Source organism: Streptomyces sp. GD-15H, assembly GCF_045291515.1.
Classification (GTDB): Bacteria; Actinomycetota; Actinomycetes; order Streptomycetales; family Streptomycetaceae; genus Streptomyces.
On the sequence record NZ_CP149448.1, the window covers coordinates 1 to 46,060 of the forward strand.

Consider the following 46,060-nt stretch of genomic DNA (forward strand, 5'->3'; position numbering starts at 1 on the left):
GTCCCCTGGGCCCTCACGCGTATTGAGGTCCTGCAGCATGCTCTCACCGGTGATTCAAGGAAAACCGCAGGTCAGTTGGGGTTGAATGACTAACCTCCGCTGGCAATATCGTCCACAGCATTCTCGAAGCCCCGCCCACCACCGGCGGGGCTTTTCACTTCCCACCGCATGCGGCCTTGGTTCCGCATGCCCACATCCCGGAGGGGACTCCATGAGCCAGACCAAGCACGCCCGCCAGGCCCAGGCCACACCTTTCTTCGAGCTGCGTGTCGGAGGTGTGCACGTGACGGTCCAGCACCCGCCCTACCGCCTGCTCACCATGGCCGCCATCGTCGTCGGGCCCCTCGCCGGCGCAACATGGCTCACCCGCTGAAGACCTGGACCGGGCGGGCCGAGACTGCGCCGCCGTGGGGGAGTGGCCACGGCGCGCTGCCGACCGCGGCGGTCGGCAGCGCGCCCGCCGCGGTCGCCGTGATGACGGAGAAGAAGCTGGCTACGGCAGAGGGAGGGGTGGCCGGGGTCCGGTGTGCCGTCGACCAGCAGGGGTACACACCCTCCCTAGAAGCCGTCCTGACGGGGTGTCAACTCCGGATCTCTGATCTGGCATGATCACGTTCTGTTCGATTGGGGGGCGTGTGGGAGAGATACCAAGTTGGCTTGCCGGAGCCGTCAAGACGTTCGGTGCGGAGTGCGGGGCGAAGTTCGCCGGCCGGGGGAACCGGAGGCCGCGATACGCACCCCGCTGGAGCAGTTACTGCGAGCGGCCGGGCCCGAGCTCGGGGTGCGGGCCGTCTTCCACGACGAGGTGCGCGACACCGAGCGGCGGGTGCGGCCGGACTACGGGGTCAGCGTCGACGGGGCGATCACCGGATATGTCGAGGTCAAGGCGCCCGGCAAGACCATCGCCCCGGCCGCGCTGCGCGGCCACGACAAGGTGCAGTGGGAACGGCAGCAGGACCTGCCGAACCTGCTCTACACCAACGGCACCCAGTGGCGCCTGTACCAGGACGGCGTGCACCGGCGCACGGTGCACTTCACCGGCGACCTCTACGACGGCAGGGTGAGCGCTCCGGCGGAGTTCGAGGCGTTACTGGCGGACTTCCTGACCTGGCATCCGGCCCCGGTCACCAGCCTCGGCGGCCTGGTCACGGCCGTCGCGCGGATGACGCGGCTGCTGCGCGGGGAGGTGCTGGACCAGCTGGCGGCCGAGCACGCGGCCGTGCGGGGCGGTGCCGACGAGCGCCTGCAGCCCTTCCTCGGGCTGGCCGCCGAGTGGCGGGCGATGCTGTTCCCCCAGGCTAGCGAGGCGACGTTCGCCGACGGCTACGCGCAGACCGTGACGTTCGCCCTGCTGCTGGCCCGCACCGAGGGCATCACCGTCTTCGGTGAATCCCTGCACACGATCGGGGAGAAGCTCCGCGCCGACCACTCCCTGATGGGGCGGGCGCTGCAGCTCCTCACCGACGACGTGGCCGTGGACTTCAGGGTCACGCTGGACCTGCTGGCCCGCACGGTCGACGCCGTCGACTGGGGGCGTATCCGCGGCGGTGGCCGCGACACGTATCTGCACCTGTACGAGCACTTCCTTGACGAGTACGACCCCGATCTGCGCAAGCGGTCCGGCTCGTACTACACGCCGGTCGAGGTCGTCGAGCAGATGGTCCGGCTCACCGACGACGTCCTGGTCACCCGCCTCGGCAGGCAGCGCGGTTTCGCCGATCCCGGGGTTTTCACGGTCGATCCGGCCATGGGGACGGGAACCTACCTGCACGCGGTGCTCGAGCGGATCGCGGCGACCGCCGCCGCCCAGGACGGGCCGGGCGCCGTCTCCGGCGCGGTCACCCGGGCCGCCGAACGGATCGCCGGGTTCGAGCTGCAGATGGGCCCGTACGCGGTGGCCGAGCTGCGGGCCGCCGAGCAGCTGAACAGCTACCAGGCCGTCCCGCCGGACGGCGGGTTCAAGCTGTTCGTCACCGACACCCTCGACGACCCCAACGCGGCCGAGACCCAGTTCCGCTCCGCCCTCCAGCTCATCGCGGCCTCCCGCCGCAGGGCCAACGAGATCAAGGCCCGGGCGAACGTCACCGTCGTCATAGGCAACCCGCCCTACGCCGAACTCGCCAACGGCACCGGTGGCTGGGTCGAGAACGGCGGCCTGGAGCTGAAGAGCAAGAAGGGCAACACGGCCATCCTGGACGACTGGATCGTCCCCGGGATGAGCCGGTTCAAGGCCAAGCTGAAGAACCTGTACGTCTTCTTCTGGCGCTGGGCCACCTGGAAGGTCTGGGAATCCACCCCGGCCGACTACGAGGGCAACCTCGGCGTCATCGCCTTCATCACCACCTCCGGCTACCTCACCGGCCCCGCGTTCGAGGGCATGCGCGCCTACCTGCGCCGCTACGCCTCCGAGGGATGGATCATCGACTGCACCCCGGAGGGCCAGACCCCGGACATACCGACCCGGATCTTCCCCGGCGTGCGCCAGCCCCTCGCCATCGGAATCTTCGTCCGCCGCACCGGCACCGACAACGCCACACCGGCCCGCATCCGCCACCGCACCCTGACCGGGCGCCGCGCCGCCAAGTTCGCGGCCCTGGCCGCCACCCAGCTCGACGACGACGGATGGCGCGACTGCCGCACCGACTGGACGGCCCCCCTCACCCCCGCCAGCACCAGCCAGTGGGACACCTATCCGGCTCTCGACGACCTGCTGCCCTGGTACTCGCCCGGCGTGTTCCCGACCCGCACCTGGGTGTACGCGCCCAGCCACGGTGCCCTCGAGCGCCGATGGTCCCAGCTCATCGGCGAAGGCGACCTCGAACGGAAAGCCAAGCTCTTCAAGGAGAGCCGCGACGCCACCCTCAAAAAGACCAAACCGCACCTGCCCGGTGACGACACCAGCCCCACACCCGGGAAACCCCTCACCCAGGAGACCGCGACCAGGCCGACCACCGCCCGCGTTGGCTACCGGGCCTTCGACCGGCAGTGGGTGGTCGCCGACCCCCGCGTGATGGACATGCCCCGCCGCGACCTCTGGGCGGCACGCCAGCTCGGACAGGTCTTCGTGGTCGAGCAGCACAGACAGGCATTCCAGACTGGCCCTGGACTTGCCTTCTCTGCCCTGATTCCGGATTTCCACCACTTCAATGGCAGGGGTGGCCGCGTCCTGCCGTTCTTCCACCCTGATGGAACCCCCAACCTCGCCCGCGGCCTGACGACCGCGATCGCCCACTGCATCGGCACCGAGATCACCGCGGAGGACGTCCTCGCGTACGTCGCCGGCGTCGTCGCCCACCCGGCGTTCACTGAGACATTTGCCGACGAACTGACCACTCCCGGCATACGGGTCCCCGTCACCACGGACGCCGACCTCTGGACCAGGGCAGTCGGCCTTGGCCGTCAGGTGTTGTGGCTCCACACCTACGGACAGTGCTTCACCGGTGAGGGGAGGCCCGCCGGTGATGTGCGCCTGCCCGTCGGCGATCCGCAGCGCCCCCTGTGCCAGAAACCGGTCACGGCACTGCCGGAGATGCTGGTCTACGTCGAAGACCGGCAGACCGTCGTCTTGGGCGATGGAGAGTTCGGGCCGGTCACGCGGCAGGTGTGGGACTACGCGGTCGGCGGCCGCAACGTCATCAAGTCGTGGTTCGACTACCGCAAGAAGGAACCCGGAGGCCGCCGCAGCTCGCCGCTCGACGACGTCAACGCCACGGCGTGGGATCCGGACTGGACCGGCGAGTTCCTCGACCTGCTCTCCGTCCTGACCCGTCTGGTCGGCCTCGAACCCCAGCAGGTCGAGACCCTGGAGTCCATCCTCACCGACGGCGTCGTCACGCTGGACGATCTCACCGCTGCAGGAGCCCGCCGACCGCAGAGCACGGCGGACAGGAAGCCCCGCTTCTCGCTGGACTCTGCGCCCGACGGCGGGGGTGACACCCTCATCTGACACCACGGCGAGACGCCCACCGGACAGGCATCGGTAGCGCGGTGGGCCGTCCATGGACCCTGCTGAGATGGTGATGGGGCGGCCCGAATCGGGCCGCCCCATCACGGTTCGGCGATCGTGTCAGCGGTGCCCGTGGCCATGACCATGGCCGTGCCCATGCCCATGCCCATGCCCGTGGCCGTGGCCGTGCCGGTGGTGGCGGTCCCTGTCCCTCCCGTGGCCGTGGTGGCGGTCCCTGTCCTTCCCGTGCCCGTGGTGGTACCGGGGCCCGTCCTCGCCCCGGTCCCCACGATGGTGGTCATTCGAGGCGTACGCACCGGCCACCCCCGGCGCGGCGGCGCCGGCGGCAGCTCCGGCACCACCCAGCACCACGGCGACTGCCACGCCGAGCGCGGCAGCAAAGCGGGAAACACGCATAGCGATCTCCTGTCACAGCAGGCGCCCGGGCGCCTGGACCGATTGGACACGGCAACAGTTGTGCCAAGCGGGCACCGGAAGCCGCGGGCACGCCCACCAAGACCCTCAATGAGGTGGAATTTCCAGGTCCGCGGAACCGAGGCGTGTGGGCAATCCGTGGACATCGCCAGAACACGGCCACGGCGGGCGGTTTACATGGCCAGCCGTCCGCCGACCGCAGCTCTCGCCGTTGTGCGCGCCGACGAGGCCAGCGGGGAGGGGAGGGGTGGCGGGCCGGGGTCCGGATCGCCGTCTGCCCGGACGGAGTCGGGTTGCCCGCCGTACTGCCGCCGTCACGCACGCGCGAGCGTGAGCAGACCGCACCGCCCGCCGTGGTTGCGGGGGAGCAGCAGCTGCCGCGATGTGGCCGGGCCCGTCGTGGGCGCTCCGCTCAGCGCGCCACCGCCGTGGTGACCGGTCCGGCGAACCCGCCGTCGTGGCGGCCGCGCCGGCGCTTCCTGTTTTCCGCCCTCAGATGAGGGCCCGTTTATGGAACCGGCCCAGAGGCGCCCCGTCCTCGTCGCGACCGCGCGCCGACCGGCCGACGAGCCCGGATCACCCATCTATTGCATTGCATCTCGTTTCATTCGATCGATATGGAATGTAACGTAATGCAATGCGATGTGATACACTCAGAGTGTCGGAACAATGACGGGAGACCCGGATGAGCGAGCCCCAGACCGAGACCGTGGCGCGGCCCACCTGCCAGTACCCGGGGTGCGAGAACCCGCCAGAGGCGAAGGACCCGAGCACCCCGGGCCCGGCGCCGAAGTACTGCGAGCGCGAGGACCACACCGCGCTGACCGCGTTCCGGGCGAAGCGCCGGAAGACCGCCGAGGCGGCCGGCCGCCCGGAACCGGACGACCTGGACCGCCCCGTGTCGATGGCCGCCGCCACCGCCGTGGACCTCCGGGGCGAGGTCATCACGCAGATGGAGCGGCTGACCGGCGACCTGGGCCGCTACGTCGAGCAGCTGCAGACCATCACCGACCCCGAGGCCGCCGAGGCGCAGATGCTCGCGGTCACCAACGACGCGGCCGCCAAGATCTCCGAAGCCCAGCGCGAGGCGTCGACCGAGCGGACCCGCCGCATCACCGCCGAGCAGGCCGCGAAGGCAGCCAAGGACGCGGAGGCGGCCGCCGCGGAGGCAGCCGAGCAGGCCGTGACCGAACTGGACGACGCCCGCGCCCGGTTCGAGGCCGAGGTGGAGCGCATCCGGGCGGAGACAGCCCGCGAGGTCGAGGAGGCCCGCGCCGCCGCCGAGCGCGCCGCCGAGGAGGCCCGGCAGCGGGTCGAGCAGGTGGAGGGCGAGACCGCCGAGAAGATCCGGGAGGTGGAGGCGGCCGCCGCCGAGCGTGTCACCGCCGCCGAGACCGCAGCCGGCCGGGCGCAGAACGAGGCCGTCCGCCAGGTCGAGGAGATGAAGGCCACCGTCGAGCGGGAGCAGAAGGCGGCCGCCCAGGTGAAGGCCGACGCCGTCCGGGAGGTCGAGGACGCGCGGACCAGCGTCCGCGAAGCCGAGGACCGCGTGCGCACGGCGGAGGAGAACGCCCGCCAGGCCGCGCGGGACGCCGAGGTCCGGGTGGCGGCCGTCGAGAAGAGCGCCGCCCAGCTCCGGGACGAGCTGCACACCGAGCTGCAGCGGGCCCGGGGCGACGCCGAGCGCGCCGGCGCCCGGGTGACCGCGCTGGAGACCCGGGTGGACGAGCTGCGGGACAAGCTGGACGAGGCCCGGGACAAGGTCCGCGAGGCGGAGGACCGGGCCCGTACGGCGGAAGAGAACGCCCGGGGCAGGAAGTAGCAGAACTCCCCCGCCAGTCGCCAATTGGCGACTGGCCCCGCACAGCGAAACGGGCCCTCAGACGAGGGCCCGTTCCTATAATTTCCGCAGGTCAGGAGGGTAACAGTCGCAGCGGACTGTTACCCGGTTCCGCGTGGCAGAGCCCGCCGCCGACCCGGAGCCCGTGGTGGCCGCGCCGGGGTGTCCTCCCGTTCCAGCCGGACGCCGGCGGGCCCCTCGGTCGGCTGGACGTCGAGCACCAGGCGGAGCCCGCCGCCGCGGTGCGACAGCCGTGTCGGCTCCCCGGCCTGCAGCGCGGTGCACGCCTGCAGGAGCGGCAGCAGGATCTCCACTACCCGCTCGCCCCGCTCGCGGTCGTCCGTCATGACCCTGATCTGAACCATGGTGTGACCCTCCCTCAGTCGACCGGCACGGCCGCCGGGGCAGCCATGGCCCGGAGGCAGTCGAGTACGGCCCGGCAGTCGCCAAGGGCCCTGTGATCGCCGCCGAGCCGTTGCCAGGCGTAGTTGCCCCAGTAGTCCGACCAGTCCCCCACCCAGTTGCTGTACGGCACCAGGACGTCCTCGTACGTCATCGACTCCAGCCAGGCGGCCGCCGAGGCGGCCGGGTCCTCGTGACCGGCCGCGCGGTAGTGGCGGGTCAACTCCCAGCGCAGCCGCCCGACGTCGTACGACCGCTTGTAGATCAGCACCCGCCGCCCGTCGAGGACACGCGTCAGGTCGACCAGCAGCTGCCCGAACGAGGGCGCCGTGGCCACCAGCTCGTCCGTGATGCCGTGCAGGTCCGAGGCGTCCCGAGGGATCGGCACCCCCGGATTCACCAGGGAGTCCAGGAGGACGTCCCCGCCCGCGCTGACCACGGCGACCTCCACCAGGCACGCCTCCGAGTCCAGGCCCGTGGTCTCCGTGTCGAGGACCACCACGGAGTCGTCCGCGAGCGCGGCCGCCGCCCACTCCTGCAGGGAGGCCACCTCCCGCCGGCGTGCCTCCCGCTCAGCCTCTCGGGCCTCCCGGGCGCGCTGTTCAGCTTCGGCCGCCTCCCGCTCGTTGCGTTCCTCGCACGGCGGGCACCACCGCGCCCGCCAGTAGCCGTACGGGTTGGCCTCTCGCCAACGGCGGTACTCCGCCTTGCTGGCCGTCTTCACGGTGCAGACCAGACCCGGGCAGGTGATGGCGTGCAGCAACGCCCGCTCTTTGCGGGCCCGTTCCTCCGCCAGCTGGGCCCGGCGGCAGTCCCGGCACCGGCCATGGGTTTTGGGGTACGGACGCTCGCGCACCGCCCCGCAGCCGAAGCACGTCCGCTCACGCTCCCGCCGCCGGGCCAGCTCCGCCGCGTTTCGGCAGACCGAGCAGGCTCGCCCCCGCACGATGTGCTTGCGGACCTTGCCGCACGTCGGGCAGGTTCGCCGGGCCTCCATCTTCTTCTTCGTGGACGAGGGCAGCGCGCGCATCTTCACCGCGGCCGCCGGATCGTACAGCGCGAAGTCCCCGTGCTTCCGGTGCCGCAGGTACGCGAGCGGCAGCTGACCCTCCGACAGCCTCAGCCGTGCCGCCGCCAGCTGCGTCTGTGTCTGCAGCCCCGCCGGGGCCTGCCCCCAGATGTAGACCGCCACCCCGTCCTCCGTGTCGACCGGCTTCCCCCGGGCGACCCGTCCCGGGGCCTCGTCCGTGCTGGAACGGCTGGCCGGGACCCCGGGCGCCGTCGCGGTTGCCGTGCTCACTCCTACCTCCAGAAAGCCGTTTGCTGGGGAATCACCGTAGCATTCATAAACCCGCGCCAGGACATTTTTAAACCACGTCACCAATTCGCAGAAGACTACGAATGCGCCACCCTTTTCGTGTATCAAAAGAGCCGGTTTCCTTAAAAGGATCTCCTTTAAATTGGCGGGCGCACCCGAGGTCACTCCGGCAGGGCCGGGGGATAGGCCGTGAGCGCCTGACGGATGATGCGGGCGGGCGGGTGGAGTTGCCGCGCGAGTTCGTCGCGGACGCGCCGCTGTTCCTCGTTCAGCTTCTTGCCCGAGCCGACCAGGCCCCGCTCGTGCAGCTCCGCCAGGGGCTTCTCCGACACCCGCCAGGAGGCGGTCCGCAGCTGCCGCACGAGGTCCGCCGGAAGCGCGTAGTTCCGCTGCACCAGGGTGATTCCGTCGCTCGCACCCGGCCACCGGCCGCAGAGCGCGAGGCGGTCCAGTTCGCCCTGAGTGAGCGCAGCCCACGGCCCAGCCAGGTCCTCGTCCGCCAGGCGCCGGCGCAGCGAGGACGCCACGACGTCCTCCAGCGCGGGCCAGTGCTCCGGCCGCATGCGCATGATCCGAATGCGCGCCTCCCGCGAGGACAGGCCGGAGCGGATCAGCTCCGCCTTTGTCTCCTGCTCTTCCGTCCGCCGCCGCTTTTCCAGCAGGGCCAAAGCCCCCGCTTGCGATGCGATGATCCATGCCGTCACCCGGATTTTCTCCATACGCCGAGTCTAGGCGTGGAGTCATCGCACGCCCACGCTTTCACTGAAAGGAGATCCTTTTACTGGGCGCCGCGGCGCCCGCGCCGCAGCCAACAGCACGAAGGGGCGTCAGCCGGGCAGGCCCAGGTCGTCCAGGGTGGCGCCGCCCGCCCAGCGCTGCAGCTGGTGACCGTCGAGGAGATGGACGCCACCCTGGCGGGAGGCCCAGAGCACGTCCGCGCGGCTGAAGGCGCCGAGGTGGACGACGACCCGGATCAGGCGGTCGACGCCGGGCCGCCCGGCCTCCCGCAGGGGGGCGGGCCCGCCCGCCACCTCGTCCTCGTCCGCCGTCGCCACCGGGCGAAACGCGACGTCGAGTTCGCGGCCCCGGCGGTCCCGGGCGTACAGGCGCGGCCGCCCCTCCCCCGCGGTCAGGTCGACCACCTGCCAGCCGTCGCGCCGCAGCATCCGCGCGGCCGCCACCGCCAGGCCCGGGTCATCGAGCCGGGCCAGCTCCGCCGCGGTGTAGCGGCCGCCGCGCCGGCGGGCGACCGACCGGTGCAGGCGCAGGCCCGCAGCTGCGGCGGCCGCCAGGAGGACGACGCCGAGCACCAGGCCGCCGACGCCGAGCGCGCGGTAGAGCCAGGCGAGCAGCAGGGCGGGGACCAGCAGGGCCAGGCCGAGCCCGACGAAGCCGGGCAGGACGTCGCGCAGTTCGGGCCCGTAGCGGCCCTGTGCGCGCAACTCGGAGACCGCCCGCTGGCGCTGTGAGCGACGGGACCCGGGCACGGGAGGGCGTCGCCACCACACCGGAGGCCGCCACCGCAGCACCTGGAGCGCCAATCTCACCAGCACTCTTTCCCTCCCCTCGCCTCGTAGAGATACCCGGTCGCACGAGTCTCCCGCCAGCCGGGACGAAGATCGGCTAAGAACTGGCCTACGAGTACGGCGACTAACCGACCGCGCCACCCAACGGCCGCCCCCTGGAACGCGAGTTCCAACGGCGGCCGCCGTCGTTCCAGCCGCCCCCCGAACCCCTCCTGTTTTATAGCGTGTTCACGCTACGATATGAGCCATGGCGACTCACGAGGGAACCCGGATCACCACCGCGCTGGAATCGACCTGGGCCGCGTTCCAGAAGCACCACCCCGACCTCCCCGACGTCGTGATGATCACCGGCACGGGCCTGCAGGGCAGGAACAAGAAGCGGCCGTCCTGGGGACACCACACGGCGGACCGGTGGCTGGACGCGGCGGCAGGCGGCCGCCGGGCGGAGCTGTTCATCTCCGGCGAGGCCATCGCCAAGGGCGGGGAGATGGTGGTGGAGACCGCACTGCACGAGGCCGCCCACGCGCTCGCGGCCGCACGAGGCATCCGGGACACCTCGTGCGCGGGCCGCTGGCACAACCGCAAGTACGCGGCCCTGGCCGAGGAGGTCGGGCTGCAGCCGCCGAAGCGCGCGGAGAAGGTCATCGGCTTCTCGGAGGCCCTGATCACGCCCGCCACCGTCGCCCGGTACGCGTCCGTCATCCGGAAGCTGGACGCCGCCGCCCTGGCCCGGATCGAGGTCCCCGACGAGGACCGGGACCAGGAGCAGGACGAGGACGGGAAGAAGGAGGGCCCGCGCGGCGGGAAGGGCCGGGCGGGCAAGCGCCTGGCCGTGGCATGCGAGTGCGACCCGCCCCGCCGGATGCAGGTCACCCCGAAGCTGTTGGAAGGCGGGGCGATCCTGTGCGGGGAGTGCCGGGAGCCGTTCCAGGCCGAGGAACCCGAGTTGGAAGACGACGAGGCCGCCGCATGAGCGGGCAGCCGGCCCCGCGGTTCCGTGGGACCAGCTGGCCGCCGACCCGGCCACCGTCGCCCGGTACGAGGCGAAGGTGTATCGCGGCCCGGGGCCGACGCCGTGCCACTGGTGGCTTGGGGCCATCAGCGACTCCGGGCACGGGAAGCTCAGGGCGGGCAGCCGCCCGGCGGGTACCTCCCGCGTCGTCTCGGCCCACGTCCTGGGGTTCGTCATCTGCCACGGCGCGGCCGCACTGCGGAACGGCGCCGTCGTCCGGCACACCTGCGATGAGAGCAGCTGCCAGAACCCGGACCACTGGCTGGTGGGGGAGCGGCTGCAGAACATCGTGGACTACGCCGCCCGGCGGGGACTGACCGGTCATGCGCTCGCTGACGTGCGGGGCGCGGCGGGGCGGGCGGTCGCGGTGCGGGACGCGATCCTGGCCGCCGCCCCGGGCGCGGAGTCCGCCGCCATCGCGGCCGCGCTCGCGGCCGGCCATCCCTCCGGGGAGCACCAAGACCCCCTCTGGTGAGGGCCGTTCGTAGCGTGGACACGCTGAAGCGGAAGGGGTAGCGCGGGCCGGTTCGAGCGGTGCCGCCGTGGGCAGATCACAGCGTGTCCACGCTAGGATATGGTCCGCTTACGGCCGCCGGCCACCGGGGCGCCGCCGCCGTCGAAGAACACGCTTGGTAACAGTCGAGGCCCGCCCCCAGTCCGGGGGTCGGGCCTCATGTCGTCTTCCGCCAAGGTAGCGGGTCAGCCCCCGTTCGCGCCAGCGCGCGAACCCAGGGAGCATCAGCAGGTATGGGAAGCGACTTGACCACCGATCACATGCACGGCACCTCTCCTTACCGGCCGCCCTCTCTCTTGCCCACTCAACTCCGCACCGCTCGAATCCCTCTGAACCTCTCTCATCTTCCTTCTACAGCCCACCTACTAACTTCAACACACCCTTGCATTCTCATCCGATGGCCACCTACAGTGATCGCATGACCGCCACCGTGAGCCCGGGATCTGACCCGGGATACCTGATCAATCAGGTGGGCAAGGGTGGCGAGCACTACTACCTGAAGAGCATCGAGCAGGCCGGGGAGCCTGCCGGTATCTGGCTCGGCGAGGGTGCTGATGATCTTGGTCTGACGGGCGAAGTCGACCACGAGCTGATGAGCGACATGTACTCGAAGTTCACGCACCCGGAGCTGCACGCGCAGGTTCGCACGTCACTCTCCGCAATCACTGCGGAGCCCGGGACGGACGAGTACAAGGCCGAGGTGGCAGCCATCTACGACGCCGCCCGCGTCGGCCGGAAGCCGTACGACTACACCAAGTCGACGGAGGCGAAGGTGGCGGCCGCGCTGGAGAAGCTGGGCCCCGACGCGACCCCCGAGCAGCGCCGCGAGGCGGAGCTGAAGGTGCGCCAGAACGCGCCCACCAGCCGCTCGTACTACGACATCACGTTCAGCGTCCCGAAGAGCTACAGCCTGCTGCACGCCGGCTTCCAGATCGAGGCCCAGCGGCTGCGCGAGGCCGGCGACCTGAAAGGCGCCGCCGAGGCGGCCGCGAAGGCGGACCAGGTCTGGGAAGCAGTGATGGAAGGCGTTCAGGCCGGGCTGGAATTCCTGCAGGAAGAGGCCGGGTACGCCCGCGATGGACGCCACGGCGCCCATGACGCCGAGGGAGCCCCGGTCGGCCGCCAGGTCGACGCGCACCGCTGGACGGTCGCCAGCTTCCGCCAGCACACGAGCCGGGACAACGACCCGCAGCTGCACGTGCACAACGCCGTCTGGAACCGGGTCCAGGTCGATTCCGTCGACCCCGTGACCGGCGAAGTCCGTTCCAAGTGGCTGACCATCGACGGGCAGGAGATCTACCGGCACACCAAGGCGGCCGGGCACATCGCGGAGAAGGCATGGGACGAGGCCCTGTACCGCAAGCTGGGCATTCGCGCCGCGATGCGGCCGGACGGCATGGCCCGTGAAGTGGTCGGGATCAGCGCCGAGAAGCGCGACAAGTACTCCAGCCGACGGGAGACCATCACCAAGGGCACCGCGGAGCTGGCCAAGGCGTACGAGGCCCGCGAGGGCCGGGTGCCGGGCGCCCACGAGCTGGCCCGCATGGCGCAGTGGGTGAACCTGGCGGAGCGCAAGGGCAAGACCGCCGCCGTGCCGCGCGAGCAGCTGCTGGAGCAGTGGGAGGCGGACATGGTGTCCGACACCCGCGAGTCCCTGGCGGACATTCCAGCTGTGGTGGAACACGCAACGGCCGAGTTGGAACAGCGCGCCGCCGACCTGGAATCGGGACTGGAATTCGACCCCCAGAAGGTTGTCCGGACCGCCGTCGAGAACGCCCAGGACCAGAAGAGCGCATGGCGCCGCGGGGACCTGATCGTGGAGATCACCAAGCAGCTTCCAGACTGCTTGGGCGGCCTGGAACGCGACCAGGTGCGCGCCCTCGTCAACGAGCTGGCCGACGCCGCGCTGCAGCCCGGCGCGGAGACCAGTGTGGTGCGGCTGACCGCCCGCAACCTCGTTCCGCTTCCCCAGGAGCTGACCCGCGAGGACGGGCTGAGCATCTATGCCCGCCACGGCGCCCGCCGGTACGCCACGGAGGCCCACCTGCAGCGCGAGGGACGGGTAATCGAGCAGGCCACGGAACTGGGCGCCGCCGCCGTCTCCCGCGACGCGATCGACACGGCCGTGGTCGAGGCCGGGCTGAACGAGGGCCAGGAGCAGGCGTTCCGCTCCATCCTCGCGTCCGGCCGCCGCATGGAGGTCGTTGCCGCCCCCGCAGGCACTGGAAAGAGCCGCCTGGCGGGTGCGATCCACGACGTCTGGACGCAGGAATGCGGCCCCGTCATCGGTCTGACCGTCAGCCAGCGCGCCGCCCGCGTGCTGTCCGAGGAGGGCGTCACCAACGCGCAGAACGTCGCCAAGTTCCTGGACACGAACCGCCGCCTGGAATCCGGCGCAGCCGTGGCCGAAGACGAGCGGGCCGCGTTCCAACTGCAGCACGGCCAGCTGGTCCTCGTGGACGAGGCGTCCATGGCGGAGACGAGCCAGCTGGACGAGATCCGCCGCCTGGCCGCCCGCGCAGGCGCCAAAGTCTTGTACGTGGGCGACAACGCGCAGCTGGACAGCGTCGGCTCCGGCGGCATCTTCTCCCAGCTGACCGAGGAACTGCCGAACGTCCACCGCCTGGACGAGGTGATGCGGTTCAACTCCGAGTGGGAGAAGAAGGCTTCCCTGCGGCTGCGGAAGGGCGAGGTCGACGTGCTCGCGGAGTACGACGCCCGCGGCCGGCTGCGCGCTGGAACGCGTGAGGAGATGGTGGAAGCCTCGTACCAGTCCTGGCTGGCCGACCACGTGGCGGACAAGGACGCGGTGCTGATCGCCCCGACCACGGACCAGGCGGACGAGCTGGCCGCCCGCGCGCGGGCCGACCTCGTACGGCTCGGCAAGGTCGAAGAGGATGGCATCGAGCTTGGGCAGCGCGGGCTGACGGTCGGCAAGGGTGACATGATCCAGCTCCGCAAGAACAACCGGCGGATGACCACGGTGTCCGGCGAGCGGTTCGCCACGAACCGCGACGTGGTGAAGGTGCTTGGTGTCGCCGAGGACGGTTCCATGACCGTCGCCTACGACGACGGGGACACGGTGACCCTGCCGTCCTCGTACGTGCAAAATCACGTCGACCTAGCCTATGCGGGCACCATCCATTCCACCCAGGGCCGCACGGTTGGAACGGCCCACAGCTACTGGGACGGAACCGGTTCCAGGGAAGCGTTCTATGTCGCGATGACGCGCGGCCGCGAGGCCAACACCGCGTACATGTCCACCGACATGCCGGGCGTGCCGGGCGAGCAGCGGCCGGACCCGATGGCCCTCTACAAGCAGACGCTGGAGAATTCCAGCGTCGAGAAGAGCGCCACCCAGGTGCAGCGCGAAGAGGAGGAATGGGCCCGCTCGCTCGCGAAGCACACGTTCGAGCTGGAAGACCTCTCCACCGAGCACGCCGGCACGAAGCTGGGCCGGGTGCTGTACGAGGAGCTGGGCCCGGAGCGCTACGAGGAGCTGGCCAGCAGTGAGGCGTTCGGCTCCCTCGTCCGGTTGGGCCGGGCCGCAGAAGCAGCCGGCCACGACGCCGAGGGCATCATGCGGACCGTCGCGCAGGGGCGACTGGACGACGCCAAGGATCTGGCGAAGGTCCTGCACTGGCGGGCGGAGCGCGAGCTGGAGGCCGCCGAGCGGCGCCAGGTCCGGGCGGACGAGCAGCGCGTGCGCGAGGCCGTCGAGGAGCAGGAGACCACGGTCAACGACCTGATGGGTCAGCTGTCCGTGGCGCCCGTCGCCCACGTCGACCGCGAGGTGAACGAGGAGGCCCAGGCCGAGGCGCTGCGGCAAGCCATGGCCATGCAGCTGGGCGCCGAAGTGCTGCACGGCCAGCAGGAGACGCAGGAACGCCACCGCATCACCGAGGAGCACCGCGCGGTCGCCGAGGAGCGCGCCGACTGGCGCAACCGGGTCCGGGACATCGAGGGCCCCAAGGGCGAGTACGCCCGCGCCGTGGCCGAGGTTGCCGAGGAGAAGCGCCTGGAACTGGGCCGCGAGCTGCTGGAACAGGCGGAGGCCGGGGAACTGCCCCAGTGGGCGGAGAAGCTGGGACGGGTGCCGGACGCCCCCGAGTGGCGGGAGCGCTGGATCGAGCGCGCGGGCACCGTGGCCGCGTACCGCGAGGCCCACGAGTTCGAGCACGACCGCGACCCGATCGGCCAGCGGCCGGGACGCGGTGCGGTCGATGTCCGCCAGGACTGGGACCGCGCGTACCGCGCCCTGGGCGAGCCGGAGGACCGGATCGAGCTGGTGGGCGCCACGGACGCCACGCTGCGGCGCATGATCGAGCAGTACGAGCGCGAGACCGAGTGGGCCCCGCCGCACGTCGCCGGCCAGCTGCGCGAGGTCTCCGAGTCCCTGTCCGACCTCCAGCGGGAGGCGGTGCAGAAGTACATCGAGGCCCGTGAGGCAGAGGACCCGGCGCGGGCGGAGGAGCTGCAGGCCACCGTCGAGGGGTACGACGCCCTGGCCGCCCGGATGGAAGAGGACCGCAAGGCCCTGGAAAAGGTGCACGAGGCCCGGCAAGCGTGGCACGAGCACACCGAGGACGCGCGGACCCAGGCGCAGGAGGCACAGCAGCAGCTGGAACTCCGCGCCCCGGAACCCGAGGACGCCCCGGAGACGCTGGAACTGCAAGAGGACATGCAGCAGCCGACGCTGGAACCGGAGCTGGAACAGCCGGAGACTGGCGAGCGCGAGCGGCTGCGCGAGGCCCACGAGCGGGCCCACGCGGACGGACGGACCCTCACCGGCGAGGAGCTGCAGCAGGCCGTCCAGATCGCCACCAGGGCGACGGAGATCCTGGCCGACCGCGAGCAGACACAGCAGATGGAAGAGGCGGAGCGGGCCCGCCGGGACGAGCCCATGGTGCAGCGGCCGGAGCCGCAGATCGAGGCCCACGGGTCGAGGTCGGCGGGCACGAGGTCGAGATGTAGCCCAGCTGCACCCCGGAGGGGCGGACTGCCACCAGGCGGTCCGCCCCTCCGCCGTTACTCGAGTACGGGTCACTGCGCGGGGCTCCGCCCCACACCCCGGCCACCCTGCGGAGGGGTGGGGGGCACGGATCTTGGGTGCGTGGCTCCGTCGACGTCTAGTGACAGCACTTGTGCATGGGTTTGGACGGCAGTTGGTGATCAGGCCAGCCAGGAATGTTGATGAGAAGCGACGGCACGTGGACGTAGGGTTCGGGCATGGCAGGCGAGAGTGAGCGAGCTGTTCAAGCGGCCATTGATGCAGAGCTGAGGCTTCTCGATCCTGAGGTGCGTGCTTCGCCGGTCCTTGTCTCGGAGCTGCTGGACCCGGAGTTCGTCGAGTTCGGGGCATCTGGCCGCCGGTGGGACGCGACATCGATCCTCACCGTGACGACTGCCGGCTCAGTGGATCCGGAGTCGCCGGTCAAGGTCAGCGAGATGTCAGGGGTCGTGCTTGCTCCGGGTGTCGTTCACCTGACGTACTTCGCTGACAACAGCGGACGCCAAGCATGGCGAAGCTCCCTGTGGCGTCTGACGGAAACGGGTTGGCGCATGTACTTCCACCAAGGCACTTTGGCCAGCTGAGCGAAGGCAGCCCGCCGCCCCATGAGGGCAGCGGGTCTCCCGCCAGCTCAAGATGACGTCAGCTGGCCTTGACGGGCTCCTCGGCCCGTGCTCGGGTGCTGGCGAGGCGGTGGAAGATCCGGGTGACGGTGTGCCGCTGCTTGCGTGGCGCATCAAGGTCCGTCCGGAGTATCTCGTCGATCACCGGCTTGTACGGATCCAGAGCGGTAGCCCGGGGCGGCAGCTTCTTGCGCGGCTCAGGCCAGGCCGAATCCAGTGCCTTGCGAACCGTCCGCCACGTCACTCCGTGTTTGCGCTCAAGCTCTCGCATCGACATGCCGCCGCGATGGTCACGCCGGATCGGCGCGTACAGCTCGACCTTCGACATCTGCGGCATGACCAGCACCTTTCACCAGGAGCACCCCGATGCTGCCCTGGCAAGAGACCCGGTGCCTCCCAAAACTCATCAACACCACCCGTCCATGGAACGGGGCGCCTCCCAAACTCATCGACAAGCGACGTCACTACTGCTCGGTAAAGCCAGGTGCGGGTTGTGGTGGTGGAGATGGTGGTGGGTCGCGGTGCGGCCCCCTCGTCGGACGGCATCCCGAGGGCACCACGGCCGCCGCCGGGCCGCCAGGCCGAGCCGCTACGCGGTCGGCTACGCCGAGCCTGGCACCCCGACAACGCCCGCGGTAGGGCTTCGCCTGCCGCCCAACGAGGGAACCACCCCGCTCAGCCCGGACTCCCGGCGAACCACCGGGGAGAGGCGGGGCACTGGCCCCGTGTCAGTGCCCACGGCTACCGTCGACACCATGGCCAGCAACAGCGACCCGTGGCGCCCCCGCCGGCTGCACCCGCCCATTGACGACCTCCTGCCCCCGTCCGGGAAGCCGGGGATCCTTCCTGGGGTGACTCCGTCCTGGCCTGGCCACGAGTACGGGCCCACCCCCGTTCCAGTCCCGGCCCCGAGCATGCCGGGACTTCCAGGAGGGGTCCGGTGGACGCGGGAGGAGCTGGAATCGCTCCGGGACGACGCCGCGCGAGAGTTCCACGCTGGCGAGCACGCGCGCGTGCAGCTCGATGAAGACGAGGAGTACCCCGTGCGTCGGCCCGCCTACTTCGCCCAGGGCGTGTGGGGCGTGGCCGCCTGGCTGTTGGGGGAGCTGCAGAACGCCCCGATCAGCGGGGAGACCCACGATTACCCGTACACGAAACGGGAGGTGGGCAAGGAGAGCGTGCACGCCCGCGATTGCATCGAGGGCAACGACTGGCCCGATGTTGACCGCAACTATGCCGTAGGCGTTCGGGACGCGGTTCGGTGGGCGTTCTTCGACTGGAAGAACCGTCCCGTGCCGCCGCGGCCGCCTGACGTACGCGAAGAGGCTGCGGCCCGTGTCTGAGGGAAACCCGGCAAATTTGCCGGGTTCCCGCCTGACGTACGCACGCGAAGAGGCCCGGACCATCGGTCCGGGCCTCTTCCGTTGCCGTGCTCAGTCGGACACTTCGCCCGTCTTCAGCATGTGGACGTGCCGCAGCAGATCCTCCGGCGGATCGGTCCGCTTGTTGTCCAGCGGGTCCCTGTGCCCTTGATACGGGTTGGGCCTGCCGTACGAGTCCACCCCGTTCGGTTCCAGCTTGCAGTTCGCCAGGATGAACTGGCCCTGCCTCACCGCATCGGGCATCCAGCGGCCCAGCCACTCAGCCACCCGCAGCGGACCCGATTCCGGATCCTCGAACGCCCAGTTCCAGGCTCCCATCAGCCCTGTCAGGGACTCCACCATGTCCGGGTGCAGGTGCCAGCAGGACACCGCGCCCTTGCCGTAGCCCAGCATGTCCTGGAACGAGCGCGGGTACCGCACGCGGAAGGTGTTCATTGTCCAGTCCAGCAGGATCTCCCAGGCTTGTGCCTGTTGCTGCGGGCTGAACGCGGACCAGTTCCAGACCGCGAATTTCGGGGCATCCGGCTTCTCTGCCAGCTTCTTCACGGTCAGGGACAGCTCCGTCACGGCGTCCGCGAGGTTCTGCCCTTCCAGGACTTCCAGCCGCTCGTTCACGCCGTCCAGGCGCTTGCCCAGGTTCCGGGTCCGCTCCCACATCGCCAGCACATCGCGCGGCGGCTCGGCGGCCTCTCGGCTCCGCTCGCTCATCCGGTGTACCTCCACCGGTCAGCGTCGGCCGCCGGGTAGCCGTACGCGGGCTGGCCGGGGATGCCCGGAGCCGGCGGGGTGTCCGTCGTAGCGGGCTGGCTCGGGAAGGCCGGCGCCGTGGCGGGCATCTGCGGCGGCAGCACCGGCCCGTTGACCTGCACGCCCTGCTTCTTCAGCTTGGCGTCCACCTTCGCCTGTGCCTTCTCCTGCTTGACCAGGGCCCGCACGTCCTTCCGCTCCCACACCGGGGTGAAGCGGTACCGGATGGGCGGCAGATGCCGGTAGAAGACCAAGCCCGTGCCCTCTTTCATCTGCCGGATGGCGTCCTGGGGCATCACCCGCACCCGTCGCACGCTCGTGCTGCGCGACTGCTTGTCGTCGTCCGCGGTGGACGCCGACGCCACTTCCTCGTCCCGTTCGCCACAGAGCTGCGAGAGTTCTTCCAGGTCATCCGGCAGCGACAGGCCACCGAGGACCACCCGCGTGGAGTTGTTCATGATGGTCTGAGCCCCGTTGCGTCCCCACCGCTCGCGCAGTTGGGACGGGGACTGGACGGAGATCAGCAGCTGAATGTTGCGACCGCCCGCGTCCGCCGACCACAGGTGAAGCGGCAGGGGGCAGATCACGGCCGCCTCGTCCAGGACCATCCGCAGGTACGGGTCCAGGCGCCCGCCCGGGGAGTTGTCCGCCCGGACGTAGGCCGCATCGTAGATCTCACCCACCAGGGCGGAGAACAGCGGCGCCACGGAGCCGTAGCGCATGTCGCGGCCCATCACGTACAGGGTGCCGCGCGAGTTCAGGAAGTCCTGCACGTCGAACTTCTGCTCCCCGGGCCGGGGGCTGACGATCTCGACAACCTCCGGGTGGGACATGAACTGGAACGAGCGGACCAGCGTCAGGTACACGCTGTCCCTGGTCCTCTCCGGTGCTTCCAGCATCTGGGCCAGCAGCTGGGCCCAGCCCGCCGGCACCCGGTTGTAGTGCGCCTGCAGGATCTCCAGCGGCTCCCGTTCGGTGGGCGAGGTGACCCAGCGCCGGACCGTCATCAGGTCGCCGCCCTTGAGCGCGGCCGCCATCAGGTACGAGGACAGCACCGTGAAGCTGTGTCCCTCCCAGAAGGAGGCGTTCTCCATGTTCTCTCCGGAGGCCGAGGCCGCCAGGATGTATCCCGCCCGCCGGATGGCCGCCGAGGCGTCCTCGCAGCCCTCCACGAGGTTCCAGCGGAGGGTGTTGGGAACGCCGGACACACCCGCGTTGAAGACCCAGACCGGGCGGTTGTGCTCGCGCCGCAGCTGGTGGGTGTTCTCGTACAGGTCACCGCGGGTCGAGGTGACCACCATGGAGCCGGCCCCGTCGATGACCGCGTTACCGAGCTGCGCCGACTTGCCCATGCGGGGCGGGGCGTACATCAGCACCAGGTCCTCACAGGCGACGAACAGCCCCTTCCTGTAGAGGAGATCCGTCCCCAGGTGCAGCCCGAGGCCGTGCGGGCTGACCGAGCTGCGCTTGACCCCCGCCAGGGACGGGCGGAGCACGTCAGCCCGCTTCTGGAGCCCCGGCTCAGACAGCCACTTCTTCAGTTCCCCGGGGGTGGCGAACCCGACCTTCTCTGCATCCTTCGGCCGGGCCGTGGGGCCGGACTTGCCCAGGTCCCACTTCTGCCGAACGTGCAGGTAGCCGAGACCGGCGCCGCCGACGAGCGTCAGCGCGAAGCCGGGGACGCCGCCCAGGGGCCAGTTCAAGGCCATGGCCCCGAGGCCGTCGAGAACGACGCCGATCGAAGGGTCAGGCAGCCCGCCGTTGTTCTCGGCGGCCGCCGCCACGGCGGGCAGTCCCGCCGCCAGGGACGCGGTGCCCATGCCCCGGCGGGGCTTGCCGACGATGAGGCCGGCGGGCTTGTGCGCGTCGATGATGCGGCGCATCCACCGCGGTTCCAGACCACCGGGAAAGTCTGTGCTGGTGGAGGCCGTACTCTCTTCCATGCGTGACACGAGGGTTCCTCTCTTGTCGCGAAGTCCCCGGGGTCCGGCGGTACCAGCGCCTTCCCGGGGGCGCCCATACGGTCCGGTGACCTCACGATCACCGTACGTTCCAGGACTGACAGTCAGTCCCGGGTTTTCCTCAGCTGTGCTTGCGCTTGATGCCGCCCAGGTACTTCCGGGCGGTTCCTGCGGTGAATCCGGCGGACCCGTGCAGCAGCTCCGCGAGCTTGCTTGCCGAGAGGGACCGCTGTTCCGGCGGCAGCTGAAGGTAGAGGTGTTCCAGCAGCTCAACGCCCGCCAGACCCTCCGGCGCCGTCTCCGTCTCCGGGGCCAGCTCCGCCTCGTCCTCGTCCAGGCCGGACACCTCGTCCAGGGCCTCGTCCGGCACGAAGGGCACGCCCTGGCCGTTGCCAATTGGCGACTGGCCCGCCGTCCCGTCCGTCAGCGGCAGCTGCGGGTCGAAGCCGCCCCACTCGGGGGCGTCGACCCGGGCCTGCACCACGAGCGGCCGCCCGCCGTCACGGGCCGCCACGGGCACCGCAGCGCCCGCCTGGCTGTCAGCGCCGTGCGGGTCGTACCCGCCCCGGTAGGCCGCCTCCGGGCCAGTCCACCCGTACACCTCGTGCGGCCCGGGTGCGGGCTGCGCAAGGCCCGGCGCAGGCTCCGGCTCGGGGTGACCGGCCGTCTTTTCCACCGCCGTGGTGTCCAGCGCCTCGTCCTGGCCGTAGTGCTCGGTCCGGTCGACGTTGACCGGCTCCAGCTCCGGTACGGACGACCCCGTGGCAGTCGTGGGCAGTTCCTCGCGGACCTCGTCACGGTCGAGGCGTTCCAGTTCTGCAGGTACCGAAATTCCGGCAGCCTCCAGGCCCGCCGGCGCGGTCTCCCGGAGCGGCACTCCGTACCGGGCCAGACGCAGCGGCATCAGCGCCTCCACCGGGGCCTTACGACGCCAGGCGCGGCCGAACCGGGCGTGCAGCCGGGCCTGGTAGATCATTCGGTCCTGTTCGAGCTGCACCGCGCGCTCGTAGCTGCGGACCTCCCAGAGCTTCATGCGGCGCCACAGCCTGAAGGTGGGCAGCGGGGAGAGCAGCCACCGGGTGATCCGGACGCCCTCCATGTGCTTGTCGGCGGTGATATCCGCGATCCGGCCGACAGCGTGCCGTGCCGCCTCCACCGCGACGACGAACAGGACCGGGATCACCGCGTGCATGCCGACACCCAGCGGGTCGGGCCAGGCGGCCGCGCCGTTGAAGGCGATCGTGGCGGCCGTCAGCAGCCACGCCGTCTGGCGGAGCAGCGGGAAAGGAATCCTGATCCAGGTCAGCAGCAGGTCGAGCGACAGCAGCACGACAATGCCCGCGTCAATGCCGATGGGGAACCAGTACGAGAAGTCCCCGAACCCCTTCTTCTCCGCGAGTTCGCGCACCGCCGCGTACGAGCCGGCGAAGCCGATACCGGCGATGATCACGGCACCCGCGGCAACGAGGCCGATCAGCAGTCGGTGCACCCGGGTGAGTTGGGGTACCGCCCTAGTTTCGCCCTGATCAGCGGCGTCTTCTGGTGGGTCAGCGGCCCTACCCTGGTGATGACGCATTTAGGTCTCTCCTTCTCGCGTCGTGCCTCAGCGGTGGTCCTACGCACCGCTGGGGCGTTTCCCTAGGCGCCGTGGCGCCGCAGGTAGTCGTCCAGCGCCTGATCGACCAAGTCCTGCAGGTTCAGGTCGTGGCCGGCGGCATAGAGCTTGGCCCGGCGCCTTACCGACACCCGGACACGTGCGGAGAAGTTGACCCGCTCTTCCGCGCCTTCGGTCTCCACAGCGTTGTCCTGTGGTTCGCCCTGCTTCGGCACTTTCGCTCCCGTAGTGGGTCGGTCCAATGTCGCGATCACCCTAGGCCCCTCCTGGCTTCGTAACTTGCTGGCTTGTAGAGCAACTGTACTGCCATCAAGCCAGCTTGCCAACATGCTTGAAAGAATGCTTTCAAGCATGTTGACAAGCTGGCTGAGGGGGAGGTTAATGGAAGTGCGAGAGGGCCGGGGTTGGCGCCCCGGCCCTCTCCACCCGGACGAGCGTTCCAGCGCTCCCCGGGCTTGGGAAACCCCTAAACCCAGAGAGGGATCTCCGTGAGCAAGTCTCGCAGCCGCACCCGCGGCTTCTCCATCCCGGCCCCCGCGCCGCGCCCGCAGCTGGTGCTGATCGGCAAGAAGGGGCCCGCCTTCACCGGCACCTGCCCGGACTGCGACGGCTTCCAGACCGTCGTCATCCGGCGCAACGGCCAGGCCGTCACCGTCCGCTGCACCTGCCAGCTGGCGGTGGGCGCATGACCGAGCAGGAGCAGGCACAGGCCGCCGCCCAGGCCCGCGCTGCCGCCGAGAAGGCGGAGGAAGCCCGTCGCCAGGCTCAGGCCGACCTGCAGCGCCACGGCCAGGCCGTGAGCGGGATCAGGGGGCGCAAGTGAGCAGCCGCCCGCCCCTGCCGGTCCGTCCGCAGCCGCACGAACGCGACGGACGTCAGCCGCAGCCGCAGCCCGCACGGCCGCACCCCGCCCGATAGGGCCCCGCGGGTCAGTCGCCACTGGACGACTGACCCGCCTCCCCTTGCTCGCCTTGATGGAGAGGCACGCACACCCATGTCTTTGATCGAACCCATCGCTACCGCAGCGCCGTTACTGGTCGGCTGGACCACCACCGGCCTGTTCTACCGGCGCCGTCTCGCCGCCGCCCGCCGTTGCCCGCTGACCCAGCTCCCCACCCGCGACGGATGGGAGAAGGCAGCGCTCCGGCGGACCCTTCGCGGCAACGCAGCCGTTGCCGTCATCGACCTGGACGGCTTCAAGGGCGTCAACGACACGTTCGGCCACGCCGCCGGCGACGCCGTCCTGAAAGCCACCGGGCACCGCCTCCACCTGTGGGCGGGCGCGTCGGACGGCACCGCCGGCCGTCTCGGAGGCGACGAATTCGCCCTCGTCATGTCCAGCGACGACTTCCAGACCGGCATCGAGCAGCTGCACGAACTGCTGACCGCCCCCGTGGACTGGCAGGGCCAGCAGCTGGAGGTCGGCGCATCGATCGGTGCCGTCCCGACGGACGGACTCACCCTGTCCGAGGCCCTGGCCCACGCGGACCAGGCCATGTACCAGGCCAAGGGCAGCGGCGGCCGCCGCGGTCCCCGCCGCCACCAGGCCGACGCCAAGACCTCCCCGGAGGTGACCCGGTGAGCGCCGCCCGTGAACGTCTGATCGCCGCCGCCGCCCTCGTCCTCTCCGTGCTGGTCATGGCGACCTCCGTGGAGATCGGGCGGAACCTGATCGAGGCCGGACTGACCGCCTTCACCGCGTACGGCACCGCCGTACTGGCCGCCGTTCTCGTCCTGCCCCTGCTGGGGCTGCCCGTGGGGCTGCGGCCCGTCCTGAAGGCCACGCGCACCGTGGTGACTGCCGCCGTGGTGACCGCCCTCGTCCTGTACGGGATGGGCAAGTCCCTGTGGTCGGTGATCGCATGATCCGCGCCCTGACGATCCGCCAGCCCTGGGCGGCCGCCATCGCCCATGCGGACAAGCGTGTGGAGAACCGGACCTGGCCCACCTCGTACCGGGGAGCCCTGCTCATCCACGCGGGCAAGACCGTGGACCGCCGCGCCGGCCGCCTGGCCAACGCCGTGGTGCGCGGGCTCCAGCTGGACCTGGGCGCCGTGCTCGCCGTCGCCCGGATCACTGGCTGCCACGGCAGCGCCGAGGAGAAGGCACCGTGCACCCCGTGGTCCGCCACGGGCCAGTTCCACCACGTCCTGGACGACGAGGTGACCGCCCTCCCGCTCCCGATCCCGTGGACGGGCGCACAGGGCCTGTGGGTGCCCCCGCCCGCCCTCGTGGACCGGGTCTGCCAGCAGCTGGACGCCGACGCCGCCCGCGCGCTGCGAGAGGAGGCCGGACCGTGCTGACCCGCCGCAAGGACCCCCGCCAGATGCGGGGCGGATGGCAGATGGACCTGTTCCCCGTCGAGCCGGAGCCCGCCACCACGGCGGGCCCGGCCCGGCCGGCGGCCGCCGACTGGGCCGAGGCCCACGGGCTGCAGCTGCAGACCGGCCCGCACGGGTCGGCCGTGCTCAGCCCGTGCGGCACCTACCGGTACCGGCTGGACCGGATCTGGAACGAGGACGCCGCACCGATGGTGTGGGTCATGCTCAACCCGTCCACCGCGGACCACACCGAGGACGACCCGACGATCCGCCGCTGCACCTCGTTCGCGAAGGCGGCCGGGCACGGCGGCATGGTCGTGGTGAACCTGTTCGCGCTCCGCTCAAAGGACCCGGGCCAGCTCCGACAGCACCCCGAGCCGATCGGCCCGTTCAACGAGGCCGCCCTGTTAGACGCCACCGACGACGCCGTACGCGTCGCGGCCGCGTGGGGCGACGTCAGCCGCCCCGAGCAAGCCGAGCAGGCCCGCGCCGTCACCGACCTGCTGACGGCTCACGGGCACGCCCTGGACTGCCTGGGGCTGACCAGCAAGGGACACCCCCGGCACCCGCTGTACGTCCGGGACGAGACCGAGCTGACCGCGTACGCCCCCCAGTCGCCAATTGGCGACAGCCGCCCGGGGGCCGCCACCACGGTGGTGGACTTGCACGGCCACCAGGGCGACCCCGCGTTCGCGGACGTGGTGTACGTGGGCCGTCGCATGAGCCAGGGCGGATGGCGCCTGCAGGCCCACCCGCTCGCCAACCCGTACCGGGTCGGGCGGGACGGCACCGCCGCCGAGGTGGTCGAGCGGTACGAGGTCTGGCTGGACGAGAACCCGGAGCTGGTGGCCCGCGAGCTGCCGAAGCTGCGCGGCCGACGGCTCGGATGCTGGTGCGGGCCCGGCCAGCCGTGCCACGCCCGCGTCCTGGCCGCCCGCGCGGACCGGGAGGTGGAGGCGTGAGCGAGGAGAAGGAGTTCAACCCCTGGCAGTGGGACCGGAAGAACGCCATGGCGGGCCACTCCCGGCTCACCGTCGAGCGGCACGGCCACGAGGTCACGCTGGACCACCAGGGCGTGTCCATCGACGGACAGCGGATCGTGCGGGACAACCCCGGCGCCGGAGAACACGGGTTCCAGATCACCCCGACCGGCCTCGTCATGTACCGCGGCCGGGAAGTCGCCGCCATCGACCCGCCGCAGTCCGGCACCGCCACCCCCGGCGAGGTGACCGTGTGGGGCAAGGACGGGCCCACCCTCCCCGAGCGCAGGCAGCGCGAGGAGGCCGAGCGCCAGCAGAGGGATGACCGGTACCGCGCCGACCGACAGCACAGCCAGCAGGAACCCATCCGTGGACAGGAGATGACGCTGTGACCGAGCAGCAGCAGAGCCCCGCGCCGTTCGATCCGGCGCTCTACCTGATCGAGCAGGCCCACCGGCAGCCCGTGCCCCCTACGTTCCGCCCCGCCCCGCAGCTGCCGCCCCGGCAGTCCGCCGGCCGCTGGCTGTGGGACCGCTTCGGACGCCTCGCGCCGGGCCTGGCCACCACGGCCATGTCCGCGCTCGCGTGGAGCTGGGGGCAGAACCTCCCGGACGGCTCCACCCGCCCGCTGTGGATCACGGGCACCCTGGCCGCACTCGCGGGCTGCGCCGGGTGCATCGCGGCCACCAAGCCCCACGGCGACAACGAGACCGTGCGCATGTCGTTCTCGGCGGCCGCCGTGCTGGCCGTCTCCGGGGTGACCGCCTGGACGCCGGACTGGCAGCTGGCCGCCCTGCTGTGGGCCGGAGCCACCGCCGCGGTGTACGCGGTGTGCGCCCCGCTGTGGCGCACCGACCGGCGCGAGGCCCGCGCCCAGGCCCACGAGCTGGCCATGGAGGAGACGAAGGGCGTCAACGAGGCCCGGGTGAAGGCGGTCGAGGTTTCCGGCGCCGTGGCCCAGGCTCAATGGGAGTACCGCCAGGAGCAGGCGAAGGTCGAGGCGATCGTGGCGGCCGCCCACGCCCGCCAGCAGCGCGCCATCCAGCCCGGCGAGGAACTGGACGTGCAGGCCCTGCTGAAGGCAGCCCACGTGGCCGAGCTGAACTGATCGAGCAGAAACATGGACCCCCGGCCACCGCCGGGGGTCCATCTGCGTTCCCGGGCATGGCAGCATCATGCGAGCAACGCCACCGCCGAGGGAGAAAGAAGCCCGCCGTGCTCATCGCCAACATCAGCCCACGCAGCATGGGCAAGACCACGGACACGGGCATGATGGCCCACGCCCTGCACGAGGTCGGCTACCCCGTCCGTGCCTGGGACGCCGACGAATCCCAGCACCTCACCCAGTGGTCGGACGCCGCCGGCGGCTTTCCCTTCCCCGTCGACAAGAACGCCACCGCCACCTTCGCGACCGACGTGACGCCGCTGAAGGACGGAATCGACATCGTCGACGTCGGCCACACCGAGAACCACCCGCACATCGCGGACAGCGTACTGAAGATCGCTGACCTGGCCATCGTGCACATGGAGCCCTCCATGGCCGACTGGCAGCGCGTCACCGAACCGCGCACCTCCACTCCCGTGGCCGAGATCGTCGCACGCTCCGCCTTCGCACGCCCCGACCGCACGGCCCCGCCGCTGTGGGTCCTGCTCAACCGCGTGCGGACCGGTGTCCGCTCCGCACAGGACATCCGCGGCTTGTTGCGCGACGCCGGATGGAACGTCTTCACCGTGATGGTCCCGAACCGCGACGAGTTCAAGCAGGCAACCGCGTTCAGCGTGGAACGAGCCTCCCGCGGGCCCTTCGGTGAGCTGGTCACGGAGATGGAGACGAAGGGGCTGATCAAGCGTGGCGAAGCGTAAGGACCTGCGGGCAGGTGCTGCGGCCACGGCCGCCACCCGCACCACGGCCCCGCCCGGTGCGAGCACGCCGGCCGCCTCCACGGGAACCGCCCTGGCCAAGTCTGAGCCGGTCGAGCCCGTCCGTCTTCGCGACCAGCCGTTCACGCTCGCGCACTGGGGCGCCACTCTGCCGGAGCGGGACATCACGCCCGAGGAGGCGAGCGGGCCGCTCAGCGCCGAGGAGCAGGAAGAGCTGGCCGAGTGCCACCGCGCGATCGACAACGCCCGCTCAGCCCAGTGGCTGCTGGGCCGCGCGCTGGAGATCGTGCGCCGCCGCCGTCTGTACCGGGGCGACGGTTCCCGCACCTGGCCGCAGTACCTGGCAGCCGAGCACGACGGCATGACCGAGCGCGAGGCCCGTCGGCTGCAGGAGGAATGGCGGCTGGCCAAGGCCGTGCAGGACGCGCTGGGCAAGCCCGCGCCGGCGTCCCACGTGCGCGCCATGCTCGACTACGCCGACAGCACCTCCGACGAGCAGGCCGCCCGCGACTACGTGATGCTCAGGACGGCGTTCGAGTCCGGGCACGTCCGCCTGGCCGCCCACCAGATCACGGCCCGCGTCGCCAAGGCCCTGGAGACGGCCGCAGCCGAGAAGGACCCGCAGCACCGCCGCCAGGCGGTCGCGCTCCACTGGCGTGAGCACCACGCACCGCAGCCGTCCATCCCGGGCCAGGCGAAGCCTGCCGACAACACTTCGCGGATTGCCTCACCGCTCAAGGAGGCAGCCGATCCCCTCGTGGCGGCCGCCGACGCGGCGGAGGGAGCGCTGGAGCGGCTGAACCAGGCGCTGCTGGACGAGGACGCCACCCTGCGACGGACCGCCGTCGATGCCGAGCACCTGCAGAAGCGGCTCCGCAAGGTCGGCCGCATTCTCGCGAAGGTCACCGTCCCGGCCGACGACATCGTGGACGCGGAGATCGTGGAGGACGGCCCCCATGGTTGAGGGGAACCCGGCAAATTTGCCGGGTTCCCCTCAGACACAGGCCGCAGCCCCAACCACGGGGCTGACAAGCCGCGCTTTTCAGCTCAAAGAGGTTGGCCGACGCGGGGGCGGCACCGCCCGCAACAGCTCCCACAGCGGACGCGAGCCCGCCGCCCACACGCCGAGCGTCTGACGGTCGACGACGTGGGGTTCCGAGTAGGAACGGACCAGGAAACCGGTGTTGCTGTCAGAAGTTTTGACAGGTGGTGATCCGGGCCGCGCCACCAGGACGGATGCGTTCCGGCCGTAGCGCGCCATCACGCGCCTCCTGAAGGATCATGCCTCCGGCTGGCCTCACCCGCTCCGCATGCTCCGGGGGCGTAATGCCGGACACTCCTGTATGAGGGTCGGCGTATTTCGCGCGGGCCATAGTGAGGGTGTTCGGCGTGCTTGAGGTCCCGCTCTGGCTGTGGGGGGCGTTCGCCGCGACGGTGGTCGTGTCGCTGGCGGTGGACCTGCTGTCCCACCGCACCGCGCACGTCATCGGCTTCAAGGAGGCAGCCGCCTGGAGCGGCCTGTGGGTGAGCCTCGCCCTGATCTTCGGCGCGGTCGTCTTCCTCGTCCTCGGCACGACGGCGGGCACCGAGTACACGACGGCGTGGCTGCTGGAGAAGAGCCTGTCGGTCGACAACCTGTTCGTCTTCGCCGTGATCTTCGCGTACTTCAAGGTGCCCCGCCCCTACCAGCACCGCGTGCTGTTCTTCGGCGTCATCGGCGCCCTCGTCTTCCGCGGGATCTTCCTCTCCCTCGGCGTGGCCGTGGTCAGCCGCTTCACCGCGGTGCTGTTTGCCTTCGCGGCGGTCCTCTTCTACAGCACCTACAAGCTCCTCAAGGACGAGGAGGAGAGCTTCGACCCGGGCAAGAGCTTCGCCGTACGGATGCTCCGCAAGATCATCCCGGTGCGGGACGAGTACGCCGGGGCGAAGTTCTTCGTCAAGGAGGCCGGCAAGCGGGTGGCGACGCCGCTGCTGGCGGTGGTCGCCGCGATCGAGGCCGCCGACCTGATCTTCGCCGTCGACAGCGTGCCCGCCGTCCTCGCGGTCAGCGACGACGCCTTCATCGTCTACACCAGCAACGCGTTCGCCATCCTCGGCCTGCGGGCCCTCTACTTCATGCTCGCCGGCCTGCTGGACCGCTTCCACTACCTGAGCAAGGGCCTGGCGATCATCCTCGCCTTCATCGGGGTCAAGCTCATCCTCCAGGCATCCCACAAGATGTTCAGCCCCGACATCCCGGAAATCCCCTCATCGGTCAGCCTCGTGGTCATCGTCGTCGTCCTGACAGGATCCGTGCTGCTCAGCATCAGAAGGCCGACCCCTCTAGGTGTTCTGGAACAGGCTGACGAACAGGACGCCGCCGCTGCCACCGAGCAGTCCCAGACGCCCAGCGCACTGCCCGTGATGGACCCTGAGCCCCCAACCGGTTCACCAGGCCAAGACGGTGAAGCCCACCCGCACGCGGGCCGGCAAGGAAGCGGGGCACTTCCCGACGCACCAGTACGGGCATATCGTAAAAAGATGGTCAAAATGAAGCGCAAGCCCGAAGCGTACGTGTGCCCGACCTGTAAGAAATCCGTGCCGGCCGCAGTCCACCGCCACAAGACCCTCGGCGTATTCGTCCCCGTGTGGGGCCCGGGCGCATGCCAGAACCACGACTGTCCCGACTTTCGGTTGGACCCCCACCGCAAGCACTCTCCGGCCCGGTAACGAAATCGGCAGCTCGGGCCCGTCACATCAGGCGGCCCACCGGATCCCCGCCGGGATCGTCGGCCAGCACGATCGCGGCCTTCACACGCTTGCCCACCGGCTCGCGCCGCACCGTGAAGCTGCGGCACACCGCCATCGCGATCTCCAGGCCATGCCGCCCGACCCGGCCCGGATCAGCAGGACAGGCCGCCGGCAGCGTCGGATCGGTGTCCCACACGCTGATCTCCACGGCACCGTCGCTGACCTCCAGGTTCAGCAGGCACGGCCCGGGCGCGTATTTGTATGCGTTGGTCTCCGGCGTCAGGGACCAACGGAACAGTGTTTAACGGTAGCGACGGTTCCGCTTCCGATCTCGCGCATACGACCGATTGTGAGAGCCGTTGTTACTGGCCAGCGCCAAGGCCGTTTGCCCAGGTCAGTTCTCGCAGAAGCCCTCTCACAACCGCGGAGTTCTGCGAGGCCGTTCTGAGAGACACTGACGGAGGGCTGCTACCTGCGGAAATCGGCTTAGCGTTACTGGCTGTCCCGCTGGTCCCCACGGCCGGCACCGCATCACCGACGCCGTCAGGACATGCGAGTTGGGCACCGAGCTGTTGACGCTGCGGACCCAGGTCACCGGATCGCGTGGTGCCCGGGAAGACGTCCAGCGACGTCTGGACGAAACTGTCGACAGCCCTACTCCCCTGACGCCCCAAGGGCTTTGGCCCCATCCCACGCTGTGGGATGTCGACAAACCATCGCCCGCCGCACGGGAATCACCAGGGAAAACCTGCGTGTTCTTGAATCACTCCCGCCTCGTGACCGATAAGATCCCCGCATGACAGGACGGGCAGGAGTGCAGCACAGGGGAAGGTCGACGGACTTCCCCGCCGACAAGTCCGTGCGCGCTCAGTGTGTCCTGCACCCAGGCGAAGACGTCCGTGTGGCGTACGAAGAGCTGGTGACCGAGATGGGTATCAGCGGCGCCGAAGTCCTTCGCGAAGCCCTGCGGGTCCTCCATAAGCGCGAGATCCGCCGTAAGGCGAGGCAAGCCCGCCAGCTCGCGGAAGGGGAGATGTCCCAGGCCGGATGACGACAACATCCGGACGTTTAAAGGCCCCGGCCTTACCAGCCAGGGCACTCACGACGTTCGGAGGGATCCCAGTCAGCAGATTGCTTTCCGAGGCCTTCTAGCTGAGATCCCCATCTTCTGCAGTTAGTACGCGAACCAGGTGTCGGGTTACCAAGCCGCCACCGAGCTCTCGTGTGCTCTCCCTCGCACTCAGCTCAAGGAGCTTTCGCATCGTAGCTCATCGCTGCGGTGTCGGCCCAGCGCGCCTTGAATCCGGTGTGTCCCTCTCGCCGGAGTCGACGCAGGTCACACCGCACTCTTTGGACCACAACCCCGCCGCCATCCTCCGGTTTCCCCAGATCAGCCTCACCATGTGGTACCGGGTCGCGGAACTGGCGTACGGGCGTGGCGTGCTGCCCGCGACGAAGTACCGCCTGGCCCGGTTCCTCTCCCAGCAGGAGCTGGACCCCGCGACCGGCCGCGTGGTCGGCCAGTGGGGCACGGGTCGCACGGACGGAGGCATGACTCTGGCCGCCCGCTACGCCTGGCAGTTCGGGGTAGGGGAGGACCGGTTCTGGGACGACCTGAAGGGCCTATACCGCTACGGGTTCGCCGCCCGGGTCGTGGCCCCGGCTCCCGGCCGGCGAGCCGTCTACGCCCTCGTGCTGCGAACCGACGCCATCCCGCAGGGCCTCCCGGACGACCTGGCCCAGCAGCTGAAGGTCTGGGACCTCCCGGAGTTCGAGGACCCCTACGAGGACGCCCGGTACGGCCACCTGACCGACGCCGCCGACGCCGCGGTGCTGTCCGGGGAACCCGCCGTCGTGCGCGTGGACGAGGAGGGCGCCGCCGAACTGGACGCCGCCCCGCGTTGGGAGCACCCGGCCGACTCCCCGGCGGCGGCCGCCGCCGAGGCCATCCGCCGCTCCGCCAAGGCCCTGGGCAAGGACGCCGGGCCGCAGGATCTGCGGTGCTGGGCCGTGGCCGACCGCGACCGCGCCGAGGCCCTGACTCACCGCCTGATGGCCAATGGCAAAACGTCCCCTCTTAACGCGAGGGGGGTTTCACCACTATCCGGTGTTCTTTCTACCGGTAGTTGGGGGCTGAGCTGGTCAAACGAGATGGGACAAGCAAAAACGACGCCTTCGGCGGCGCCTGGAAAGAAGCCTGCGTTCCTGTCCGGTGACGACCCCAGCGCCGTGGCAGACAGGGTGCTGCGGCGCGCGTGGCACGCCTGGCGGGCCCAACTGGGCCACGGGAAGGTTCTTCTGCCCTCCGGGCACTGGGACGAGCTGGGACGCTGGCAGGCGGCTTCCGCGTGGACCGACCTGCAGCGCACGGTCCGGATCGCACTGCGCCGCGCCACCGAGTACGAGGTGGTCGAGCTGCTGTCCAGCAGCGTGGCCGGGGTGGACGACGTGGGTCGCCTGGCCGCGTGGAGGCTGTGGCGCCTGATCAACGCCCGGCGCAACGCCCACGGCTACGGCGGCCGCCGGCGGGCCGTCGCCCAGGCCGACCACGTCACGAGGTGGGACCACGTCCCGACCGCCGTTGCCGAGCGGGCCCGCATCACGGCCACCCCCGCCGCCACGGAGGACCTGCACGACCGCCAGGCCGAGCTGCGCGAGCAGGAGCGCCGCCGCGAGGCCGCGCGAATCGCGGCGGAGGCCGAGCTGGCACGGGAAGCCGAGCGGGCCGAACTCTCCGGTCGCTGGGGGCTTGACCGGTACGACCCGCGCTCCGAGCAGGACCAGCCGCGCCGCTGGGCATCCCGCGAGCCCGAGCACCTGCACGAGGAACAGATGGAGAACCGCCGCCGTCTCGACATGCCCCTGACGAGGTCGAGCAACGAGGAGACGTATCGGGCGGCCCTGGCCAGGGCCCGAGCCGAGAAGCACCTCCGGCGCCGCAGTTGACGTTCTTGGGGTACCGGTAAGAAGCCAGTCAGGGGCCGCAAACGGCGGTGAGAGGGCCTCTGTCGATACGGGGTCCCAGTAGTTGGGGTGCCGGTAAGAACGCTGTCACCAGCCGCAAACAACTACCGGCCACCTCCACCACCGATACGCCATGATGTCCCCCTCAACTCGCGTAATCCCCGGGGGACTCATGCACCGCCGCACCATCGCCATCCTCGCCGCCGCCGTCATAGCCGTCGCCGGGGCCGTCACCGGCCTCGTCATCTGGCTGTCCCAGCCCTCCTACGACGACATCGCCGACAACTGCGTGGCCGCACTGACGGAGCGTGCCGACGGCGACACCGCGAAGCCGGAGGCCTGCGACGGGCTCACCGAGGACGACTACGACGCGCTGGTGCTGTCGCACGTCCTGGGCGACCTGGGCTGGACGGACGACGAGGGCAACTTCGACAAGAACAAGATGCTCGAGGACACCCTGAACGACAACTGAAGCGCGGCGCTCCCGGGCGGGTCTCGTGCCTGGGGGCGCCGGCCTGCCGCGGCCCGGCACGTCAGCCCCACCCGTACGCCATGATGGCCCCCAACTCGCACACTCCCGGGGGGAACCATGCGCATCCGCACCACCACGGCCGCCGCCATCGCCGTCCTCGCCCTCACGCTCACCGCCTGCGGCAGCAGCGGCAGCGGCGGCGGCAAGCCCGAGCCGGCCGCGACCACCAGCAGCCCGACGGCCACCGCCACGCCCACGGCGACGCCCTCGCTCAGCCAGGCCGAGATCTCCCGTCTGTGCAGCGTCGCGGTCGCCGAGGCCGCGCCCGGGTGGGAGGACTGGGATTTCGACCTTGCCATCTGGCAGGACGATCCGCGGACGCCGGAGGTGTGCCAGTCCTTGGCGGATGAGGAGTTCCCGCCTCGGGGTGCCGTTAACGAGCGGCGACCCAAGTGACAAGTAACCCGCTAGTAACTTTCGGAGTGACGCGCCTTCGGTCCGGGATCACCGGCGCCCGCAAGATGTCCATCCAGCACGGTGGAGCAGGTTTGTTGCAGCCCTCCGAACGTTCGGGTTCTCGTCCTGCAGAAGCTCGCGGGCTGCCGCGCCGTAGGTTGTTTCGTCGTTGCTGACCTGAAGCAGGTGCACCAGAGCTCGACGTCGAACCCAGTGGTCCGGATCCTTGAGCGCCGACGCGAGCACCGGGGCAGCCTCGCTGTCGAGCTCGGCCAGGGTCCGTGCCGCGCCCATCCTCACTCCCCGGTCGGGGTCGTCGGCCAGCGCCTGGACCAATACGTCCCGAGCGCGATCGGTGAGGGGTAGACGTCCGCCCAACGTGTAGGTGGCGGCTCGTCGTTCTTCAGGGGATCCCGAGGTGGTCAGGATGTCGATGAGCTCGTCGGAACGTCCGTGTCTCTGGCCGCGGAAGTCGGGGATGAGCCGGGCCTCCCGGCAGCGTGTCGAGCCAATGCTCGTACCAGGTGAGGAAATGGGGCTGGGGATGGAAGACCGGAGCTATGGTGAGGTCTCCGAGGTTGGCATCGAGGAGGCGGCCTCTGGCGGGTCCCGAGACGACCAGCAGTGTCATCTCCAGGCAGCCGCGATGGACGACGGTGTGGGTGCCGGCGTACGGGTTTTTCTGCGCGTCGCAAAGCCGGGCCCAGTCGGCGGCGACGGAGTCGGTCGGCTCCAGCGCAAAGACGTGCCCGAGTTGCTGACTGGGGTCAGGGATGTCGTGGGCGGACCAACGCGTCAGAGGGAGTAGTCCGTAGTCGGGTCCGATGCCTCCGTTGCCGATCTCGCGCAGGAACGTGCGATAGCTACGGGGAAGCCGGGCGCCGTGTGCTGTCTCGTAGGCGACCACTCGTTCTTCGCTGAGGGGGGCGCCCAAGCGTTGACCACCGGGTGCCCGCACAAAGGTTCGCGGGCGAGGAACGGGCTCCGTGCAGGCAGCGGCCAGTTTGGCTCGGATGCGGGCGACGATGTCGTCCATGACTGCTTCTTCCAGGAGGCGGCATCACCTGATGGGAGGCCGCGTTGGCCGACATCCTATTCAGGGAGACTTCCCGGGCCAGATCCGACCGTCCTTCCCGACCTCCTGGCCGTGTTCGTTTGGGGATCCCCCAACGAACAGTCGTGATCTTGCCTGATGGGAGCGGGTGGCCAGGGCGGACGCCGTCTCATTTAGGGTGTCCGGTGATCTGTGCGGTCAGCGGGGGCCATCCGTACACTCGGGGGCTGTGAACGAGTCCATCGGCTACGCCAGGTGCAGTCTCGACGAACAGGACCTGACCGCCCAGCGCGGCATCCTGCTCGGCCTCGGCGTCGCAGAGGACCGCATCTACCTCGACCACGGACTTACCGGAACCAACCGCGACCGTCCCGGGCTCGACCAGGCGCTGGCCGCCGTACGGGCCGGCGACACCCTCGTCGTCCCCAAGCTCGACCGTCTCGCCCGCTCCGTGCCCGACGCCCGCGACATCGGTGATTCCCTCACCGCCCGCGGCGTCAAGCTCTCGCTGGGCGGCACCCTCTACGACCCAGCCGACCCGATGGGCAAGATGTTCTTCAACATCCTGGCCACCTTCGCCGAGTTCGAAGTCGACCTGCTGCGGATGCGCACTCGCGAGGGCATGGCCGTCGCCAGGGCGAAGGGGAAGCTGAAGGGCAAGCAGCCCAAGCTGACGGCCCGCCAGCAGGCTCACCTCGTCAAGGAGCACGCTTCCGGCGAGCACACGATCGCCGACCTCGCCGAGCTGTTCAGCGTCAGCCGGGCGACGGTGTACCGAGTCCTCGAACGCGCCCGCGACAACGCTTGAGCGACTGTGTCACTTTCTCGGGGCGGCGTTTCTCGATGACTTCGGGAGGCGCTCCGGATGCCTATGAGTGAGCGACATCGATGAGTTTCGATGTCGCTCATGTGCGCGCCTTGTGGTCTTTGAGGGTTCCAGATGATCGAGGTTCCGTTACCGACGGTGCGCTGTCCTACTTGTCGCTGATCAGCAGCAGTGACTTGCCCACGGTGGTGCGTGCGGCCAGGGAGCGGTGGGCTTCGGCGGCCTGCTCCAGCGGGTAGGTGGCACCGATCGCTGGGCGCAGGCGCCCTTGGGCGGCGCGTTCCAGCGCCAGGCCCAGCAGTTCCCGGACAGTCTTCTGATTCGGTGGGCCGTCCATGAGCGGCATGTGCAGCCGTATGCCCCGGTGTGCGGCCGACTCCCGGTCCGGGGCGGCGAAGCCGTCGGCGGTGCCGTAGGTGACGAACCGTCCGCCGTCCGCAAGAGCATCCACGGTGGCCGTACCGAGCGCCCCGCCCGCGCCGTTGTAGACGAGTGCGGCACCGCCGCCGGTCGCCTCGCGCACCTGCTCGATCCAGTCCGCTCGCGTGTAGTCGACGACGGCCTCGGCACCCAGCTTGCGGGCCAGGTTCAGCTTGGCGTCGCTGGATGCGGCGGCCACCACCCGGGCTCCGGCGTCGACGGCCAGCTGCACCAGCAGTGCCCCCGCCCCACCGGCCGCCGCCGAGACCAGCACCCACTCGCCCCTCTGCGGCGCGCCCAGCCGGTGCAGGCTGAGCGCGGTCACGCCGTCGTGCACCAGTGCGGCCGCCGTCGCGGCGGCCAGCCCGTCGGGGATCGGCATGACCTCTTCCTCGCCTGCGACGATCTGTTCGGCGTAACCGGTGCCGGTTCGTACGGCTACGCGCCGGCCGACCCATGCCGGGTCCACTCCGTCACCGACTGCCAGTACCTTGCCCGCTCCGCCGCCGCCCGGCACGTACGGCAGCGTCCGGGGGAAGAAGTCCTGGCCCCAGCCACCGCGCAGCAGGGTGTCCAGGAAGATGACGTCGGCCGCGGCCATGCCGACGATGACCTGGCCGGGGCCGGGCACCGGGTTGGGCAGGTCCACCGGGGTCAGCACCTCTGGAGCGCCGAACGAGGCCACCTGGATCGCACGCATGAGCAGCACCCTTCGCTGGAGACAGCATCCCGCTCAGTCTTCGACCTCAAGTCCGGTCGAGGTCAAGGTGCTCCTCTGTGAGTTGCCCATACGGCCCCTCAGCGGGAGAAGCACGAGGAGCCTCCCACCGCAAGCCCCCGAGTGCCGCCATAACAAAGCGGCATCCACGAAGCCAGTCAGCAGGCGCCTCCCACAGTCATCGACAAACGACTCCCGAAGATGTCCGCATAGCCAGCTTGAGATCAGCACAGAGCGCGCTCACCAGGCAGAACACCGCCATTTGGGGCTGGTGACAGGCTCGTTAATGGCACCCGGACGAGGGACAACTGGTGCGCGAGCCGGCGGTTGTCCCTCCCTGGTGACTGCGGGACCAGGACACTACGGGGCCCCTCAACTACAGCGTCAGATGGACCAAGCCGAAGGTAGGAGCAGGCCAGTCGGCAGGGTCGATCCGGTTGGGGGAATCAGGCCAGACGGTGCTGTACCGTCAGCGTCGCTGAAGTCGACCGTGCCGCCGGAGAAGTCCGCCCCGCCGAAGTTGACCGTGCCGCCGGAGAAGTCCGCCCCGCTGAAGTCGATCGTGCCGCCGGAGAAGTCCGTACTGAAGGCGATGAACTGGCTGATCGCCCAGCGGCCGAAGTCGACGGTGCCGCCGGAGAACTCCGCCCCGCCGAAGCTGACGGTGCTACCGGAGAACTCCGCCCCGCTGAAGTCGACGGTGCCGCCGGCGAACGTTGCTCCACCGAAGCTGACGATGCCGCTGGCGAAGACCGCCTTGTTGAAGCTGACGGTGCCGCCGGCGAACGTTGCTCCACCGAAGCTGACGGTGCCGCTGGAGAACTCCGCCCAGTTGAAGCTGACGGTGCCGCCGGCGAACGTTGCTCCACCGAAGCTGGCCGTGCCGCTGGCGAAGACCGCCTTGTTGAAGTCGACGGTGCCGCCGGCGAACGTTGCCCCACCGAAGCTGACGATGCCGCCGGCGAAGACCGCCCCGGAAAAGTCTCCGCCGTCAAAGGTGACGTTGGTGAAGTCGAAGTCGTGGCCCTGCCAGGAGTGCGGGTGCTCAGAGGCGAGGCGGAGGTGGTCGCGGAGGAGTCGGACAACGGTGTGCCGGACTTCCCGCAGGGCCAGGTAGGCGTGCCGGGCTCCCGCGTCGTCCGCCGGCAGGTCGGGCTCGGCGGTGTAGGGCAGGCGGAGGTAGGAGCACAGGACGTCGATGCAGGTCTGGCGCAGGGCACGGGTGGGAGCGTCGTCGGCGAGGCCGGCCAGGGCGTGCACGCCGCCGAGGCGGACGGCCGCGGACTCTTCGCCGAGCTGGGATACGGCAGTGGTGAAGCGCTCGGTGTGCAGGCGGGTGGCCTCGCGCAGGGCGCCGTCCTCGTCGACGCGCTGGCGACGGTAGGCGACGACCAGGGCGACCAGGGCGCCGGCCCCGGCGACCACGCCGAAGGACAGCTTCACCAGGTCGAATAGCGTCTTGGAGTCGATGCGGTGCTCGGGCTTGAGTTCCCGGGCACCGAGCAGGTCCCACCCGGTGTAGAACACCGCGGCGGCCACCAGCACCGCGGCGGCGAAGGACAGGGTGAGCACGCGGCCGACCGGCCACAGGCGCAGCCCCCGCCGTTCCGCCCGGCGCTGCAACGTAGGTATTCCCATACCCGATCAGGACTGTTACCGGGGCGAGGTGGTTGCAGCCGCCGTGCCCGCGTGACGGCGGTGGGTCGGGCGCCGTGGTGTGGGCTCCGGATAAGCTCACGTATCGGGGAACCAGACGACACAAAGCGCGGCACGGAAAAAGCCGCATGACGGGCACTCAGGGGAGAGCTATGACAACTGCGGACCTGTCGGTCACGACGAGCGGCACCCCGCGCCCGCCGGCCACCCGGGCACCCGCGCGGTTCGACCCGGCGACCGAGGCCCGGCTGAACCGGCTCGACCACGAGGCGACCGCCCACGTCGAGAACAGCCGCCCCGAGCGCACCCGCACCGGCTACGCCGCGGACTGGAACGCGTGGCTCCGGTTCTGCGCGGACGCCGACCTGCCCCCGGCCGCCGTCCGCACCGGCACCCTGGTGGCGTTCGTGGAATGGTGCTGGCACCAGCCCGCCCGACCCCCGAAGCCCGGGCAGGAACCGGGGCAGCTCACCGCCCCCTCCACCATCGACCGCCGCCTGTCCGGCGTCGTCGTCACCGCCCGCCGCCAGCTCAAGCTGCAGCTGGCCGAGGACGTCGCCGAGGAGGCCCGCGCCCTGCTCAAGGCGAAGATCAAGGAGATGGAGAAGGCCGGTCAGACCCGCGGCCGGGGCCCGGCGCCCGCCCTGCTCGTCCGGCACATGGAGAAGATCGCCGCCACCCTGCCCCGCAACCGGTTCGGGATCCGGGACCTGTCGCTGATGACGCTGCACTTCGCCATCGCCGGCCGCGAGCACGAACTGGCCTACCTCCGGGTACGCGACATCACCGAGGACCCCGAAGGCCGCGGGCTCATCGTGGACGTCCGGGTGTCCAAGGTCGCCCCCCGCACGGTCGCGGTCCCCTTCGGCTCACGCGCCCACCTCTGCCCCGTGCGGGCCTGGCGCCGCTGGAAGCAGGAACTGGGCGAGGACGTCGACCCCGACAGCTTCGCGTTCCGCGCGGTGCACAACCGCTGGAAGACCATCCTGCCGAGCGGGCTCGACCCCGTGACCATCGGCGACATCCTGACCCGCATCGGCCTCCGCGCCGGGCTGGACATCCGGCCCACCGGGCACAGCCCCCGCCGCGGACTGGTCACCGAGTCCTCCCGCGCCGGCAACCCCGACGCCGTCATGGAGAGGCAGGGCGGATGGGCCCCCGGCTCCACGGTCATGCGCCGCTACCGCGAGGAAGACGAGGCGTTCAAGGAGAACGCCCTGCACGGGGTGCTGTAGAGCGGCGGGGCATGTCACCTGCGTTCCCGGGGCTGCCCGGCACGTTGATGGATTCCGGTTCACTGGTCGCCGTGAATCTACGCAGTCAACGGGTTCTCAGACTGCAACCTTGTGGGCCAAAAATGAGTACGGATTCGATACTGCTGCTCAATGACCTGCTCTTTCAGCGCTCCCGGTCCTCGACGGGGGTGTTTGGTGGTCTGGATCTACCACTTCCTCCGGCACCGGTGAAGAGGGGGTGCGGGACGAGCGGTCGGCATTCGGCCGGACCGCACGGCTAGGGGCATGCTCTTCGCGGGGGCGCCGCCGGGGCGCCGGCGGAGGGGAGCGGGAGCCATGGCGGAGCGAGTGATGACCCGGGACGAGTCGATCGAATACCTGCTGCGGCGCTCCCAGCGGCGCGACGACCTTTTCCCGATCCGTCAGCAGTTCATCCGGACTCGCGTCCAGAGCCAGCACGGAGAACCGACCACCGGGCCGGGGCCCCTGTCCAAGCTGCTGCGGGCCCCCCATGCCCTGGAGTTGCTGCTGCTGGTCTATGCCGTCACCACCAGCGGCGACTTCGGCGTCACCGAGCGCTCGCAGCTGTGGGGGCGCGCAGCCGGCATCTACATGCTCCCCGACCAGAGGGCGAGCGTGGCGGTGTCCCGTCAGTGGCAACACCTGGAGAAGCTGGGTCTGATCGAGCGTCGGCAGCACGGCCACCTCAAGCGCATCGTCAAGCGCCGAGAGTGCGGGCGGGTCGGGGGGATCACGCTGCCCTACACCGCCCCCACCGGCACCAAGAACGACGTCTACTTCCGGGTCCCCTTCTCCTACTGGCGCGACGGCTGGCACGAGAAGCTGGGGATGCCCGGCAAGGCCGTCCTGCTGGCCGCGATGAGCAGGCGGAGAGAAACCTTCACCCTCCCGCAGGACACCCGCGGCGCCCAGGCGCTGGGCCTGGGCCGCCACACGATGGCGCGCGGCATCGAGGAGCTGCTGGACCACAAGCTGCTGGTGAGGGCCGGGCCCAACGAGGTGGTGAACGCGCGCACCATGCGCGGCTTCGAGTGGGTGCACACCTATCAGTTGGCCGCGCCGTTCGACGTGAACCTGAGCAACTCCGAGATCGAGCGCCTGAAGACTGAGCAGCTCGAACTGGTGCCACCGGGGGGCGACGCCGACGGGCAGGCCGGGCAGCCGGGATGACCGCCGACCACTCACGACCGCAGGGCCGAGGACCGCCGGACGCGACCGCCGACCAGTGGAACCGTGCCGCCAGCTACGTCTGGCGGCTACATGATCGACGCGCCGCGGACCGGCGCCGTGATCCGGTTCGACCCTGCGGAACGTCGACGCGAAAGAGGGTTCGCGCCTCAAGTCGGCACGGGCAACACACAACGCGTGTACGTGACTTCGGTCACGCCCTGGAGGACGCGATGGTCGCCCAGTTGCCATCTCGGCGGCCGACCGGAACTGTTCTGAGCTGCGCGAATACCGACTGGCGGTGCTCGGGACGGAGCGCAACAACCACGCTACACAACCGCCGGAAAAGTGTTCCCCCCGCTCGAGCCTGACGGGCTTTCGAGACGCCCGAAGGTACCGGTGGCGTTACAACGGCTCTACCGGCACTGCGTACGCTTCTGCTCTGACCAACAGCGCGGTGAAACAAGGACATCCGGGCCGAGATCGACGCCGGTTCCGGTTGCCAAGAATCACCACCCGCGCCAACGGGACGTTGTCGGTCACCACGTAGTCCGATGCCCGTCCTCGACACCAGGAGGCAAAAACAGTGACCCCCCGCGCCAACGGGGGGCCACCTACGTAGTCCGACAGCCCGCCACCCGACTCGTGCTCCTGCCAGAAGCCGACATCAAGATTGGATCGAAGCCATCAGCGCTGGAATCGAGACTAAGGGGCTGCACGCCCTGAAGTCACACAGGGGGACTCCATTGCGTCTCTTCCCCCACAGGATGCCCTCTGCCGTCGCCTCCTTCGGCGGTGACCGGTGATGCTGACCCTCCTCGTCGGCCTCGCCTTCGGCGGGGCCGCGGTCTACGCGGCCTACCGAGACCAGAAGCTGGGGGCAGCCATAGTGGTCGGCCTCACCGTGGTGACCGTCTTCTTCCTCCTCATTGAGAAGGATCCATCCGCAGCCACACCGCAGACGGTGGCCCCGTCGACGCTCATGCCGACGTCGGCGCCCCCCGCGCAGTCGGGCTCGCCCACCCCGTAGGAGACCCTGCCCATGCGCGTGCCCGTTCCACGGGCACGCGCGGCAGCCTTGGCTCGTGCCCCGTCACCGTGGTGTGCAGAGCGCGAGCCACGGACACGTCACACCCGCTTCAGGCAGGTGGACGGCACCTGACCGCCGCCAGCACGAGCTGCAGCTGGCCGAGGACGTCGCCGAGGAGGCCCGCGCCCTGCTCAAGGCGAAGGTCAAGGATGGACGGCCCCGGCGTCGATGCCCTGGCCACGGGGCCTGGGAGGGCTTCGTCCTGGCCCCGCCCTCGGACCCGACCGGCCGGGTGCCCGCGCGGGCAGCGGCTGAGGATCACACCAGCCGCAGTACCGGCCGGCTGTCCGGCATCCCCAGCAACTCCCTGACTCGCGCCATCGGCCAGGCCAGTTCCTGGGCCAGCTCCCGTACGCTCAGCCCCGTCTCCTGGACCGCCAGATCGAAGGCCTGGGACAGCAGGACCGGCTGTTCCCCCGGGTAGCCGGTGACCGGCTCCGCGGCGAAACCGGACTGGCCGTCCAGGGCTCGCAGTCGCTGGTACGTCCGGCTCGCCGTGGCGTCGGAGATCAGGCCCAATTCGCGGCAGCGGTACACCAGGGAGTGCACGGACACGCCCCAGGTCCGGCGCAGGCCCGCCAGGTGCCCCAGGTCCATCCGGCGCGGCAGCAGGGGCAGGATGCTCGCCTGCGGTGTGAGAAACTCCGCGGCGAACGCGTCCGCCTCCCGCTCCTGCCGGCTGTCGCCCGTGGCGTTGCCGTGCAGCACCAGGTGGCCGAGTTCGTGGGCCGCGGTGAAGCGGTGACGGTAGACGTCGTTGGCCCGGTTCCTGGTGAGCACCACCAGCGGGCGCGCCGAGCGCGAGGAGAACGCATCGACCGTCGCGGCGGCGGCATCGGCCTCCGCCGGCAGCACCACTACGATGCCGTGCGCCTCCATGCGCCGCACGAGATGGGTGACCGGACCGTCCCCGAGGCCCCACTTACGACGCAGTTCCTGGGCGGCGGCGGTCGGCTCCGACGGCAGCGCCACCCCGGGATGCACCTCGCCGCCGGCGAAGCCTGGCAGGTCCACGGGCGGCAGCTGCACCCGCCGCTCCAGCGCGTAGGTCAGCTCCCACACCTGCTCGGCGAACGCCAGGGCCCGCTCGCGCTGCGCCTTCGGCGTGCTGCGCAGGCTGCGGAAGTGCGCCATCGACGCGTCCAGCCGCTGGCCGGGCAGGCCCGCGAGGAAGAACTCCACCGGCACGTCAAGGACCTTGCCCAGCAGCGGCAGCAGGTCCGGCCGCGGACGGGAGACACCCGTCTCGTACTGGCCCACCGCGGCCGGGGTGACGCCGACGTGCTCGGCCACGTCCTTCTTGGTCAGGCCAGCCAGGCGGCGTGCCTGGGTGAGCCGGGCGGGGTCGAAGGCTTCGGAGATCGCGCGGGGGGTGGCGGAGCGATCGTCCAGCCCGGGGAGGACCGGGTGGTCAGTTGGCATCGTTCTCGTTCGTCAGTGGCTTGATGGGAGTGGGTTCGCTGACCGGCGGGACGTCCAGCTTCCGCTCCGCAGCGGGGCGCGGCGCCAGTGCGACGATGGGCTGCTCGCCCTCGTCGAAGCCAGGGTGTCCGGTCAGCTGCGGGGGGATGGTGAGCTTCGGGGTCGGTGCCTCCGGCAGGGGCAGCGGTTCGGGGTCGATGGTCCACTCCAGCGTGCCGGTCTCGTCCGCCAGCGCCGCCACTCCCCAGTAGGGCTTGAGGAGTCCGGCCGCGTTGCAGGCGAACGGCACGAGGACCAGACGCGTACCCTCCGGCAGGGCGGCCAGTCTCGGCCGCAGTTCCACCCCGCTGGGGTCGAACGCGTACTCCCCGAAGAGGTCCGCCTGCTGTGAGGGCGGCGCGAAGGCGAACAGCTCCCGGATCACCGACCACACGTTCTGGATCCGCGCGGTGCGCGGACTGGCGTCCTTCTTGGAGAAGCAGAACGGGTAGAGCAGCCCGTTGCCGACGCGCACCAGCTCGAACTGGAAGCCGTTGGGCTTCACCAGCTGGGCGCCCGGCAGGTCCGCCAACTGCGCGCTGACCCGCTCGAAGGCCCCGCGATAGCGCGCGATCCCGTGCACCTGCGTGGAGGACACCTCGGCTTCCTGTTGCGAGGAGCGTGCGTTGGCCTGCATGTCGACCAGCGCCTGGCCGATCCGCTCGCGCACGTCCCGCGCCGTCTTTTCGTCGTGGAACAGCTCGGTGGCCCAGGCGGAAACAGGGATCCCCATATGGCTGATCCTTCCGGTTCAGCGCTTCACCTTGAAGCGTGCGGACATTGCTACCACTTTAGTTGATCTCAATCAACTTGCACGTGTGCTTTCGTAGAACAGCTCGAAGTGAGCTGAACACCCTTGTTGGACATCGAAAGTCGGGTCCAGCCGGGCGTATCGATGTCCGGGCGCCGCTGTCCAGCAACCGATCGGTTCCTGAACAGCGGCCGACCCGGCAGCTCGGGAGCATTTCGTGTGTCCGACAAGGGGGTCCGCTCAGTCAGCTGCCGTGCGTTTCTTCGGTATACGCACCACACGCCGCGGGCCAGGTTTGATCACGGCCGTCTCGTTGAGGCGGTCTAGATCGAGGTAGTGGACGTTGCGGACGTGGACGACCTCGAAGCCGGTGGGGTTGATGGGGCGCCGCTTCGTGCGCACGAGTCCGGCGTCCGCGAGTTCTCGGAGGCCTTTGCTGCGGGTGTCCTCGCTGAGCGCGAAGCGGCGTTCTGCGTCCTTGGGGCTGAACCACAACGCCTCGTCGTTCGACGCGGGCCCGCGTTCGCACAGCAGCGCGAGGAACATCGCGACGCCGGCACCGGACAGCACGGTGAGGTACCCACTGGTCCAAAAAGCCCGTGGGATCTGGACGTAGCGGTGGACGATCGCCCCGAAAACGGTCTCGGTAGCCTCCTTACGGGCTGCGGCCCCGGGGGCCACGTAGGGCTGACCGGTGCCGCTCTCATCCAGGACCACGACCTGGTTGGGGCGCCCCATCTGGGAGACGATCTCGATGAACTGGTTCTCCTCCAGCCACGCCTGTGCGTCACCGATCCGCCGGGCGCCGGCCGTGGCCGGATCGCGAAGGTCAAGCAAGGTCGCCCAGGCCCGGTTCGCGAAGGTGAGGCCCTGGGCCGTGTCTTCCTTCTGCATCCAGAGATAGCTCAGAAACAGCTTCAGCCGGACCTGGCCGCCCCGGCCGCCCCGGAGCATCCGTGCCAGCGGAGGCGGTGGATCGTCGGGGTGGGCCCGCTGGACGAAGCTGTAGCGCAGCTGGGCCCTGTTCCGTCCGTAGCGGGCGGCGTTCTCCGCCGCCTGCAGTGCTCCGTTCGACGGGGAGCGCTTCGTCTGGGCAGTTGGGTTTTCCGCTTGCACCCGGTCACCTCTCGTAGAGTCAGTAGAGATAAGTAATTCCTAGTTACGTAGTCCCGGCTTCTAAGGTGGGGGTCATCCGCTGTAAAGGTACCCCCCTCACTGGGTAAGAGCGTGTCACACGGGGTGCAAGGGTGGGGGTCTGCAGGGTTGTTGGGCGAAGAAGACACTGGCGGTTCTCCGGCCGGTCCGTCTATCTTTGAACCAGAGCAGCTGATGTTGAGGGCGGGACGGGTGGTGTCCCTACTCCCGTTCTCCTGACTGCAGCTGACTCAGTGTCACCACGGTTCACGTAGTCCGACGGTTCGTTGTCCCCGAGATAGGTTGCGGCCGGCGGATGGCGGAGGGAGCAGACGAGGTTGTGTCTCCTCGTCTCCCTCCCCTGTGGTCTCGCCGCGTGAGGGTCCAGGGA

Annotated in this window: 42 protein-coding genes and 4 pseudogenes; 27 read left to right on the top strand and 19 right to left on the bottom strand. The window is 70.1% G+C overall.

Annotated elements, in window-relative coordinates; all coding sequences use genetic code 11:
- Window positions 1-211 precede the first annotated feature (211 nt).
- Both WJ438_RS40565 and WJ438_RS40570 read left to right on the top strand, forming a co-directional pair.
- Window positions 212-373, top strand: a complete 162-nt coding sequence (locus tag WJ438_RS40565) for a hypothetical protein (protein ID WP_341485505.1) — start codon at window positions 212-214, stop codon at window positions 371-373.
- A gap of 315 nt (window positions 374-688) precedes the next feature.
- Window positions 689-3,946 carry a type ISP restriction/modification enzyme gene (locus tag WJ438_RS40570; protein WP_406729998.1) on the top strand — a complete coding sequence of 1,086 codons (3,258 nt, stop codon included), beginning with the start codon at window positions 689-691 and terminating at the stop codon, window positions 3,944-3,946.
- Between the two features lie 101 nt (window positions 3,947-4,047).
- Here the strand turns inward: WJ438_RS40570 and WJ438_RS40575 are convergent, their stop codons facing one another.
- The gene (locus tag WJ438_RS40575) at window positions 4,048-4,248 is read right to left on the bottom strand and encodes a hypothetical protein (protein ID WP_406729999.1); all 201 of its coding nucleotides are present in this window, start codon (window positions 4,246-4,248) and stop codon (window positions 4,048-4,050) included.
- 818 nt (window positions 4,249-5,066) lie between these two features.
- Here WJ438_RS40575 and WJ438_RS40580 point away from each other — a divergent pair.
- Window positions 5,067-6,203, top strand: coding sequence for a hypothetical protein (locus WJ438_RS40580; RefSeq protein ID WP_341485508.1), 1,137 nt, complete (start codon window positions 5,067-5,069; stop codon window positions 6,201-6,203).
- A gap of 119 nt (window positions 6,204-6,322) precedes the next feature.
- On the opposite strand, the gene WJ438_RS40585 is transcribed toward WJ438_RS40580, so the two are convergent.
- The 4 genes from WJ438_RS40585 to WJ438_RS40600 form a co-directional block, all read right to left on the bottom strand.
- On the bottom strand, window positions 6,323-6,586 hold the full coding sequence (locus tag WJ438_RS40585; protein WP_341485509.1) for a hypothetical protein: 264 nt from the start codon (window positions 6,584-6,586) through the stop codon (window positions 6,323-6,325).
- Window positions 6,587-6,600: 14 nt separating this feature from the next.
- Window positions 6,601-7,923 carry an exonuclease domain-containing protein gene (locus tag WJ438_RS40590; protein ID WP_406730000.1) on the bottom strand — a complete coding sequence of 441 codons (1,323 nt, stop codon included), beginning with the start codon at window positions 7,921-7,923 and terminating at the stop codon, window positions 6,601-6,603.
- A 179-nt stretch (window positions 7,924-8,102) separates the two neighbouring features.
- Window positions 8,103-8,660 carry a hypothetical protein gene (locus WJ438_RS40595; RefSeq protein ID WP_341485511.1) on the bottom strand — a complete coding sequence of 186 codons (558 nt, stop codon included), beginning with the start codon at window positions 8,658-8,660 and terminating at the stop codon, window positions 8,103-8,105.
- 108 nt (window positions 8,661-8,768) lie between these two features.
- Complete coding sequence (locus WJ438_RS40600; protein ID WP_406730001.1) at window positions 8,769-9,494, bottom strand: hypothetical protein; 726 nt, start codon at window positions 9,492-9,494, stop codon at window positions 8,769-8,771.
- A gap of 220 nt (window positions 9,495-9,714) precedes the next feature.
- Between WJ438_RS40600 and WJ438_RS40605 the strand changes: the two genes are divergently transcribed.
- From WJ438_RS40605 to WJ438_RS40620, 4 genes are all read left to right on the top strand, one after another.
- Entirely contained in the window at window positions 9,715-10,440 is a 726-nt protein-coding gene (locus WJ438_RS40605; RefSeq protein WP_341485513.1) for a hypothetical protein, read from the top strand.
- Window positions 10,441-10,516: 76 nt separating this feature from the next.
- Window positions 10,517-10,954: a hypothetical protein gene (locus tag WJ438_RS40610; protein WP_341485514.1), complete on the top strand. Its 438-nt coding sequence runs from the start codon at window positions 10,517-10,519 to the stop codon at window positions 10,952-10,954.
- 457 nt (window positions 10,955-11,411) lie between these two features.
- On the top strand, window positions 11,412-16,187 hold the full coding sequence (mobF, locus tag WJ438_RS40615; RefSeq protein WP_406730002.1) for a MobF family relaxase: 4,776 nt from the start codon (window positions 11,412-11,414) through the stop codon (window positions 16,185-16,187).
- Between the two features lie 35 nt (window positions 16,188-16,222).
- Entirely contained in the window at window positions 16,223-16,588 is a 366-nt protein-coding gene (locus tag WJ438_RS40620) for a DUF4440 domain-containing protein (RefSeq protein ID WP_341485516.1), read from the top strand.
- 103 nt (window positions 16,589-16,691) lie between these two features.
- On the opposite strand, the pseudogene WJ438_RS40625 reads toward WJ438_RS40620, so the two are convergent.
- A pseudogene (locus WJ438_RS40625) lies at window positions 16,692-16,964 on the bottom strand (IS21 family transposase); the annotation flags it as partial.
- A 418-nt stretch (window positions 16,965-17,382) separates the two neighbouring features.
- Here WJ438_RS40625 and WJ438_RS40630 point away from each other — a divergent pair.
- Complete coding sequence (locus WJ438_RS40630) at window positions 17,383-17,970, top strand: hypothetical protein (protein WP_406730003.1); 588 nt, start codon at window positions 17,383-17,385, stop codon at window positions 17,968-17,970.
- 90 nt (window positions 17,971-18,060) lie between these two features.
- Here WJ438_RS40630 and WJ438_RS40635 read toward each other — a convergent pair whose 3' ends face one another.
- From WJ438_RS40635 to WJ438_RS40650, 4 genes are all read right to left on the bottom strand, one after another.
- A complete protein-coding gene (locus WJ438_RS40635; RefSeq protein ID WP_341485518.1) occupies window positions 18,061-18,717 on the bottom strand; it encodes a hypothetical protein in 657 nt (218 codons plus the stop codon).
- Window positions 18,714-20,699 (bottom strand): type IV secretory system conjugative DNA transfer family protein, encoded by a 1,986-nt coding sequence (locus tag WJ438_RS40640; RefSeq protein ID WP_406730004.1) that lies wholly within the window; start codon window positions 20,697-20,699, stop codon window positions 18,714-18,716. The genes WJ438_RS40635 and WJ438_RS40640 overlap by 4 nt, the downstream gene beginning before the upstream one ends.
- A 139-nt stretch (window positions 20,700-20,838) precedes the next feature.
- Window positions 20,839-22,206, bottom strand: a complete 1,368-nt coding sequence (locus WJ438_RS40645) for a DUF2637 domain-containing protein (RefSeq protein WP_341485520.1) — start codon at window positions 22,204-22,206, stop codon at window positions 20,839-20,841.
- A 149-nt stretch (window positions 22,207-22,355) separates the two neighbouring features.
- Window positions 22,356-22,547 (bottom strand): hypothetical protein, encoded by a 192-nt coding sequence (locus WJ438_RS40650; RefSeq protein WP_406730005.1) that lies wholly within the window; start codon window positions 22,545-22,547, stop codon window positions 22,356-22,358.
- 273 nt (window positions 22,548-22,820) lie between these two features.
- Between WJ438_RS40650 and WJ438_RS40655 the strand changes: the two genes are divergently transcribed.
- From WJ438_RS40655 to WJ438_RS40700, 10 genes are all read left to right on the top strand, one after another.
- On the top strand, window positions 22,821-23,021 hold the full coding sequence (locus WJ438_RS40655) for a hypothetical protein (protein ID WP_341485522.1): 201 nt from the start codon (window positions 22,821-22,823) through the stop codon (window positions 23,019-23,021).
- Window positions 23,018-23,155 carry a hypothetical protein gene (locus tag WJ438_RS40660; protein WP_341485523.1) on the top strand — a complete coding sequence of 46 codons (138 nt, stop codon included), beginning with the start codon at window positions 23,018-23,020 and terminating at the stop codon, window positions 23,153-23,155. Before WJ438_RS40655 ends, WJ438_RS40660 begins: the two co-directional genes overlap by 4 nt.
- 171 nt (window positions 23,156-23,326) lie before the next feature.
- Entirely contained in the window at window positions 23,327-23,914 is a 588-nt protein-coding gene (locus WJ438_RS40665; RefSeq protein ID WP_341485484.1) for a GGDEF domain-containing protein, read from the top strand.
- A complete protein-coding gene (locus WJ438_RS40670; RefSeq protein WP_341485485.1) occupies window positions 23,911-24,198 on the top strand; it encodes a hypothetical protein in 288 nt (95 codons plus the stop codon). Before WJ438_RS40665 ends, WJ438_RS40670 begins: the two co-directional genes overlap by 4 nt.
- Window positions 24,195-24,635, top strand: a complete 441-nt coding sequence (locus tag WJ438_RS40675; protein WP_341485486.1) for an ASCH domain-containing protein — start codon at window positions 24,195-24,197, stop codon at window positions 24,633-24,635. The genes WJ438_RS40670 and WJ438_RS40675 overlap by 4 nt, the downstream gene beginning before the upstream one ends.
- Window positions 24,629-25,615 (top strand): DUF1643 domain-containing protein, encoded by a 987-nt coding sequence (locus WJ438_RS40680; protein ID WP_406729995.1) that lies wholly within the window; start codon window positions 24,629-24,631, stop codon window positions 25,613-25,615. Before WJ438_RS40675 ends, WJ438_RS40680 begins: the two co-directional genes overlap by 7 nt.
- On the top strand, window positions 25,612-26,025 hold the full coding sequence (locus WJ438_RS40685; RefSeq protein WP_341485488.1) for a hypothetical protein: 414 nt from the start codon (window positions 25,612-25,614) through the stop codon (window positions 26,023-26,025). The genes WJ438_RS40680 and WJ438_RS40685 overlap by 4 nt, the downstream gene beginning before the upstream one ends.
- Complete coding sequence (locus WJ438_RS40690; protein WP_341485489.1) at window positions 26,022-26,741, top strand: hypothetical protein; 720 nt, start codon at window positions 26,022-26,024, stop codon at window positions 26,739-26,741. Before WJ438_RS40685 ends, WJ438_RS40690 begins: the two co-directional genes overlap by 4 nt.
- Before the next feature lie 107 nt (window positions 26,742-26,848).
- Entirely contained in the window at window positions 26,849-27,496 is a 648-nt protein-coding gene (locus WJ438_RS40695) for a plasmid partition protein (RefSeq protein ID WP_341485490.1), read from the top strand.
- A complete protein-coding gene (locus tag WJ438_RS40700) occupies window positions 27,483-28,478 on the top strand; it encodes a hypothetical protein (protein ID WP_341485491.1) in 996 nt (331 codons plus the stop codon). Before WJ438_RS40695 ends, WJ438_RS40700 begins: the two co-directional genes overlap by 14 nt.
- A 78-nt stretch (window positions 28,479-28,556) precedes the next feature.
- On the opposite strand, the pseudogene WJ438_RS40705 reads toward WJ438_RS40700, so the two are convergent.
- Window positions 28,557-28,664: pseudogene (locus tag WJ438_RS40705) on the bottom strand (restriction endonuclease); the annotation flags it as partial.
- 239 nt (window positions 28,665-28,903) lie between these two features.
- Here WJ438_RS40705 and WJ438_RS40710 point away from each other — a divergent pair.
- Window positions 28,904-29,836: pseudogene (locus tag WJ438_RS40710) on the top strand (TerC family protein); the annotation flags it as partial.
- 409 nt (window positions 29,837-30,245) lie between these two features.
- On the opposite strand, the pseudogene WJ438_RS40715 reads toward WJ438_RS40710, so the two are convergent.
- Window positions 30,246-30,515, bottom strand: a pseudogene (locus WJ438_RS40715) (ATP-binding protein); the annotation flags it as partial.
- 525 nt (window positions 30,516-31,040) lie between these two features.
- On the opposite strand from WJ438_RS40715, the gene WJ438_RS40720 reads away from it, so the two are divergent.
- The 4 genes from WJ438_RS40720 (at window position 31,041) to WJ438_RS40735 (ending at window position 34,136) form a co-directional block, all read left to right on the top strand.
- Window positions 31,041-31,295: a hypothetical protein gene (locus WJ438_RS40720; protein ID WP_406729996.1), complete on the top strand. Its 255-nt coding sequence runs from the start codon at window positions 31,041-31,043 to the stop codon at window positions 31,293-31,295.
- 299 nt (window positions 31,296-31,594) lie between these two features.
- Entirely contained in the window at window positions 31,595-33,190 is a 1,596-nt protein-coding gene (locus tag WJ438_RS40725; protein WP_341485494.1) for a hypothetical protein, read from the top strand.
- Window positions 33,191-33,380: 190 nt separating this feature from the next.
- Window positions 33,381-33,680 carry a hypothetical protein gene (locus WJ438_RS40730; protein ID WP_341485495.1) on the top strand — a complete coding sequence of 100 codons (300 nt, stop codon included), beginning with the start codon at window positions 33,381-33,383 and terminating at the stop codon, window positions 33,678-33,680.
- A 117-nt stretch (window positions 33,681-33,797) separates the two neighbouring features.
- Window positions 33,798-34,136, top strand: coding sequence for a hypothetical protein (locus WJ438_RS40735; protein ID WP_341485496.1), 339 nt, complete (start codon window positions 33,798-33,800; stop codon window positions 34,134-34,136).
- A 48-nt stretch (window positions 34,137-34,184) separates the two neighbouring features.
- On the opposite strand, the gene WJ438_RS40740 is transcribed toward WJ438_RS40735, so the two are convergent.
- On the bottom strand, window positions 34,185-34,649 hold the full coding sequence (locus WJ438_RS40740; RefSeq protein WP_406730006.1) for a HEAT repeat domain-containing protein: 465 nt from the start codon (window positions 34,647-34,649) through the stop codon (window positions 34,185-34,187).
- A complete protein-coding gene (locus WJ438_RS40745) occupies window positions 34,540-35,172 on the bottom strand; it encodes an SMI1/KNR4 family protein (protein WP_406729997.1) in 633 nt (210 codons plus the stop codon). The genes WJ438_RS40740 and WJ438_RS40745 overlap by 110 nt, the downstream gene beginning before the upstream one ends.
- A 247-nt stretch (window positions 35,173-35,419) precedes the next feature.
- On the opposite strand from WJ438_RS40745, the gene WJ438_RS40750 reads away from it, so the two are divergent.
- Window positions 35,420-35,998, top strand: coding sequence for a recombinase family protein (locus WJ438_RS40750; RefSeq protein WP_076978217.1), 579 nt, complete (start codon window positions 35,420-35,422; stop codon window positions 35,996-35,998).
- Between the two features lie 166 nt (window positions 35,999-36,164).
- On the opposite strand, the gene WJ438_RS40755 is transcribed toward WJ438_RS40750, so the two are convergent.
- On the bottom strand, window positions 36,165-37,136 hold the full coding sequence (locus tag WJ438_RS40755; RefSeq protein WP_341485498.1) for a zinc-binding dehydrogenase: 972 nt from the start codon (window positions 37,134-37,136) through the stop codon (window positions 36,165-36,167).
- A 402-nt stretch (window positions 37,137-37,538) separates the two neighbouring features.
- Window positions 37,539-38,792 carry a pentapeptide repeat-containing protein gene (locus tag WJ438_RS40760; RefSeq protein ID WP_341485499.1) on the bottom strand — a complete coding sequence of 418 codons (1,254 nt, stop codon included), beginning with the start codon at window positions 38,790-38,792 and terminating at the stop codon, window positions 37,539-37,541.
- A 170-nt stretch (window positions 38,793-38,962) separates the two neighbouring features.
- On the opposite strand from WJ438_RS40760, the gene WJ438_RS40765 reads away from it, so the two are divergent.
- The 3 genes from WJ438_RS40765 (at window position 38,963) to WJ438_RS40775 (ending at window position 42,263) form a co-directional block, all read left to right on the top strand.
- Complete coding sequence (locus WJ438_RS40765; RefSeq protein WP_341485500.1) at window positions 38,963-40,045, top strand: tyrosine-type recombinase/integrase; 1,083 nt, start codon at window positions 38,963-38,965, stop codon at window positions 40,043-40,045.
- A 336-nt stretch (window positions 40,046-40,381) separates the two neighbouring features.
- Entirely contained in the window at window positions 40,382-41,236 is an 855-nt protein-coding gene (locus WJ438_RS40770; protein ID WP_341485501.1) for a hypothetical protein, read from the top strand.
- A gap of 802 nt (window positions 41,237-42,038) precedes the next feature.
- Window positions 42,039-42,263 (top strand): hypothetical protein, encoded by a 225-nt coding sequence (locus tag WJ438_RS40775; RefSeq protein ID WP_146232351.1) that lies wholly within the window; start codon window positions 42,039-42,041, stop codon window positions 42,261-42,263.
- A 318-nt stretch (window positions 42,264-42,581) separates the two neighbouring features.
- On the opposite strand, the gene WJ438_RS40780 is transcribed toward WJ438_RS40775, so the two are convergent.
- The 3 genes from WJ438_RS40780 to WJ438_RS40790 all read right to left on the bottom strand — a co-directional run bounded on the left by WJ438_RS40780 (window position 42,582) and on the right by WJ438_RS40790 (window position 45,651).
- On the bottom strand, window positions 42,582-43,745 hold the full coding sequence (locus WJ438_RS40780) for an XRE family transcriptional regulator (RefSeq protein ID WP_341485502.1): 1,164 nt from the start codon (window positions 43,743-43,745) through the stop codon (window positions 42,582-42,584).
- Complete coding sequence (locus tag WJ438_RS40785; protein WP_341485503.1) at window positions 43,735-44,517, bottom strand: hypothetical protein; 783 nt, start codon at window positions 44,515-44,517, stop codon at window positions 43,735-43,737. The genes WJ438_RS40780 and WJ438_RS40785 overlap by 11 nt, the downstream gene beginning before the upstream one ends.
- 258 nt (window positions 44,518-44,775) lie before the next feature.
- The gene (locus WJ438_RS40790; protein ID WP_341485504.1) at window positions 44,776-45,651 is read right to left on the bottom strand and encodes a hypothetical protein; all 876 of its coding nucleotides are present in this window, start codon (window positions 45,649-45,651) and stop codon (window positions 44,776-44,778) included.
- Window positions 45,652-46,060 lie beyond the last annotated feature (409 nt).

Excerpts from the sequence above, each read along its gene's own strand:
- WJ438_RS40735 (WP_341485496.1), top strand. The coding sequence starts at position 33,798 with ATGCGCATCCGCACCACCACGGCCGCCGCCATCGCCGTCCTCGCCCTC.
- WJ438_RS40620 (WP_341485516.1), top strand. The coding sequence starts at position 16,223 with ATGGCAGGCGAGAGTGAGCGAGCTGTTCAAGCGGCCATTGATGCAGAG.
- WJ438_RS40585 (WP_341485509.1), bottom strand. The coding sequence starts at position 6,586 with ATGGTTCAGATCAGGGTCATGACGGACGACCGCGAGCGGGGCGAGCGG.
- WJ438_RS40730 (WP_341485495.1), top strand. The coding sequence starts at position 33,381 with ATGCACCGCCGCACCATCGCCATCCTCGCCGCCGCCGTCATAGCCGTC.
- WJ438_RS40760 (WP_341485499.1), bottom strand. The coding sequence starts at position 38,792 with ATGGGAATACCTACGTTGCAGCGCCGGGCGGAACGGCGGGGGCTGCGC.
- WJ438_RS40775 (WP_146232351.1), top strand. The coding sequence starts at position 42,039 with ATGCTGACCCTCCTCGTCGGCCTCGCCTTCGGCGGGGCCGCGGTCTAC.
- WJ438_RS40565 (WP_341485505.1), top strand. The coding sequence starts at position 212 with ATGAGCCAGACCAAGCACGCCCGCCAGGCCCAGGCCACACCTTTCTTC.
- WJ438_RS40755 (WP_341485498.1), bottom strand. The coding sequence starts at position 37,136 with ATGCGTGCGATCCAGGTGGCCTCGTTCGGCGCTCCAGAGGTGCTGACC.
- WJ438_RS40605 (WP_341485513.1), top strand. The coding sequence starts at position 9,715 with ATGGCGACTCACGAGGGAACCCGGATCACCACCGCGCTGGAATCGACC.
- WJ438_RS40640 (WP_406730004.1), bottom strand. The coding sequence starts at position 20,699 with ATGGAAGAGAGTACGGCCTCCACCAGCACAGACTTTCCCGGTGGTCTG.
- WJ438_RS40675 (WP_341485486.1), top strand. The coding sequence starts at position 24,195 with ATGATCCGCGCCCTGACGATCCGCCAGCCCTGGGCGGCCGCCATCGCC.
- WJ438_RS40780 (WP_341485502.1), bottom strand. The coding sequence starts at position 43,745 with ATGCCAACTGACCACCCGGTCCTCCCCGGGCTGGACGATCGCTCCGCC.
- WJ438_RS40745 (WP_406729997.1), bottom strand. The coding sequence starts at position 35,172 with ATGGACGACATCGTCGCCCGCATCCGAGCCAAACTGGCCGCTGCCTGC.
- WJ438_RS40770 (WP_341485501.1), top strand. The coding sequence starts at position 40,382 with ATGGCGGAGCGAGTGATGACCCGGGACGAGTCGATCGAATACCTGCTG.
- WJ438_RS40580 (WP_341485508.1), top strand. The coding sequence starts at position 5,067 with ATGAGCGAGCCCCAGACCGAGACCGTGGCGCGGCCCACCTGCCAGTAC.
- WJ438_RS40660 (WP_341485523.1), top strand. The coding sequence starts at position 23,018 with ATGACCGAGCAGGAGCAGGCACAGGCCGCCGCCCAGGCCCGCGCTGCC.
- WJ438_RS40595 (WP_341485511.1), bottom strand. The coding sequence starts at position 8,660 with ATGGAGAAAATCCGGGTGACGGCATGGATCATCGCATCGCAAGCGGGG.
- WJ438_RS40635 (WP_341485518.1), bottom strand. The coding sequence starts at position 18,717 with ATGAGCGAGCGGAGCCGAGAGGCCGCCGAGCCGCCGCGCGATGTGCTG.
- mobF (WP_406730002.1), top strand. The coding sequence starts at position 11,412 with ATGACCGCCACCGTGAGCCCGGGATCTGACCCGGGATACCTGATCAAT.
- WJ438_RS40785 (WP_341485503.1), bottom strand. The coding sequence starts at position 44,517 with ATGGGGATCCCTGTTTCCGCCTGGGCCACCGAGCTGTTCCACGACGAA.
- WJ438_RS40575 (WP_406729999.1), bottom strand. The coding sequence starts at position 4,248 with ATGACCACCATCGTGGGGACCGGGGCGAGGACGGGCCCCGGTACCACC.
- WJ438_RS40720 (WP_406729996.1), top strand. The coding sequence starts at position 31,041 with ATGACAGGACGGGCAGGAGTGCAGCACAGGGGAAGGTCGACGGACTTC.
- WJ438_RS40765 (WP_341485500.1), top strand. The coding sequence starts at position 38,963 with ATGACAACTGCGGACCTGTCGGTCACGACGAGCGGCACCCCGCGCCCG.
- WJ438_RS40665 (WP_341485484.1), top strand. The coding sequence starts at position 23,327 with ATGTCTTTGATCGAACCCATCGCTACCGCAGCGCCGTTACTGGTCGGC.
- WJ438_RS40630 (WP_406730003.1), top strand. The coding sequence starts at position 17,383 with ATGGCCAGCAACAGCGACCCGTGGCGCCCCCGCCGGCTGCACCCGCCC.